Origin of the sequence: Massilia sp. Root133 (assembly GCF_001426525.1) — a bacterium.
GTDB lineage: Bacteria > Pseudomonadota > Gammaproteobacteria > Burkholderiales > Burkholderiaceae_D > Telluria > Telluria orientalis.
The window spans coordinates 383,060-440,730 of sequence record NZ_LMEW01000035.1; the positions used below are offsets into that span (position 1 = coordinate 383,060).

Below are 57,671 nucleotides of genomic sequence, written 5' to 3' on the forward strand. Positions count from 1 at the left end.
GTGGAAGGACGTGGGCGCGGCGGTGCCGACCTGCACGAGCGCGCGGATCTCGTCGTCGCTCAGGGTGGCGGACGGGTCGTAGTACTTGGTTGCGCTGCGGCTCAAGATACAGTCGATGACGGTATTGGTCCCGGTAAATCCCTTGGTCATAATTGTTCCTGTGGGTAAAGGAGTGTGGTGGTCGCGTGCTATCCGGCGTGAACGGTGCCCACGCGTATCAGGGGCGCGCATATCGCGCAGCAATGCATTCTGTCGTATCGATGAGATGAATTGAAGAACCAAGATTGCCGATTCCCGTGTGTACCAAGGCGCCGCCGGCGTATCAGGCGTAGCGGTCGATGATCTCGAACAGTTGGCGGCAGGCTGACGCGAGATGCGGCTCGGGTGCGGTCGCAACCCCAAGCAACAGGCCCGGCTGGCTCCACGACCGCGTCGCGAACCATTGGGACAACGGCGACGGTGCCATCCCGAAGCTTCTGGCTTCCCGGGCGATCTGTACGTCGGGTATGCCGTCGGGCAGGCTGAGCAGGACGGCCAGGCCCGCCGTGACCCACGGTACGTCATGTATCCGCAACTGTTCGCACAGCGCGTCGCGCTGGGACGAATACAAACGCTTCAGCCGCCGGACTCGCCGGCTGTAATGGCCCTCGCGCATGAACCGCGCCATGGGAAGTTGAATGACGGGGGAGGGCGCGTGGACAAACACTGCCGCCGCCTCGGAGAACGCGGCGACCAGCCCGGTCGGTGCCACGATGAATCCGAGTCGCAGTCCCGGGCCGACGGTCTTGCTGAACGTACCGATATGGATGACCCGTTTGCCGTTGTCCAGCGATGCCAGGGCCGGCGCCGCTCTGCCTTCGATTTGCAAGTCGCCGAGGTAATCGTCCTCGATGATCCATGCACCGTTCGAGATTGCCCATTCAAGCAGCTGAAGCCGCCGTCTCAAACAAAGGGTCGGACCGAGGGGCGCCTGTTGACCGGGCGTCACGACGGCCAGCGCGGCGTCCGCGGCATGGTCGATCCCGTAACCGACGTTCATGCCGCCCGCGTCCACGGGGACCGGAACAATACGCAAACGCGCCAGTTGCAGCGCCTTGCGGGTGCGGTAGAAACCAGGCTCTTCCATCCAGACCTTGCGACCATCCAACCCGAGCACCCGCAGCGTGAGATCGAGTCCGGAACTGTAGCCCGACGTGATGAACACCTGTTCGGGAAGGCAGTGGATGTTCCTGGAGATCGAGAGATACCCTGCGATTTCCCGGCGCAGCTCGAATTCCCCCGACGGGTCGGGATGGCCCAGCGAAGAGAAAGGACCTGGCTTCAGCAGATTGGAAGAGCGGGCACGCGCGAACAGCCTTTCCGGCTGACCTTCCAACGCTGGAATACCGAGCTGGAAGATCGCCGGTCCGGCGCTCGTCTCATCGCGCTTCCTCGCACAGGTGTCGGGCCCAACTGCCTGTGGTTGCGTCGACCGCGCGTCCGGCCGTGGCGCCACGAGCGTGCCCCGGGCACCGAACGTTTCGATCATCTGGAAGTCGGATAAGCGCTCGTACGCCGCCTGGACCGTGCCGCGCGCCACACCCAGGTGAGCCGCGAGGTCTTGCCACGAAGGCAAGCGCGTGCCAGGTGCGAGCAGACCCGAGTCGATCGCCTTGGTGATGCTGATACGAATTTGTTCCGACAGCGACTGCGTGGATGCCCGGTCGAGCTCAATGTGCAGGTCTGAATTGATATGACGTGTCAAAGGACTCTCGGCGTTGACATGAGGCGATATTCAGAAATAAGCAACGGTAGCAGTCGGCGCGTATCGCAAGGTCTCGAAATTGTTCTAATTCGTCCTGATCGACGCGTTCGAACTCCGGGATGAGAGTGGATGGCAGGGTTTGACGACGGTCGCGAGGGGCGGCGGGCCACGACACGCATGGCCCGGCCTCGATGTCACAGCAGGAAAGTGCGCCGTCGCTTGCCCGGCACCGCCAACACCCTGAGCGCCGTTTCCATGCGCACGCGCCGGTACTCCATCGCCCTTGCCGCCGCATGCACGCCCCGCGCCCGCAACGCATCCTGCACGTTCTCGGCCGTCCAGCGGTCGCTCCGCCGTTCACCGAGCATTTTCTTCAGCAAGCCCTGGTCGTCGATCCATCGGTAAGTCATGACGTCCTCCTTGTGGTTGAGGACACCAGTTTCGCGTTAATTGCACCAAGGCAACTTACCGAGCATCAAGCCTAAGAAAGACGGGCGTGGTTGAGGATGAGCCAGGCCACGGTGATGACGACCATGCCGGTAAAGGTCACGCACGACCAGGTGAAGAACCAGGCCGACACGATCCCGGCCTGCAGCACCTTCTCGAACAGGATGCCCAGCGCGAAATCGAAGGCGGTGAGAAAGGACCAGCGCCGCAGGTAGACGGGCAGGTAGCGGCTCATCTTGCGGTTGTGCTGGTGCGCGGCGTGCCGTTCGATGCGGTCGCGCGCGGCGCTGACGTCGCGGAACAGCCAGTCGAAGAACAGGAAGCGGTACAGGAGACGCCGGAAGGGCATTTCCGGGGCCGGGTCGTTGTCTGCAACGGGGTGGGGCTGCTTGTCGATCGTCATGGTTGCACCGCTCGCTCGAATTCTCATTCATGGTATGCCAGATGCCGCGTCAAGCCACGTTCGTTGCCTAACGTAGCGTGCGCGCTGCCTGACGTTTCTGAGCAGCACCAATAAAAAGCGAAACGGGCGCTCGCGGCGCCCGTTCCGAAACAACGGCCAGGAGGCGTCAGCCTGCCTGCACCCGCTTGGCGATGTGCGCCAGCGCCTCGTCCACCTGGTCGATCAGGATCAGCGCCAGGTCGCCCGGCTGCAGGCGTTCGAGTGCCTTGTCGATGGCGACGAACTCGCCCTTGATCTCGTCGATGTGCGTCGTCCGGGGCGCGCCGGCGAGGCCCTCGCGCAGCAGGCCCACGACTTCGCCCTCGAGGCGGCCGCGCTGGCACTGGTCTTCGTACAGCAGCACGTCGTCGAACGCTCTGCCCAGGATGCGGGTCTGGTCGCGGATGTCCTCGTCGCGGCGGTCGCCCGCGCCGGAGATTACCACCGCGCGGCGCTTGGCCGGCATCGATTCGACGGCGTTCACGAGGGCCTGGATCGCGTCCGGGTTGTGGCCGTAGTCGGCGATGACGGTGGCGCCGCGGTAGTCGAACACGTTGAAGCGGCCCGGGGCATTGTCGCTTTCGCCGACGAACGTCTTGAGGCCGACGCGGATCGCATCCCACGAGATGTTCACGGCCCAGGCGGCGGCCACCGCGGCCATCACGTTCTCGACCTGGAAGCCGATCACGCCGCCGCGGGTGATGGGCACGTCAAGCAGCGGCACGCGTTCTTCGTTCTTGCCTTGCGCGGCGACGAGGTGGCCCTTGTCGACGTAGACGATGCGGCGGCCCTGCGCGCGGTGCTTCTGCATGACGGGCAGCGAGGCGTCCGCGGCGAAATAGGTGATGTCGCCCTTCGTGTTCTCGGCCATGCCGGCGACGATCGGGTCGGCCGCGTTCAGCACGGCCATGCCGTTCGGCGCGACGTTCTGGACGATCACGCGCTTCAGGACCGCGAGGTCTTCCAGGGTGGTGATGTAGTTCAGGCCCAGGTGGTCGCCGGAGCCGATGTTCGTGACCACGCCGACCTGGCAGCGGTCGTACGCGAGACCCTCGCGCAGGATGCCGCCGCGGGCCGTCTCGAACACGGCCGCGTCGACGTCCGGATGCAGCAGCACGTTGCGCGCGCTGCGCGGACCGCTGCAGTCGCCGCTGTCGATGCGGCGGCCCTGGATGTACACGCCGTCCGTGTTCGTCATGCCGGTGCGCAGGCCCGAGCTCGCGAGGAGGTGCGCGATCAGGCGCACGGTCGTCGTCTTGCCGTTCGTGCCCGTCACGGCGACGACCGGGATGCGGCCGTCGTCGCCCGGACCGTACAGCGTGTCCATGATGGCTTCGCCGACGGCGCGGCCCTTGCCGAACGACGGCGAGATGTGCATGCGCAGGCCCGGCGCGGCGTTCACTTCGACGATGCCGCCGCCCTGGTCCTCGATGGGTTTCAGCACGCTGTCGCACACGAGGTCGACGCCGCAGATGTCCAGGCCGACCATGTGGGCGGCCGCGATGGCGCGCGCCGCCACTTCCGGATGCACGTCGTCCGTGACGTCCGTCGCCGAGCCGCCCGTCGACAGGTTGGCGTTGTTGCGCAGGGTGACGCGCTGGCCCTTCGGCGGGACCGATTCCGCGTCATAGCCCTGCTTCGCCAGCGAGCCGAGGGCGATGTCGTCGAAGCGGATCTTGGTGAGCGACGTCGCGTGGCCGTCGCCGCGGCGCGGGTCCTTGTTGACGATGTCGACGAGCTGGCGCACGGTGTGCACGCCATCGCCCACCACGTGCGGCGGGTCGCGGCGCGCGGCGGCGACGAGCTTGTTGCCGACGACGAGCAGGCGGTAGTCATGGCCCGGCAGGTATTTTTCGACCATGATCTCGTCGCGGAACTCGGACGCGGCGGCAAAGCCCTTGTCGAGCTGCGCGCGCGTGGTGACGTTCACGGTCACGCCCTTGCCCTGGTTGCCGTCCTTCGGCTTGATCACGACCGGCAGGCCGATTTCCTGCGCGGCGGCCCACGCGTCGTCCGGATCGCTCACGCTGCGGCCCAGCGGGACGGGCACGCCGGCCGCGTTCAGCAGGGTCTTGGTCAGTTCTTTATCTTGCGCGATGGATTCCGCGATGGCGCCCGTGGCGTCGATCTCGGCGGCCTGGATGCGGCGCTGGCGGCTGCCCCAGCCGAACTGCACGAGGCTGCCCTCGGTCAGGCGGCGGTACGGGATGCCGCGCGCGACGGCGGCGTGCACGATCGAACCCGTCGACGGGCCGAGGCGCACGTCCTCGTCCAGGTCGCGCAGCTGCTTCAGGGCCGCATCGAGGTCGAACGGCTGGTCGTTGCGGGCGGCGGCGCACAGCTGTTCCGCCAGTTCCAGCGCGAGGCGGCCCACGTCTTCTTCGCTGTACTCGACGACGACCTGGTAAATGCCGCGCTCCAGCGTGGCGGTGGTGCGGCTGAACGTGACGGGGCAGCCGGCCTGCGCCTGCAGGGCCAGTGCGGCGACTTCCAGCACCTGGGCCAGCGGGATCGTGTCGTCATGGCCGGTCGGCTGCAGCGGCCAGATTTCCGGGAACAGGGCGCGCAGGCGCGTCTCGAAGCCGGGCAGGGCGCCGATCGATTCCTCTTCCGGCAAGCAGGCGACGATCGCCTCGATCGACGTGTGGTGGCTCCAGAGGTTGGGACCGCGCAGGGCGCGTACGCGTGATACTTCCATAAGTCTTTCCTTTAGGGTCTTGCGGCATCGGCCCGGTCAATGCCGGGCTCGTCATCAGGCCTTTTTCTTCTTGCCGGCCGGGTCGAACGTGCGCAGGCCGGCGCAGATCAGGTCCGTCGGCACGTCCAGCGCCCAGCCGGCCAGCGCGGCCGCGAGCAGGGCATTCGGCTGCGCGGCGGTGGCGGGCTTCACTTTGTCGATGCCCAGCAGCGGCACTTCCTCGCTGCCCTGGGCCAGGACGATGTGGTGGTTGCGCACGAATGCGACGCGGCCGCCGCCCGCGCGGTGCGCGGCCAGGGTGGCGTTGGCTTCGTCCTGCGCGTAGAACAGCACGGCGCCGTCGGACAGTTCGGCCAGCGCGGCCACGCGTTCATCCGCCGCATCCAGCACGGCCGCGCCATCGGACAGCACGACGTCGACCTGGCTGCGTACGACGTTGTAGAGCGCATCGTCGTCGCGCACGTACAGGTCGGCCACGTCGGCCACGCTGCCCATGTCGGTCACGATGCCGACGAGGCAGCGGTCGTACGGCAGGCCCTCGGTCAGGATCGTGCGCGCGTTCGATTCGAACACGGCGGCCTGCACGGTGCGGTTGATCAGCAGGCGCTGGCCGGCGTCGAAGCGGGTGCCGTCCTGCGCCGTGACCTGGCGGCCGTCGAGGAACAGGCCCTCGCGGTTGGCCACGCCCACGTGCTTGCCGGCCAGGTTCAGCACGGTGCCGACGAGGCGCGCGGCGAGTGCCGCGTCCGTGGTGCCCGTGACGCCCACGAGCGGGATGCGTCCCGTCTCGCCCTCGGCGAACAGGTGTTCCACGATCGCCTTGCCCACGTTGCGCGGCTCGCCCTGGGCGGGCTTGATGTGCGCGAGCAGGCCGGGGCTGGAATTGACTTCGATGATGGCGCCGCGCTGTTCTTCCAGCGGACGCGAGATGTCTTCGCACACGAGGTCGATGCCGGCGATGTCCAGGCCCACGACGCGCGCGGCCAGCGCGGCCACGTGCGCGACGTCGGGGTGGACCTCGTCCGTGACGTCGTCGGCCACGTTGCCGTTCAACTGGATCAGTACTTTCTGACCCGCCTGCGGGACCGAATCCGGCGTGAGGCCCTGGCGTTTCAGGTCCAGCATGACTTCATCGCTTTCGGCCGGCACGACGGGGCTGAGCGGGAATTCTTCGGAATTGCCGCGGCGCGGGTCGATGTTGATCTGGCTGTCGCACAGCTGGGTGACGGTGGAGGTGCCGTCGCCGACGACCCACAGCGATTCGCCTTTGGCAGCGGCAACGACTTTCGAACCGACGACGAGCAGACGGTGTTCGTTGCCGGGAATGAAGCGCTCGACGAGGACGGCGCTGGAATCGCCTTCTTCGGCCGCGATGGCGTAGGCGGCATGCACGTCCGCTTCCGACATCAGGTTCAGCGACACGCCGCGGCCATGGTTGCCGTCGACGGGCTTGATGGCGACGGGCAGGCCGATGTCCTGCGCTTCTTCCCACGCCGCTGCCGCGCTGCGCACCACGGACCCCTCAGGGACTGGCACGCCGCAGGAGGCGAGCAGGGTCTTGGTGAGATCCTTGTCGCTGGCGATGGATTCGCCGATGGCGCTCGTACGGTCCGTCTCGGCCGTCCAGATGCGGCGCTGCGCGCTGCCGTGTCCCAGCTGCACGAGGTTGCCTTCGGTCAGGCGGATAGAGGGGATGCGGCGGTCGGTGGCGGCGTCGACGATGTGGCCGGTCGACGGACCCAGGCAGTAGCGGTCGACCAGTTCCGTCAGCTCATCGACCTTGGCCTGCAGGTCGAACGGGGTGTCGTTGATGGCGGACATCAAGAGCGCGTGGCCGGCTTGCAGGGCGGCACGGCCGACGGTCTCGTCGCGTGTGCGGAATGCCATTTTATAAATGCCGTGGTCGGCGGTGGAGCGGGTCTTGCCGAAACCGGTCTTCATGCCGGCCAGGTTCTGCAATTCGAGGACGATGTGTTCGAGAATGTGACCGGACCAGGTGCCGTCGCGCAGGCGCTCCAGGAAGCCGCCCCGTTCGCCGACGCCGCAGCGGTGTTCGATCAGGCCCGGCAGCCAGGCGGTGAGGCGTTCATACAGGCCGGGAAGTTTATTCGAAGGACATTCTTCGAGTTCGCCGATGTCGAGCCACGTTTCGATGACAGGGCGGTAGGTCCAGATGTTCGGTCCACGCAGGTGGTTTACACGAAGAATTGCAATGTCTTTCTTATTTGTCATGAAAATATCCAGCCACGCGACGACCGCTCTCTCATCGCGTGGCATTGCCTAAGTTTGCACATCGATGGTCAAAGACGCTGCCGGATCGCGGCCCCGTCTTCCTCTCTTTCCATAATGCACATGTTGTATACTTGCCGGAACGAAGCTTACCGTGCCGAACCGATTTCTGCCACTCTGGCCCCTCCGATAGAATACCGTACACGCCGAAGCGCCGCGTTTCGGAAGGTGCGCGTGTCAACGGCAACACCGCCCTCAACGTTCCATCGTACAGATCAGAACCAAAACTCGCCTTTGCCGGCGGCATCACATGACAACTCAACAACTTGTTCCCTCCGGTCCGCAGGCGTCGACCGCCGGTTTCCTGCCTGAGCACTGGCAGGCGGACGTCGCGAAGAAGCTTGCGCCAGGGGAAAACGTTTTAAACAGCGTCGAGGTTGACCTCGATGCGAAATTACGTTTCACCAAAGGTATTCTTGTCGTCACGAATTATCGCCTGCTGACCCGCGCACCCGGCGACACGATGTGGCGCGACTGGCCGTATCGTGCCGGTTTGACAATGCGCCACCACGACCATGCGGGCGTCGGCCACCTCGAACTCGTCGACCAGAACGGCCTGTTGGCGGCCTGGCGCTTTACCTTGGGCCAGAACCTGCAAGCCATTCGCGTCGTCGACCAGTTCGAGGACCAGGTCGAAAGCCACGTCAGCGGCGTCCCCGTGCAAGCGCCCGAGCAACATACTTGCCCGAGTTGCAAGGCGCCGCTGGAACCGGACCAGGAAGACTGCCCGATCTGCACCAAGGTGCTGCATACGCCGCCGTCGACCTGGACCCTGTTCCGCCTGTGGCGCTTCGCCCGGCCATACAAGGGTCAATTGCTCCTCGGATTCTTGCTTATGTTGGCAAGTACCGGCGCACACATGATTCCGCCGTATCTGACGATGCCGCTGATGGACAACGTGCTGATCCCTTACCAGAACGGCAAGCACATCGACACGCACCTCGTCTACATGTACATGGGCGGCCTGTTCGCATCGAGCATGCTGGCCTGGGCGCTGGGCTGGGGCCGCACGTACATCCTCGCCCTCGTGTCCGAGCGGATGGGCGCCGACATGCGTTCCGAGACCTATGAACACCTGCTGAGATTGTCGCTGGAATTCTTCGGCGGCAAGCGCACGGGCGACCTCATGTCGCGCATCGGCAGCGGCTCGGACCGCATCTGCGTGTTCCTGTCGCTGCACCTGCTGGACTTCCTGTCCGACGTTCTCATGATCATCATGACGGGCGTGATCCTGTTCAGCATCAATGCCAAGCTGGCCCTGATCACGCTGGTGCCGCTGCCGTTCATCGCGTGGATGATCCACGTCGTACGCGACAAGCTGCGCACGGGCTTCGAAAAGATCGACCGCGTGTGGGGCGAGGTCACGAACGTGCTGGCGGACACGATCCCCGGCATCCGCGTCGTGAAGGCGTTCGCGCAGGAGCACCGCGAGGCGTCGCGCTTCCGCGAGGCCAATAAACACAACCTGGCCGTCAACGACAAATTGAACAAGGTGTGGTCGCTGTTCTCGCCGACCGTGTCGCTGCTGACGGAACTGGGCCTGCTCATCATCTGGTGCTTCGGCATCTGGCAGGTCAGCCAGCAGGAGATCACCGTCGGCGTGCTGTCGGCGTTCATCGCGTACAGCGGCCGCTTCTACGTCCGTCTCGATTCGATGAGCCGCATCGTGTCCGTCACGCAGAAATCCGCGTCGGCCGCGAAGCGCATCTTCGACATCCTCGACCACGTGTCGAGCGTTCCCGACCCCGTCAATCCGGTCAAGCTGGACAAGGTCGAGGGCAATATCGCGCTGCGCGAAGTGGGCTTCCGCTACGGCAACCGCGCCGTCAACCGCGGCATTTCGCTGAACATCAAGGCCGGCGAGATGGTGGGCCTCGTGGGTCATTCCGGCTCGGGCAAGAGCACCCTGGTCAACCTGATCTGCCGCTTCTACGACGTGGCGGAAGGCGCGATCCTGCTGGACGGCCGCGACATCCGCAGCTTCGCCGTCGCGGACTACCGCCGCCACATCGGCCTCGTGCTGCAGGAGCCGTTCCTGTTCTTCGGCACCATCGCGGACAACATCGCCTACGGCAAGCCGGATGCGACGCGCGAAGAGATCATCGCCGCCGCCCGCGCCGCGCACGCCCACGAATTCATCCTGCGCCTGCCGCAGGGGTATGACTCGATGGTCGGGGAGCGGGGCCAGGGCCTGTCCGGCGGCGAGCGCCAGCGCATCTCGATCGCCCGCGCGCTGCTGATCGACCCGCCGATCCTGATCATGGACGAAGCGACGTCGTCCGTCGACTCGGAAACGGAAAAGGAAATCCAGAAGGCGCTGGACAATCTCGTGCAGGGCCGCACGACGATCGCCATCGCGCACCGCCTGTCCACCTTGCACCGTGCCGACCGCCTCGTCGTGCTGGACCGCGGCCAGGTGGTGGAAGAGGGCAACCACGACGAACTGATGGCGCGCGAAGGCGCGTATTACCGCCTGTACGAAGCGCAGGCGCGCAACGTGGACCAGGATCCGGACGACGACGGCAGCAAGGACGACTGAACGATGAATGCAACTTTTCAATTGAGGCGCGACCCGTTCGGGAAGCTGGTCCTGACGAATGCCGAGGGCGAGGAATTCGTGGGCGTCACGCCCGTGCGCTCATTCCCCGTGCAGGCGCCGTCGAAAGGCATCTCGCTCGTGCGCGACGGCGGCAAGGAAGTCGCCTGGATCGACGACATCGACACGGTGCCGGCCGACATCCGCTCGCTCGTGACGGAAGAACTCGACGGCCGCGAATTCATGCCCGAGATTTTGTCGATCAAGGACGTGTCCAGCTTCGCCACGCCGTGCACGTGGACGGTGAAAACCGACCGTGGCGACACGGAATTCGTGCTCAAGGGCGAGGAAGACATTCGCCGGCTGGGGACGTATTCGCTGCTCATCGCGGACAGTCATGGGATTCACTTTCTCATCCGCGACATGTTTGGGATCGACAAGGGGAGCAGGAAGATTCTCGACAGGTTCCTGTAAGCGCCGGACCTGCGCCACCTTGACCGCATGTCCTTCCCCTTGCAAACGTATTGACATAATATTGCCAGAAGATCAGTTATTTATCGACAACATTTTCAGCCGCATCGCCGGCGATCCACCCACCCGCCGTCCACTCGAGCCGGTGGGTGAGCGCCAGCGTGTCCAGGAAGCGCCCGTCGTGCGACACGACGACGAGCGCCCCCGGCCACGACCCCAGCATCGCTTCCAGCGCCTCCACGCTCGCGAGGTCGAGGTGGTTGGTCGGCTCGTCCAGCATCAATAGCTTCGGTGACGGCTCGCGCAGTACGGCCAGCAGCAGCGCGCCGCGCATGCGTTCGCCGCCGCTCAACTCGCCGCTGGGACGCAGGATGCGGTCCGGACCCAGCCCCGCGAGCGCGAGCATCTGGCGCAGGCGGCCCGCGTCGTGCGTGCTTTTCAGTTGATCGAGCAGGCTGCGCGCCGGGTCGAGCAGGGCCAGGTGCTGGTCCAGCAGCACGCCGGGCAGCCCGTGCACGCTGCCGGACAGCGGTGCGATCTCGCCGGCGATCGTGCGCAGCAAGGTGGACTTGCCGCAGCCGTTCGGCCCCGACATCGCGATGCGCGCCGCGCCCTGCACGCGCCAGTCCAGTGCCTGACGCGGACCGTGACGCGCGACGAGCGCGTCGAATGCGAGCGCCGTCTGGCCGGGCGGGATGTCGACGTCCAGCTGCGGAAAGGCCGGCTGCTGGTGCAGCGCATCGAACGTGGCAAATACGGCGCTGACGTCATCCTGTAACGCCTGCCGCGCGCGCGCGTGGCGCTCGAGCCGGGCGCCGTCCGTCTGCTCGGCGCGCTGGGGCAGGGCGTTCAGGACGATCTTCGGCATGCCGCCGTCCGCCTTCGCGCGCGCGCCGCGGGCGCTCCGGCGCGCGGCGCGCTCGGCCTGTTCCCGCATCTTTTGCTCGCCCTGGCGGCGCTCGACCTTCGCACGTTCCAGCTTCGCGCCGGCGGCCGCCAGTTCCGCGTCGCGCTGTTCGGCCACGAGCGACCACCCGCCGCCGTAGCGCCGCAAACCGCCCGCATGGACTTCCAGCGTGCGCTCGACGTGCTCCAGCAGATCGCGGTCGTGGCTGATGAGCAGCAGGCCACGGCCGGACTGGCGCCACGCGCGCATCTGGTCGAGCAGGAAGGCGCGGTTGCCAAGGTCGAGGTGGTTGCCCGGTTCATCCAGCACGAGCAGGTCGGCGTCCGAGCAAAAGGCGCCGATCAGCGCGAGCAGCGTGTGCTGGCCGCCGGACAATGCTTGCGGTTCGAGGTCCGCGTCGAGCCCGGCGCCGTCCAGCATCGCCTTCCAGCGCGCTTCCAGGTCCCAGCGGTCGCCGATGAGGTCGAAATCCTCGTCGCGTGCCTCGCCGTCCGCCAGCCGGTGCAGGGCGGCCAACGGCGCGTCGAGACCGGCGACTTCGGCCAGGGAGCGTGCGGACGTGGCCCCGGTCTGCTGCGCCACGTACCGGATGCGCCCCGGCCGTTCGATGCGGCCGGCGGCTGGCGGCATGTCGCCCGCGAGCACGCGCCCGAGCGTGGACTTGCCGCTGCCGTTATGGCCGATCAGGCCGACCGTCTCCGCTTGAAACGACTCGTGCAGGTTCGTGAAGAGGATGCGCCCATCGGGCAGGATGATGTCGACCCCGTGCAGGGCCGCGAAGTAGGGATGCGCCATGTGGAACTCCTGGATGCCAAGGAAAGCCGGAAGGGTTTCGAGGCCGTAGCAGTGCGAAAAGCATGCGAACGGCGGGCATTACAGGCGCATGGGTAGAATCTCCTGAAAACGAACCCATATTCTAGCAGGAGTGCCGCATCGAACCCCAACACTACGTCGTCGTCACGATCGGCTCGGCCGGCGACCTGTTCCCGTTTCTCGCGCTGGCGCTCGCCCTGCGTGCCCGCGGCCACCGCGTGAGCTTCCTCGCGCCCGAGCAGCACGGCCCGTGGGTACGGCCGACCGGCTTGCCGTTCACCGGCCTGCCCGCCGACGAAGCCGTGCTGCGCGATCCCGACCTGTGGCATCCCACGCGCGGCTTCGGCGTCGTGTGGCGCGCGACGCGGCCCGCGATGGCGCGCATCGTGCCCTTCGTCGCCGCGCTGCCGCAGGATGAATCCTGCGTGCTGCTCGTGCATCCGCTCGCGCTGCCCGAGGCCGACTTGTGCCGCGTGGGGCATCCTGGCGTGAGGATCGCGGCCGCCTACCTCGCGCCGGCGAACCTCATGACGGTACACGATCCGTTGCTGGTGGGCCCGTGGCGCGTGCCCGCGTGGGTGCCGCTGTCCGCGCGCCGGGCGTTCTGGCGCTGGGCGGGCAGGCGCTTCATCGATCCCGTCGCGCTGGCGGACGTGAACGCGGCGCGCACGCCGCACGGCCTGGCACCGGTGCCGTCGCTGATGGACTGGATCGCGTCCGTGCCCGACCTGTCGGTGACGCTGTTCCCCGCCTGGTTCGCGTCCACGCAGCCGGACTGGCCGCAACCGCTGGTGCGCGGCGATTTTCCCTTGTTCGATCCGCATGGCGATGCGTCGCTGGCGCCCGGGCTGACGGCGTTCCTGCAGGCCGGTGCACCGCCGCTCGTGTTCACGCACGGCACCGGCAACACGCAGGCAGCTGCATATTTCCGTGATGCCGCCGCAGCAGCCACGCGGCTGGGGCGGCGCGCGATCTTCCTCACGCCGCACCGCGAGCAGGTGCCGGCCGACCTGCCGCCATCGATGCTGTGGCAGGACTACGTGCCGCTGCGCGCACTGCTGCCGCAGGCGGCGGCGCTCGTCCACCACGGCGGCATCGGCACGACGGCGGAGGCGCTGCGCGCGGGGACGCCGCAACTCGTCGTGCCGCTGGCGCACGACCAGTTCGACAACGGCGCGCGCGTGACGGCGCTCGGCGTCGGCGCGAGCCTGCCGGCCGGGCGGCTGAACGAACGGCGGCTCGTGCGTGCGCTGGACGGTTTGCTGGCGGCGCCCGGCCTGGCGGCTCGGACGCGTGCGGTGGCGGCGCGCTTCCCGCCGGGCGGCGGCATCGACAAGGTGTGCGACGCGCTTTCCCGAAGCGGGCAAGAATAGCGGTTGCCATCGACAAGGAGAAGCGGCATGAAAAGAAGCGCACTCGTCGTGGGCGCCAGCGGGATCGGCGGCCACGCCACGGCACGGGAACTGCTGGCCCACGGCTGGACCGTGTACGGCCTCGCGCGCCGCCCGCCCGCCGACCTGCCGGGCCTGATCCCCGTGCCGGCCGACCTGATGGATCCGGAACGGCTCGGCGCAGCGCTCGCCACGGCATTTGGCGACGGAGGCCCGACGCACGTCTTCATCACGACGTGGATGCGCCAGGACAGCGAAGCGGAAAACATCCGCGTCAACGCCACGCTCGTGCGCAACCTGCTCGATGCCCTCAGCCGCCGCAAGACGCTGCGCCACGTGGCGCTGGTGACGGGCCTGAAGCACTACCTCGGCCCGTTCGAGGCGTACGCCAGTTCCGGTACCTTGCCCGACACGCCGCTGCGCGAATCGCAGCCGCGCCTGCCCCTCGATAATTTTTATTACGCGCAGGAAGACGAGGTCTACGCGGCGGCCGCCCGTGACCGCTTCACGTGGACCGTGCACCGGCCCCACACCGTCATCGGCATGGCGGTCGGCAATGCGATGAACCTGGGCACGACGCTGGCCGTGTACGCGTCGATCTGCAAGGCGACGGGCCGGCCGTTCCGCTTCCCCGGTTCGCGGGCGCAGTGGGAAGGCCTGTCCGACGTGACGGATGCGCGCATGCTCGCGCGGCAGCTGCGCTGGGCCGCCGACCACGACGCCGCGCGCAACGAGGCCTTCAACATCACGAACGGCGACTACTTCCGCTGGAGCTGGCTGTGGCGCCGGCTCGCGGCGTGGTTCGGCGTCCAGGCGGCCGGTTTCGAGGGCGAGATGCGGCCGCTCGAAGCCGAGATGGCGAACGACCACGCCGTCTGGCGCGAGATCGCCACGCGCCACAAGCTCGTCGAGGCGGACCTGAACCGGCTCGTGTCGCCGTGGCACACGGACCTCGACCTCGGCCGTCCCATCGAAGTGATGACGGACATGGCGAACAGCCGCCGCCTCGGCTTTGCCGCGTGGCAGTCGACCGAGGATTCGTTCTACGACCTGTTTGCCGAGTTGCGGGCGCGGATGCTGATCCCCTAGCCGACCCGTCGTTCCCGCGAAGGCGAGAACCTGAGTTTTGTGCACACCGACTACGTGTAACGGTAGCGGCATGCGGGCAATTGGGTTCCCGGCAAGGGGACGCCTGATCCGGGAACGACGGTCTAACTGTGTTCGACCGCACCGACTGCCGGGTTTGCATGTGCTGGAATGAGGCATCGTGAAGCATCCGGAGCCGCAGGCATGCGCGACCAAACATTGAAGACAGGCCACGTGCGCGTGCGCGGCGCGCGCGAGCACAATCTGAAGAACGTCGACCTCGACATCCCGCGCGACGCGCTCGTCGTGTTCACGGGCGTGTCCGGCTCGGGCAAGTCGTCGCTCGCGTTCGGGACACTCTATGCGGAAGCGCAGCGGCGCTACCTGGAATCCGTCTCGCCCTACGCGCGCCGGCTGTTCCACCAGATGCCCGTGCCGGAAGTGGACGACATCGATGGCCTGCCGCCCGCCGTCGCCCTGCAACAGCAGCGCGGCACGCCGACGACGCGGTCCTCGGTCGGCAGCGTGTCGACCCTGTCGAACTCCCTGCGCATGCTGTACTCGCGCGCCGGCGATTATCCGCCCGGCCAGGAGCTGCTGTACGCCGAATCGTTCTCGCCCAACACGGCGGAAGGCGCGTGTCCGCAATGCTCGGGACTTGGGCGCGTGTACGACGCGACGGAAGCGTCGATGGTGCCGGACGACAGCCTGACGATCCGCGAGCGCGCCGTCGCCGCGTGGCCGCCCGCGTGGCACGGCCAGAACCTGCGCGACATCCTCGTCACCATGGGGTACGACGTTGACACGCCGTGGCGCGACCTGCCCAGGAAGGACCGCGACTGGATCCTGTTCACCGACGAGACGCCCACCGTGCCCGTGTACGCGGGCCTCACGCCGGAGGAAACGCGCCGCGCCCTGAAGCGCAAGGAGACGCCCAGCTACCAGGGCACGTTCAGCGGCGCGCGCCGCTACGTGCTGCAGACGTTCGCGAACACGGAAAGCGCGTCGATGAAGAAGCGCGTGGCACGCTACATGGTGAGCACGGAATGCCCGCTGTGCCAGGGCCGCCGCCTGCGCCAGGAAGCCTTGTCCGTGACGTTTGCCGGCTTGGACATCATGACCTTGTCGCGCGTCCCGCTGGACCGCCTGGCGCAGATGCTGCGTCCTTACGCGGATGGAACGGCACCCAGGCGTGCCGATAAACACCCGGAGCAGCTGATCGTCACGCAGCGCATCGCCGCGGACCTGTGCGCGCGGCTCGACACGATGCTGGCGCTGGGCCTGGGCTACCTCGCGCTGGAACGCAGCACGCCGACCCTGTCGCCGGGAGAATTGCAGCGCCTGCGCCTCGCCACGCAGGTGAGGTCGAACCTGTTCGGCGTCGTGTACGTGCTGGACGAGCCGTCGGCCGGCCTGCATCCGGCCGACACGGAAGCGCTGCTGGATGCGCTCGCGCGCCTGAAGGCGGCCGGCAATTCGCTGTTCGTCGTCGAGCACGCGCTCGATGTGATCCGGCACGCGGACTGGATCGTCGACGTCGGTCCGCAGGCAGGCGAGAAAGGCGGCCAGATTCTATATAGCGGCCCGCCCGATGGCCTGCGCGACGTGAAGGGCTCGCACACGCGGCGCTATCTGTTCACGGATGCGCAGGACGCCGTGCGCCCGCCGGAACGGACCCCGCGCGAGCCGGCCGGGTGGCTGCGGCTGGAAGGCGTCACGCGCAACAACCTGCACGATCTCGCCGTCTGCTTCCCGCTCGGCGTGATGACGGGCGTGACGGGCGTCTCCGGCTCCGGCAAGTCGACGCTCGTGAGCCAGGTGCTCGTCGACCTCGTCGGCGCGGCGCTTGGACAGGGAGCGGCCGACGCCGAGACGGAGGAAGGCATGGACCTGGAGCGCGAGGCCGACATCCCGACCGTCGGCCACATCGCGGGCCCCATGCACGGCATCCGCCGCCTCGTGCGCGTGGACCAGAGGCCGATCGGCCGCACCCCCCGGTCGAACCTCGCCACGTACACGGGCCTGTTCGACCAGGTGCGCAAACTGTTCGCGGCGACGCCGGCCGCGAAAAAGCGCCGCTACGACGCCGGCCGGTTCTCGTTCAATGTGGCGAAGGGCCGCTGCGAACATTGCGCGGGCGAGGGCTTCGTGATGGTCGAGCTGCTGTTCCTGCCGAGCGTGTACGCGCCTTGTCCCACATGCGGCGGCGCGCGCTACAACGCCGACACGCTGGCGATCCGCTACAACGACCGCAACATCGCGGACGTGCTGGGCATGACGGTCGACGAGGCGCATGCGTTCTTCGCGGACGAGGAAGCCGTCGCGCGGCCGCTCTCCGTGCTGCGCGAGGTGGGGCTCGGTTATTTGCGGCTGGGGCAGAGCGCGACGGAGCTCTCGGGCGGCGAGGCGCAGCGCATCAAGCTGGCGACCGAACTGCAGCGCGCCGGCCGCGGCGGGACGCTGTACGTCCTGGACGAGCCGACGACGGGCCTGCACCCGCTCGACGCCGACCGCCTGCTGGCCCAGCTCGACCGTCTCGTGGATGCGGGCAACACCGTCATCATGGTCGAGCACACGATGCGCGTGGTGGCTGCGTGCGACTGGGTGATCGACATCGGCCCGGGTGCGGGCGAGGCGGGCGGCAAGGTGGTGGCGGAGGGGCCGCCGGCGCAAGTCGCCAGGGAAAAGGGCAGCCGCACCGCGCCGTATCTTCGGCGATCTTTGTCGTAAATACGTCGCAACGCCGTCGACTTGACAAAAAGTCACGTTCAAGCGAACACCTCGGATTCTTTGCTTGCGTTACACTTGGGATATTTTTTTCATAAGAGTAACCACACAGCATGCCCGGTTCGAGTATCGATAGTGACCAATTCCGCCGGATCCTGTCGCGCAACGTCGCCATGCCCCTGGGCATGGGCGTGCTCAGCGCGCTCGTCTTCGTCGGTATCATCGCCTACCTCATCAATGTCCTGAGCTGGGTCGAGCATTCCGAGCACGTGATCGGCCGCGCCAACGAGGTCAGCCGGTTGTCGTCCGACATGGAGGCCGGCATGCGCGGCTACGTGCTGTCCGGCGACGACGATTTCCTCGAGCCTTACCTGTCGGCCAAGCCGCGCATGGATGCCGAGCTGAAGAATCTCGAGCGGCTCGTGGACGACAACCGGGCCCAGCTCGACCGCATCGAGCGGGTGCGCGCGGCGCAGGCCCAGTGGCAGGCGTTCGCCGAAGAGATGATCGGCATGCGCGCCAAGAAGAGCGATTTCGTCGAGATCATCCAGAACATCAAGGCCGGCCGCGGCAAGATCCTGACCGACCAGGTCCGGCGCGAGTTCCTCGATTTCATCCTGGAAGAACAACGCATCCTGCAGGAACGGAACGCGACGTCGCGCTCCGTGATCGCGTGGTCCGTCGCCGCCTTCCTCGCGTTCAGCCTGATCGTGGCCGGCCTGCTCGCCGTGTTCGGCCGGCGCGACCTGCAGGCGCTGTCCAAATCGTACGGCGATATCCTGCAGCACGAAGAAGACCACAATACCCAGCTGATGCAACAGGCGTGGCTGCGCTCGGGCCAGACGGAACTGGTCGGGAAGACGACGGGTATCATCAGCCTGGAACCGCTGGCCGACGCCGTGCTGAACTATGTGGCGAACTACCTGAACGGCGTCGTGGCCGCGATGTACGTGCGCGCGGAGGACGGTACGTTGACCCGCATCGGCGCGTACGGGTTCGCGCATGCGGACACGGACCGCGCGCGCATCGTGCATCCGACCGAGTCGCTGGCCGCGCAGGCCGCCAACCAGAACCGCATCGTCACCTTGCGCGACCTGCCGCCGGACTACATCAAGGTCGGTTCGGCGCTGGGCGAGACGGCGCCGCGCGAGCTCCTGATCGCGCCCGTGTCGAACTTCGGCAAGATCAAGGGCGTCATCGAGATCGGCTTCCTGCACGGCGTGCGCGAGCGCGACGTCCAGTTCATGGAGACGATCGCCGCGTCGGTCGGCGCCGCCGTCGCCAACGTGCTGCACCGCCAGCGCCTGCAGGCCGCGCTGGAAGAGCAGCAGGCCCTGAACGAGGAATTGCAAGTGCAGCAGGAAGAACTGCGCACGGCGAACGAAGAGCTGGAAGAACAGTCGCGCGCGCTGGAGGAATCGCAGTCGGCGCTGGAAAACCAGCAGGCCGAGCTGGAGCAGACGAACGAACAGCTGGCCGAGCAGGCCACCAACCTCGACAACAAGAACAGCGCGCTGGTGCAGGCCCAGGAACAGTTGCGCGAGCGGGCGCTGGAACTGGAGCGCGCGAGCCGCTACAAGTCCGAGTTTCTCGCGAACATGTCGCACGAACTGCGCACGCCGCTGAACTCGTCGCTGATCCTGGCGAAACTGCTGGCCGACAATACGGCCGGCAATTTGAACGACGAGCAGGTGCGCTTCGCCCAGACGATTTATTCGGCGGGCAATGATCTGCTGAACCTGATCAACGACATCCTCGACATCTCGAAGGTCGAGGCCGGCAAGCTGGAGCTCGTGCCGGAAGACCTGCCGCTGCGCCGCGTCATCGAGGGCCTGGCCCGCGTGTTCGAACCGCTTGCGCGCCAGAAGAGCCTGGACTTCAGCCTGACGGTCGAGCCGGACGTGCCGATCAGCATCCACACGGACCGCCAGCGCCTGGAGCAGATCCTCAAGAACCTGCTGTCGAACGCCGTCAAGTTCACGGACAAGGGCAAGGTGCATCTCACCGTGAGCGCCAACACGGATGGCTGGATCCAGTTCACCGTGCAGGATTCCGGCATCGGCATCGCGCCCGAGCAGCAGGACAAGATCTTCGACGCGTTCCACCAGGCCGACGGCTCCACCGCGCGCAAATACGGCGGCACGGGCCTGGGCCTGTCCATCTCGCGCGACCTGACCGCTTTGTTGGGCGGCACCCTGACGCTCACGAGTGCGCCGGGCGAGGGCAGTACGTTCGTGCTGAGCCTGCCGCGCAACGGCACCGTCGCCGCGACGCCGCCCGTGCTGCCGCCGGCGCAGCCGCCCGTGCGCGCACCCGTGCCGGAACCGGAGCCGGTAGCGCCGGCGCAGGGCCTGGCGTTGCCGGCGTTTGCCGACGACCGCGCCCAGCCCGCCGCCGGCGTGCGCACGGTGCTCGTGGTCGAGGACGAGCCGGAATTCGCGCGCATCCTGTACGGCCTTGCTCACGACATGGAATTCCGCTGCCTCGTCGCGCTGACGGCACAGGAAGGCCTGGAACTGGCGACGAACGAGAGTCCCGACGCGATCCTGCTCGACATCCGCCTGCCGGACGGCTCCGGCCTGTCCGTGCTGCAACAGCTGAAGGACAATCCGGGCACGCGCCACATCCCCGTCCACGTCGTCTCGAGCCAGGAGAACGGCGGCGAGGCGCTGCACCTGGGCGCGATCGGCTACGCACTGAAACCGACGTCGCGCGAGCAGCTGGAAGACGTGTTCCGCAAGCTGAAGGACAAGTCGTCGCAGGAAATGAAACGCGTGCTGCTCGTGGAAGACGACGAACGCCAGCGCGACAGCGTCGTGCAATTGATTTCCGATACGGACGTCGAGATCGCGGCCGTCGGGTCCGGCACGGAAGCGCTGGACCTGTTGCGCACGCAGACGTTCGACTGCATGATCATCGACTTGAAGCTGCCGGACATGCAGGGTAACGAGTTGCTCAAGCGTATGTCGTTGGAAGAACTGTGTTCGTTCCCGCCCGTCATCGTGTACACGGGACGCAATCTGACCCGCGACGAGGAAGCGGAACTGCTGAAATATTCGCGCTCGATTATCATCAAGGGTGCGCGCTCGCCGGAGCGCCTGCTGGACGAGGTCACGCTGTTCCTGCACAAGGTGGAATCGGAACTGTCGTCGGAACGCCAGTCGATGCTCAAGACGGTGCGCGGACGCGACCGCGTGTTCGAAGGCCGCACGATCCTGCTCGTGGACGATGACGTGCGCAATGTGTTCGCGTTGACCAGTGCCCTGGAGCAACGCGGCGCCAGGGTGGAGGTGGGGCGCAATGGGTATGAAGCCATTGCCAAGCTCGATGAACATGAGTCGATCGACCTGGTCCTGATGGACGTGATGATGCCGGGCATGGACGGACTGGAAGCGACGCGTCGCATCCGCCAGGACAAGCGCTTCGCGCGCCTCCCGATCATCGCGATCACGGCGAAGGCGATGAAGGACGACCAGGAACAATGCCTGGCCGCCGGCGCCAATGACTATCTCGCCAAGCCGATCGACCTGACCCGGCTGTACTCGCTGCTGCGCGTGTGGATGCCGACGCTGGAGCGCATTTGAAAAAGACAATGCACAGCCTGCCAAGCGACGACATCGAGTTGCGGATGCTGGTCGAGGCTGTCTACCTCAAGTACAACTACGATTTCCGCGACTACACGGGCGCCTCGCAAAAGCGCCGCGTGCTTGCCGCGTTGCGCGCGATGGAATGCGAAACGATCTCGGCTTTGCAGGCGCGCGTCATGCACGACCCTGCCGCGTTCGCGCAGCTATTGCAGTTTTTGACCATCCCGGTGACGGAAATGTTCCGCGACCCGGATTATTATCTGGCTGTACGCCGGCTCGTCGTGCCGTTCCTGAAGACGTACCCGTCGCTGAACGTGTGGGTGGCCGGCTGCAGTACGGGCGAGGAAGTGGTTTCGCTCGCGATCCTGCTGCACGAGGAGGGCCTGCTGGAGCGCACGCAGATGTACGCGACCGACATCAATCCGGAGTCGCTGGAAGCGGCACGACGCGGCGTGATGCCGCTGGATAAGATGCGCGTGTACACGGAGAATTACCAGAAGGCGGGCGGCACGCGCGCGTTTTCCGATTACTACACGGCGGCCTATGGCGGCGCGCTGTTCGACCGCGCGCTCGTCGAGAACGTCACGTTCGCGGACCACAGCCTCGCCACGGACAGCGTGTTCGCGGAGACGCATTTCATCAGCTGCCGCAACGTGATGATCTACTTTAACCGGCGCCTGCAGGACCGGGTGCTGGGCCTGTTCCACGAATCGCTGTGCCACCGCGGCTTTCTCGGCCTCGGCAGCAAGGAAAGCATCGACTTTTCCACGTATGCCCGGCAATTCGAGCCGCTCGCGCGGCGGGAACGGGTGTTCCGCAAGGCGGCGCCATGAGCCCCGGCTTCGATCCCGGTCCGCAGGAAGGCGCGCTGCGCGCGGCACTGCGCGGACGGCGCTTCGAGGCCGTCGTGATCGGCGGCTCGGCCGGCGGCGTGGATGCGCTCGTCGCGCTGCTGCCCGCGATTCCGGCGGCCTATTCTTTGCCCGTGTTCTGCATCCTGCACATGCCAGGCGACCGCGAAAGCCGCCTGGCCGAGCTGTTCGACGAGCGCCTGCCCGTGCGCGTGAAGGAGGCGGCCGACAAGGAAGAGATCGTGCCCGGCACCGTGTACTTCGCCGCACCGGGCTACCATCTGTCCGTCGAACGCGACCGCACGTTCTCGATCAGTTGCGAGCCGCCCGTGCACTTCGCGCGGCCCGCGATCGACGTGCTGATGGAATCCAGCGCGGACGCCTACGGTCCGGCCCTGGCCGGCATCCTGCTCACGGGCGCGAACCACGACGGCGCCGACGGCATGGCCCACATCCGCGCGCGCGGCGGCTTCACCGTCGTGCAAGATCCCGCCGACGCCCAGGTGCCCACGATGCCCGTGACCGCCATCAACCGCTGCAAACCGAACCTGATACTGCCTCTGGCGCGCATCCACGCCTTGTTGCCCATGTTGGAGATGAATGAACCATGAGCGCACATGACCCCAGTAAATTGCTGATCGTCGACGACCTGCCGGAAAACCTGCGCGCCCTCGACGCGCTGATCCGCGACGAGCAGCGCCTCGTGTTCCAGGCCCAGTCCGGCGAGGAAGCCCTGTCCCTGATGCTCGAACACGAGTTCGCGCTGGCCATCCTCGACGTGCAGATGCCCGGCATGGACGGCTTCGAACTCGCCGAGCTGATGCGTTCCACCTCGCGCACCCGCAATATCCCGATCGTGTTCGTGTCCGCCGCCGGCCGCGAGCTGAACTATGCGTTCAAGGGCTACGAGACGGGCGCCGTCGATTTTCTCTATAAACCGCTGGACCCGGACGCCGTGCGCAGCAAGGTGCACGTGTTCGTCACGCTGGACCAGCAGCGGCGCGAGATGCAGCGCCAGATGGAAGCGCTGGAAGCGGCGCGGCGCGAGCAGGAGGTGCTGCTGGGCGAGCTGAACGCGACGCAGGCCGAGCTGCAGCGCTCGCTGCGCATGCGCGACGAATTCATGTCCCTCGTCGCGCACGAGCTGCGCACGCCACTCAACACGCTGTTCCTGGAAACCCAAATGCGCAGCCTGCAACTGAAGCGGGGCAATTTGCCGGCGTTCAATCCGGACCATATGAACAGCATGATCAAGCGCGACGAGCGCCAGATCAAGGCGATGATCCGCCTGATCGACGACATGCTGGACGTCTCGCGCATGAAGAGCGGGACGCTCTCCATCCGTCCCGCCAGGGTCGAACTGATGGCCTTGCTGGAGCGCGTGGTGAACGATTTGTCGTTGCAGGCCGCGGCAGCCGGCGCCAACGTCGTGCTGGCGCCGCATCACCCGGTCGAAGGATTCTGGGACGAATTCCGTATCGAACAGGTCGTCGTCAACCTGCTGACCAATGCGATGCGCTATGGCGGCGGCGGCGCGGTCGAGGTCAGTGTCCATGCTGAGGGTTGCAACGTCCGCATCGCCGTGCGCGACCACGGCAAGGGCATCGCGCCCGACTTCATCGAACGCATCTTCGAACCCTACGAGCGCGGCGCGAAAAGCGGCGAGCCGAAGGGCCTGGGCCTGGGCCTGTACATCTCGCGCCAGCTGGCCGTGTCGCATGGCGGCCAGTTGACGGCCGAGAGCACGCCGGGGCAGGGGGCGACGTTCAGCCTCGTCCTGCCGTGCACGGAAACGGCGTTGCAGCCGGCGGCCGCGCCTGCCTGATCCTTGTGCCGCCAATGCCCCCGATAGGCACACGCTATCCACGTCTGATAGCTAAAATTAATTGATAGAATCTGTTCAATCAATTTCACATGAATGGTGTGACAGGGTATAGTTCACACCTAAGCTTTTTTTAACCCCGAAAGAGGAGTACTGAATGTCCATCATCAACACCGAAATCAAGCCGTTCAAAGCAACCGCTTACCACGCAGGCAAGTTCATCGACCTGACCGAAGCCGATTTCAAAGGCACGTGGTCGGTCCTGATGTTCTACCCGGCGGACTTCACCTTCGTCTGCCCGACCGAACTGGAAGACCTGGCTGCTTTCCAGCCGGAATTCGAAAAGATGGGCGTCAAAGTCTACGGCGTGTCGACCGACACCCACTTCGCGCACAAGGCATGGCACGACACGTCGGACGCGATCAAGAAGGTCAACTACCCGCTGATCGGCGACCCGACCGGCCTGCTGTCGCGTAACTTCGAAGTCATGATCGAAGAAGAAGGCCTGGCCCTGCGCGGCACCTTTGTGATCAATCCGGAAGGCCAGATCAAGGTCATGGAAGTGCACGACAACGGCATCGGCCGCGACGCGTCGGAACTGATGCGCAAAGTGAAGGCAGCCCAGTACGTCGCATCGCACCCGGGCGAAGTCTGCCCGGCCAAGTGGACCGAAGGCGCCGAAACGCTGAAGCCGTCGCTGGACCTGGTCGGCAAGATCTAAGACCTGAAGCAGCAGCTGTAACACCGTAGTACCAGGCACCGGCCGCGAGGGGCGGCCGGTGCCTCCCCTCCCACGAGCCCAACCGGAATGGGCCCGCACGAATAACACAGGCGATCTCGCTAGTCGATCTGCCGGTCCAGATTCACTATTTAGATTATCGGATGCGTCCTCGATGGACCGCATCGGCCTGAACACGACTGAACGAAAGGATACGATCATGCTCGAACAAGAACTGAAAAACCAACTCGCCGGCTACCTGCAACGCGTCCAGCAACCGTTCGAGATCGTCGCCTCGCTCGACGACAGCGACACGTCGAAGCAGATGCTCGACCTGCTGCAGACGATCCAGGGCCTGCGCGCCGACAAGATCACGCTGCGCACGGACGGCAACGACGCCCGCAAGCCGTCGTTCACCCTGAAGCGCGTCGGTACCGACATGCACCTGCGCTTCGCCGGCCTGCCGCTGGGCCATGAATTCACGTCGCTCGTGCTGGCGCTGCTGTGGACGGGCGGCCATCCGCCGAAAGTCGAGGCCGAGACGATAGCCGCGATCAAGGCGCTGGACGGCGATTATGAATTCGAGATGTACATGTCGCTGACCTGCCATAACTGCCCGGACGTCGTGCAGGCGCTGTCGCTGATGGCGATCCTGAACCCGCGCGTGAAGACGACCGTGATCGAAGGTGGCGCGTTCCAGGCCGAAGTCGAGTCGCGTAAGGTGATGGCCGTGCCGATGGTATTCCTGAACGGCGAACTGTTCGGCTCGGGCCGCATGCTGATCGAAGAGATCGTCGCCAAGCTGGACAAGGGCGCCGGCGCCCGCGACGCCGCGAAACTGAACGCGAAGGATCCGTACGACGTGCTGATCGTCGGCGGCGGCCCGTCGGGTGCGGCAGCGGCAGTGTACGCGGCCCGCAAAGGCATCCGCACCGGCGTCGCGACGGAGCGCTTCGGCGGCCAGGTGAACGACACGATGTCGATCGAGAACTACATCTCGGTGCTGGAAACGGACGGCCCGAAATTTTCAAGCGCGCTGGAAGCGCAGGTGCGCCACTACGGCGTGGATATCATGACGCAGCAGATCGCGGCCAAGATCATTCCGCCGGCCGCGCCCGGTGAACTGGTCGAAGTGCAGTTCGAGAATGGCGGCTCGCTGAAGTCGAGCACCGTGATCCTGTCGACGGGTGCGCGCTGGAGGAACGTGAACGTGCCGGGCGAGCAGGAGTACAGGAACGCCGGCGTGAACTACTGCCCGCACTGCGACGGTCCGCTGTACAAGGGCAAGCGCGTGGCGGTCATCGGCGGCGGCAACTCGGGCGTGGAAGCGGCGATCGACCTGGCCGGTATCGTCGAGCATGTGACGCTGATCGAATTCGCGTCGCAGCTGAAGGCGGACGCGGTGCTCGTCAACAAGGTCGAGAGCCTGTCGAACGTGACGATCCACGTGAACGCGCAGACGACGGAAATCACTGGTGACGGCAGCAAGGTCAACGGCATCAAGTTCAAGGACCGCATCAGCGGCGAGGAACACCACGTGCCGCTGGCGGGCGTGTTCGTCCAGATCGGCCTCGTGCCGAACACCGAGTTCCTGAAGGGCACGGTGGAACTGTCGCGCTTCGGCGAGATCGTCGTGGACGCCCACGGCCGCACCAACATCCCGGGCGTGTTCGCCGCGGGCGATGCGACGACGACGCCGTTCAAGCAGATCGTCATCGCGGCGGGCGAGGGCGCAAAGGCGGCGCTGTCCGCGTTCGACTACCTGATCCGCATGCCGGTGGCCGTCGAAGCAGCGTAAGCGTGTAGCGTCACATCAAAGCCCGGACGGAAAACCGCCCGGGCTTTTTTGTTTCCAAAAACCGGGGTCAGAGCCCGGTTTTGATCAATTTCCCAAATTCGGGCTCTGACCCCGGTTCCGGCGCCGCAGCGCCAGGGCGGCCAGCACGCAGCCTGTCGCGAACACGGGCAGGCCGGCCGGCTCCGGCACCTTCGTGGCGGTCACGAACGCGGCGTCGGCCCAGACCGTGGCGGGTGCGCCCGGCATCAGGTCGATCGACGCGACGTTGCCCATCGTGCCCGGCACGTAGTTGTCGAGCGCCGCATTCACCAGGGCGATCCCGAAGCCGGTGCCGATCGTGCCGCCGGGCGCGATGTCGAACGCGGCGTCGAAGCCGAGCAGGCCGCCGAACGTCACCGCCTGCAGTAGTTCGTTGAATGTCTGCCCGTTGCCGAGCGTGACCGCGGTGCCGATGTCGCCGCCGACGTCGCCCGTCGGCAGCGCAGTGCCGCCGAACGCGCCCGTGAAATGGGTCAGCGTGGCCGTCGCCGGCGTCGCGCCAGCGAGGGCCGCGAACGTCAGGTCGAGATAGCCGGTGCCCGTCAGGTTCGTCGTGTCGACGGTGAAGTGATACATCGGCCCGGCGAACGCCGTGTTCGCGCCGCCGGCGAGGGCCAGCGCCAGCAGGGCGCGTGTGAAGAAGGAGGTCAGGTGCTTGATCATGGCGAAGTCTTTCAGAACGTGATGCCTTGGAGTTTCGGGGTGTAGGCGATGGCGCCTTTCGATGGGTTGCCGAACGTCGTCGTCACGGTGACGGTGGCGCCGGGCGCGAGCTGGTTCACGGGCAGCGCGATGTACGGGACGCCGTTCACGTCACCCTGTTTGTTGTCGAGCGTGACGCCGGGCGTCAGGCCTTCCAGCACGAGGCGCAGCGTCGATGCCGTGAGCGTCGCGCCCGTCGTATTCGTGAACGACACCGTGCCGCTGAACTGGCCCGTGAAGCGGTTCGCCGTCAGGCCGCCCTGCACGATCTTCACGCTGCCGGTGAGGTCGGCGACGGCCGGCTGGCTCACGAAGGTGCTGATGCTGGACGGTTCCAGGTCGGCGCTGGCGCCGCCCGCGATGACCGGGTAGTCGCCGGCGTAACTCTCGTTCGCGGCGGCCGACGTGACATAGCGCTGCAGGGTGCGGGGCGCGCCGCTGCCGAACGTCAGGTCGACGCGGCGCTGGGCCGTGCCGTTGTTGACCGCCACGACGACGACCTTGCCGTCGCCGCCCTTGTACGCGGTCACGTACACGTCCGGGTAGGGATTCTGCGTGGCGCCGATGCGCACGTAGCCAGGCCGCACGAATTTCGCGTACTGCGACATGATCCAGCCGCGCTTGCTGACGTTGCCGTCTTCCGTGATCAGCCCGTAGAACCGGCGGATGTACCACCACACGTACGCGCTGTAGTTCGCGGCCATGCTCCGGTGGACCTCGATCGCGACGGGCATCGCCTTCGCCCAGTCGTTGGCGTCCGACGTACTGTCCGTGTAGTGCTCCGTCATCCACACCTCCTTGCCCTTGGCGCGCGCGAGCGGGTAGTCACTGGGCGTCGTGCCGTACAGATGGCCCGCCACGATCGAGAGCTGGGCCGCCGCGCCGGCGTCGTTCAGGATCGGATCGGACAGCACCTTGCGCATGCCCAGCGATTCCGGCGCCATCAGCTTGAGGCCGGCGAAGCGCGGGCCCTGCGACTTGATGAAGTCGATGAACTGGGCCGACGTCCACGTGCAGCCTTCGTAGTCCGGATCCCAGTCCGGCTCGTTCTGCACGGAGATGCCGTACAGCTGGGCGCCGTTGGTGCGCATGTAGTCCGCGAAGCCCAGCAGGTGCGTGGCGTAGTCCGGGTAGTAGCTCGGGATCAGGCTGCCGTGCGCGATGGCGTTCGACGTCTTCATGTACGGCGGCGGCGTCCACGGCGTGGCGAACAGGGTGACGCCCTTGGCCTTCGCCAGCTTCGCCGTCGGCAGCTGCGTGGCCCACGCGGTGCTGGACGCGTCGATGCGCATCCGCATGATCGTCAGGCCGATCTGGCCCTGTCCCGTGCCGAACGCGGTGTCGACCTGCGCCGGCGTGAGGTCGGCGATCCAGCCCGCGCCGTTATGCCCGCCGAACCCGCGGATGACCTGGTAGGTCGTCGCGGGATCGATGGCGACCGTCTGCGCGACGGCCGCGGGGAGTGCGGACATCGCGAGCAAAGGCAGGCTCCATCGTAGTAAACGTTGTTTCAACATGACTCATCTCCTCCTGGTGGGTTTTATTGACTTACTGACTTACAAAAGTGTTGACGCTGCCGGGATCGATCCACGCGGTCGCGACCCCGCCCGTCACCGTGTACTGGCCCGCATAGCCCGTGTTGTCGGTCGACGTGGTGCGGTATTTCGTGAAGCCGGGGGCGGCGCTGCCGACCTGCAACTGCAGCTGGCGCTGCGACGTGCCGTTGTTGATGGCCACGACGACCAGCTTGCCGGCGGTGTTCTTGTAGGCGGTGACAAAGACGTCGGCATACGGTTTTTCCGTCGCGGCGACGCGCACGGAACCGGGGCGGACGTATTTCGCGAACTGCGCCATGATGTAGCCGCGCTTGCTGACGTTGCCGTCCTCCGTCAGCAGGCCGTAGGAGCGGCGGATGGTCCACCACACGTAGGCGCTGTAGTTGGCCACCATGCTGTTGTGCAGTTCCAGCGCCACCGGCATCGCCTTCGACCAGTCGTTGGCGCTGGACGTGCTGTCGGTGAAGTGCTCCGTCATCCACACCTCCTTGCCCTTCGCGCGGGCGAGGGAATAGTCGCTCGGGTTCACGCCGTACAGGTGGCCGCCGACGATGTCGAACTGCGGCGCGGCCGTCGCGCTGCCCAGGATGGGATCGGTGAGCGGCTTGTAGAAGGTGGCGGACTCGCCCGCGATCACCTTGTAGGTCCCGAAGCGCGACCCCTGGCTCGACAGGTAATCGATGAATTGCTGCGAGTTCCACAGGCAGCTTTCGTAGTCCGGGGCGAAGTCGGGTTCGTTCTGGATCGAGATGGCGTACAGCGCGGCGCCGCCGGCCTGCATCGTGCTCGCGAAGTTCAGCAGGTGCGTGGTGTAGTCGCCGTAGCGGCTCGGCAACAGGCTTCCCTGGACCAGGCTGTTGTTCGTCTTCATGTTCGCCGGCGGCGTCCACGGCGTCCCGAACAGGATGGCGCCCTTCGCCTTGGCGAGCTGCGCGGACGCCAGTTGCGTGGACCACTTGCTTGGGTCCGGATCGATGCGCAGGCGCATGATGGACAGGCCGATCTGACCCGTGCCGGTGCCGAACGCGGCGTCGACCTGGGCAGCGGTCAGCTCCGCCGCCCAGCCGGCGCCGCTGAAGCCGCCGAAGCCGCGCACGGTCTGGTACGTCGTGGCCGGGTTGATGGCGACCGTCTGCGCGGACGCGCCGGCGGCAAAGGCGGACAACAGGACGATCGCCGACGCGGCGCGGCGGGTGGTGCGCGAAAAAGCATGGGGCATGAACATCTCCGTGGTTCGGGTTGATTGCCGGGCGGGGGCGGCCCGGAGTTCACTGCGTGTGCTGCTTTTACTGCGGACCCGTGCCGGGATCGCCGGCGGGCAGGACGAGCGACGCCCGTGCCCGCTGTGAGGGCACAGGATCATCGTGAAAAAATGCGGACTGTCGGGGCGCGCGTTCAGCGCGGGGCGGGACGAGAGGGAGGACGCGGTCGGCGCTGCGGGATCAGGGTGTGCGGCATATCTCCTCCGATTATTGTTATTTACTGTTATTTCACAAAATTATGTTTGCGATAACATTTTATGGCAACTATCTTATGCCTCGGTGGATGCCTGATCAAACCAAAGATTGTTAGCAATAATTCACAAATTGTATTTATGCCAACCGGGTGGAGGCCATGTCGCGCGTGTGCCGGCGCCGCTGGCCGTCGCGCCGCTCCAAGTGGGGGCGAGAGGGGACCGGATGGGCGCCCGTACCGTCCAGCCCGAACTCCAGCGCATGGCGCAGCGCGCGCACGGTGACCGGTTTCGTGACGGTGGCGCTGAACGCGTGATACAGCGGCGGGAAGGGTTCGTCCTCGTCGAGCAGCAGGATCGTGGGGGTGTCGGGCGCAAGGCGGGAGAGTTCGCCGGGCAGCGAGCGCCGGTCGCCGGCGGCGTGCGCGCTGGAGGTGAGGATCACGTCGAAGTGCAGCGCCTGCATGGCGTTCAGCGTCGCCTGCGCCGTCGTCGTCTGGGCGACAACGTAGCCGAGCGACTTGAGCAGGGTGGCACTGTGGCGGCGTGCGGCCGCGTCATCGTCGTAAATCAGGGCGTACTTCATGATGAGTCCTCCTGGCTCAGGTATGGCGACCTCCTCATACTGTTCAACTGTCAATTTGTAACAAATGATACGGACGACAACGAGAGGATACGTGGCTTCTTCAGTGGTAAAACAGCGGCGCGAAGCCATTCAATGCATCGGTTTCGCACAGGAGCCACGTCGCCGCGCTCGTGAGCGCGAGCCAGGCTGCGGTAAAGGGAGCGGGCAGGAAGCGGACCATGATGAACCTCCGAATGCGGATTGCTGTCGTGTTGATGTTGATGTCATCTTAGAACGCGTTCTTTAGAGAAACTATCGGCTGGCAATCCGTCAACCTGTAGGAATAAACCTCGTCGCTCTGTCTGACCGCATGGGGTCGCTCGTGCATAGCCTCCTACGGTGGCTGTAGGTTGCGTCCTATGGTGTGTGGCCGTGCTCAGGCTTACATTGGCATCATCATGACCACACACGATCCCAAACTCCTCCACAAGGGTGTGCTCGCGGTACGCCGCAACACCATTCGCCGCCTGCTGCATACGGTGTTCGGCATCGAACACCTGCGCGACGGCCAGCAACGCGTGATCGACAGCGTCCTCGATGGCAGGGACACGCTGGCGATCATGCCGACCGGCAGCGGTAAATCGCTGTGCTACCAGATCCCCGCCCGCATCCTGGACGGCATGACGGTCGTCGTCTCGCCGCTGATCTCGCTGATGAAAGACCAGCTGGAAAAGCTCGGGGAACTCGGTATCCGCGCCGAGCAGGTCAACAGCAGCCTGTCGGCGGAAGAGGAGAGGAACGCATTGGCCGCGATCGCGGAGGGCCGCTGCGAGATCGTGTTCTGCACGCCCGAGCGCCTCGTCATGCCCGAATTCGTCGACGTGCTGAAGGCCGTGAACATCGCCCTCGTCGTCGTCGACGAAGCCCACTGCATCTCGCAATGGGGCCATGACTTCCGCCCGGCCTACCTCGAGATGGCCGGCGCGATCGAGGCGCTGGGCCGCCCGCCCGTGCTGGCGCTGACGGCCACCGCGACGGAAGACGTCGTTGACGACATCGGCCGCCAACTCAATCGCCCGCGGATGAACGTCATCAACACAGGCATCTACCGGCCGAACCTGCAGTACGCCGTCGTGCAGGTGACGAACCCGGACGAGAAACTGCAGGAGGCGCTGCGCCTCGTGCGCGAGACGGCAGGCACGGGCATCGTCTACGCAGCCACCGTCAAGATGGCCGAGGAGATGCACCAGGTGCTGCTGGACGCCGGCGAATCCGTCACGCTCTACCACGGCAAGCTGGCAGCCAGCGAGCGCAAGGCGAACCAGGACCTGTTCATGAACGACGAACGGCGCGTGATGGTGGCGACGAACGCGTTCGGGATGGGCATCGACAAGCCCGACACGCGCTTTGTCATCCACCTGCAGATCCCCGCGAACCTGGAAGCCTACTACCAGGAATCGGGCCGCGCGGGCCGCGACGGCCAGGACGCCAGCTGCACCCTGCTGTTCCTGCAGGACGACAAGCGCGTGCAGCAGTTCTTCCTCGTGAAACACTACCCGACGGCGGACGAGATCCGCGCCGTGTACGAGGCCGTGCACGCGCTCACGGAAAACGAGACGGCGACGCCGGATCGCGTGGATGACGTAGCCGGCGAGCTGGCGGGGCCGCACCTGAAGGTGTGTTTGAAACTGCTGAAGGATGCGAAGCTGCTGCGCCAGAACCGCAAGCTCGCGTACCTGCCCGGCAGCGCGTCGCCCGAGGATAAACTGTTCGCGGCGATGGCCGAGGTGTATCGCCAGAAGCAGGAGCGCGACAAGGAAGCGCTCGAACAGATGGTATCGTATGCCGTGAGCGGTTTCTGCCGCTGGAAGCTGCTGCTCGATTATTTCGGCGACGAGGTCGAAGGCTTCGAGAAGTGCTGCCGCTGCGACAACTGCCTGAACCCGCCGGCCGCCGTGCTGACGGAAGATATCGACATCCGCGACGACGAGTTCGACCGCGAACCGGACGCAGACGCGCCGGCCGGCCCCGCGTTCGACGCGGGCGCGCGCGTGACGGTGCCGAAGTATGGCGAAGGCGTCGTGCTGTCCGTGGCCGGGGACCAGGTCCACATCGAATTCCCGGACGGCGAGCAGCGCGCGTTCCTCGCCGATTTCGTGACGCCAGCGTAACAAGGAGGACGCCGAACGCATGGGCGACATGGTCATCGTAAGGAAGGAAGGCCTGTACTGTGTGCCGGGCCAGTTCTATATCGACCCGTGGCGGCCGGTCGACCGGGCCGTCATCACCCATGCCCACGGCGACCATGCGCGCTGGGGCCACAAGCACTACCTGGCCTCGCAGCAAAGTGTCGGCATCCTGAAGTCGCGCCTCGGCCAGGACATCAACATCGAGGGCCTCGAATACGGCGACAAGGTCGTCCACAACGGCGTGACGATCTCGCTGCACCCGGCGGGGCACGTGCTCGGCTCCGCCCAGGTCCGGATGGAGCACCAGGGCGAGATCTGGGTCGCGTCGGGCGACTACAAGGTCGAGCCGGACGCCACGTGCGCCCCGTTCGAGGCCGTGCGCTGCCACACCTTCATCACGGAATCCACGTTCGGCCTGCCGATCTACCGCTGGGACCCGCAGCAGGAAGTCTTCGACGACATCAACCGCTGGTGGCGCCGCAATGCCGATGAAGGCCGCACGAGCATCCTGTATGCCTATGCGTTCGGCAAGGCGCAGCGCCTGCTCTGTGGGTTGGACCCTTCTGTCGGGCCCATCGTCTGCCACGGCGCCGTCGAGCCTTTGAACCGCATCTACCGCGAGGGCGGCGTGGTCCTGCCGCACACGCAGCTCGTCAGCGAGACGGACAAGGCGGACCTGAAAAAGGCGCTCGTGCTGGCGCCGCCGTCCGCATCCGGCTCGCCGTGGACGCGCCGCTTCGGCGACTATTCCGACGCCTTCGCCAGCGGCTGGATGCTGCTGCGCGGGGCACGCCGGCGGCGCGGCGTCGACCGCGGTTTCGTGTTGTCCGACCACGCCGACTGGCCCGGCCTGCTGGACGCGATCCACGCCACCGGTGCGCAGCAGGTGATCGTCACGCACGGCTCGATTCCCGTGATGGTGCGCTGGCTGTGCCAGATCGGCCTCGATGCGAAAGCGTTCGACACGGAATACGGCGAGGAGGATGACGAAGCCGTGACGGCCACGCCGGGTGAGCCGGTGGAGGAGGCGAAGGATGCGTGAATTCGCCCGCCTGTACGCCGAACTCGACGAAACCACCGCCACCAACCGCAAGCTCGAGGCGCTGCAGAACTACTTTGCCAGCGCCGCCCCGGAAAACGCCGCCTGGGCCGTGTACTTCCTCGCGGGCGGCAAGCCGCGCCAGGCCGTGCCGAGTAAACTCATGCGCCAGTACGCCATCGAATACGCGGGCCTCGACGAGTGGCTGTTCGACGAATCGTATGCGGCCGTCGGCGACATGGCCGAGACCATCGCCCACATCCTGCCGCCGCCCAAGCGCCACAGCGATGTCGGCCTGGCCGTGTGGATGGAAGAGCGCATCGGCCCGTTGCGCGGTGCCGATCCGGGCACGATCCGGGAAGCGCTGTTCTCGTACTGGGACGAACTGACGTGGCGCGAACGCTTCCTGTTCGTGAAGCTGATCGGCGGCGGCTTTCGCGTGGGCGTGTCGAAGCTGCTCGTCACGCGCGCGCTGGCGTCCATCGCCGCGGTCGATTCGAAGCTGATCGCGCAGCGCCTGATGGGCTGGACGGATGGCCGTGTCAAGCCGACGGCGACGGGCTTCCTGCAACTGATCGCGGCGCAGACGGACAACGAGCACCAGCTGCGCGGCGGCCAGCCTTACCCCTTCTTCCTCGCCCACCAGCTGCAGGGCGAGCCTGCTGCGTTGGGCGACATGGGCGACTGGCAGGTCGAATGGAAGTACGACGGCATCCGCGCGCAACTCGTGCGGCGCGGCGGCCAGAACTACCTGTGGTCGCGCGGCGAGGACCTGATCACGGAGCGCTTCCCGGAGCTCGCGAGTCTATCCCTGCCGGAAGGCACCGTGATCGACGGCGAGGTACTGATCTGGACGACGGGCGATTCGCCGGCACCGTTCGCCGACCTGCAGAAGCGCATCGGCCGCAAGACGTTGTCCGCGAAACTGCTGGCCGAGCTGCCCGCGGTGCTGCTCGCGTACGACCTGCTGGAACTGGACGGTGTCGACACGCGCGCGCTGCCCCAGCACGAACGGCGCGCGCTGCTCGAGACGCTCGTCACGGGCGCGGCGCGACCGCAGCTGCGCATCTCGCCGCTCGTGACGGCTGACAGCTGGGACGATCTCGGCAAGCTGCGCGCGGAATCGCGGGCGCGCGGGGTCGAGGGGATGATGCTGAAAGCACGGAACGCGCAGTACGGCGTAGGCCGCACGAAGGACGTGGGCACGTGGTGGAAGTGGAAGATCGACCCGTACGCCGTCGACGCGGTGCTGATCTATGCGCAGGCGGGCAGCGGGCGGCGCGCGTCGCTGTACACGGATTACACGTTCGCCGTGTGGGATGGCGAGGGCGAGGCGCGCAAGCTCGTTCCGTTCGCGAAAGCATATTCCGGCCTCACGGATGCGGAAATCGCGCAGGTCGACAACATCATCCGCAAGACGACGGTGGAAAAATTCGGGCCCGTGCGGTCCGTGAAGCCGACGATGGTGTTCGAAATCGGCTTCGAAGGCATCGCGCTGTCCACGCGTCACAAGGCGGGCATCGCCGTGCGCTTTCCCCGCATCCTGCGGCGGCGCGACGACAAGCCCGTCGACGAGGCGGATACGCTCGATACGTTGAAAGGCCTGCTGGGAGCCGTCACGCCATGACCAGGACCCAGGCGGAAGCGGCCGTCGACGCGTGGTTCGCATCGCGCGGCTGGAAGATCTTTCCGTTCCAGCGCGCGGTGTGGAAGGCCGCGTTGGCGGGCGAATCGGGCCTGCTGCATGCGAACACGGGTGCCGGCAAGACGTACGCCGTGTGGTTCGCGGCGCTGCTGCGTGGCGCGAATCGTACCCGGCGCGCAAACACGGGCCTGCGCGTGCTGTGGATCACGCCGATGCGCGCGCTGGCGGCGGACACGCAGCGGTCGCTGGAAGTGGCGGCGGCCGAACTGGGCGCCGCGAGCCCGGACGTCATCGGCACGTGGTCGATCGGCGCGCGCACGGGCGACACGGGCGCGGCCGAGCGCGCGCGCCAGTCCAAGTCGCTGCCCGGTGCGCTGATCACGACACCGGAAAGCCTGTCGCTGCTGCTGTCGCACGCGGCCGCGCGCGACCAGTTCAGGCACCTGGACATGATCATCATCGACGAGTGGCATGAGCTGATGGGGAGCAAGCGCGGCGTGCAGGTGCAGCTCGCGCTGGCGCGGCTGCGGCGCTGGAATCCCGGTCTCGTCGTCTGGGGCCTGTCCGCGACGATGGGCAATCTCGCCGAAGCGCGCGGCGTGCTGCTGGGCGATCCGGAAGCCGGCGTGCTCGTCGAAGGCGACCTGAAAAAACAGATCGTCGTCGACTGCCTCGTGCCCCAGGGCGTGGCGCGCTTTCCGTGGGCAGGCCACCTGGGCCTGCAGATGCTGCAGCCGGTGATCGACGAGATCGAGCAGCACGCCGCGACGCTGGTCTTCACGAACACGCGCTCGCAGTCGGAGTTGTGGTACCAGAACATCATCGAGGCACGCCCGGACTGGGCCGGCCTCGTCGCGCTGCATCACGGCTCGCTCGACCGCGAGGTGCGCGAATGGGTCGAGACGGGCCTCAAGCGCGGCGACCTGAAAGCCGTCGTGTGCACGGCGAGCCTGGACCTGGGCGTCGATTTTTTACCCGTCGAGCGCGTGCTGCAGGTCGGCAGCGCGAAAGGCATCGCGCGCCTGCTGCAGCGCGCGGGGCGCAGCGGCCACGCGCCGGGGCGCATCTCGCGCGTGACGCTCGTGCCGACGAACAGCCTGGAATTGCTGGAAGCGGCGGGCGCCAAGCGCGCCGTCGCCACGCGCCGCATCGAGGCCAGACAAGTGCCGAACAAGCCGTTCGACGTGCTCGTGCAGCACCTCGTCACCGTCGCGCTGGGCGGCGGATTCCGTTCCGAAGCGTTTTACGAGGAAGTGAAAAGCGCGTGGTCGTACCGCCACCTCACGCCGGAAGAATGGCAGTGGGCGCTGGATTTCGTCGCGCGCGGCGGCCAGAGCCTGACGGTCTATCCGGAGTACAAGCGCGTGCTGCCGGACGAGGAGGGCGTCTACCGCGTGCCCGACGTGAAGATCGGCCGGCGCCACCGCATGGGGATCGGCACCATCGTGTCGGACGCGCAGATGCAGGTGAAGTACGTGAGCGGCGGCCGCATCGGCAGCGTGGAGGAATCGTTCATCGGGCGCATGAAGCCGGGCGACCACTTCCTGTTCTCCGGCCGCATCCTGGAACTCGTGCGCGTGCACGAGATGACGGCGTACGTGAAGCGCTCGGAATCGACGCGCGGCGCCGTCAGCCGCTGGCAGGGCACCAAGATGCCGCTGTCGTCCGAGCTCGCGCACGCGGCGCTCGAAGAACTGAAACTCGCCGGGGAGGGCATCTACGACGGGCCGGAAATGCGCGCGCTGCAGCCGCTGCTGGAGATCCAGGCCCGCTGGTCGGCGCTGCCCGACAGCGACGTGCTCGTCGTGGAAAGCATGAAGAGCCGCGAGGGCTATCACCTGTTCGTGTACCCGTTCGCGGGACGCGCCGTGCACACGGGGCTCGCATCGCTGTTCGCGTACCGCGTCGGGCGCGTCATGCCGAGCACCTTTTCCATCGCCGTCAACGATTACGGGTTCGAGCTGCTGGCGCCCGAAGCCGTCGACTGGGCGACCGTGTTCGCTGCGGAGACGGGCACCGACGTCGGCCTGTTCGACACGTCGCACCTGCTCGAGGACGTGCTGGACAGCCTGAACGCGACGCAGTTGTCGCAGCAGCGCTTCCGCGAAGTGGCGCGCATCGCGGGGCTCATCTTCCAGGGGTATCCGGGCCAGCACAAATCCATGCGCCAGGTGCAGGCGTCGTCATCGCTGTTCTTCGAAGTCTTCCGCAAGCACGACAGTGGCAACCTGCTGCTCACGCAGGCCGAGCGCGAAGTGCTGGAGCAGGAACTGGAGCTCACGCGGCTGCGCGACACGCTCGTCGAACTGCACGCGCGCCGTATCGCCTTCCGCGAGGTGAAGCGCGCCACGCCGTTCGGTTTTCCGCTGATGGTCGAGCGCTTCCGCGAAAAGGTCAGCACGGAAAAGCTGGCGGACCGCGTCGCGCGCATGGTGCGGGAACTGGAAAAGGCGGCCGGGGCATGACCAGTGTCACGGTCGACGCCGCCGGCGAGCAGCTCGTGCTGCTGCCGCAGAAAGCCGTATACTGGCCGCGCGAAAAACTGCTGGCCATCGCCGACATCCACTTCGGCAAGGCGGCCGCGTTCCGCTCGTTCGGCATCCCCGTGCCGCGCGGGACGACGACGGAAAACCTCGACGCCCTCGACGCCCTCATCGACGCGACGGGCGCGAACCACGTGCTGTTCCTCGGCGACTTCCTGCATGCGCGCGCGGCGCACGCGGCGGGCACGCAGGCCGCGCTGCTCGCATGGCGCCGGCGGCGCTGCGACCTCGTGCTGACGCTCGTGCGCGGCAACCACGACAAGCATGCGGGCGACCCGGCCGACGCGCTCGGCATCGACCTCGTCGACGAGCCGTACACGGTGGGCCCGCTGTCGTTCTGCCACCACCCGGACCTGGACGCGCCCGGTTATGTGCTGGCGGGGCACGTGCATCCAGTGTATGTCTTGGCGACACGTTTCGATGCCCTGCGGCTGCCGTGCTTCGTCCTAGGCCCGCGTCGGATGATCCTGCCGTCTTTCGGATCTTTTACCGGCGGACACGCCATCCGTCCGGAGGAAGGCGATCGCATTTTTATTACCTCCGGGGAAGCCGTGCACAGCGTTCGCTAACGCACCGAGCCCGTCCAGTGCGCGGCGTAAGCTGGTCTTATCGACAACAAGACGAAGTCGGAGGACCCCATGGCAAAAACCCGACAGACATTGGCCGCAGCCGTCGTGGCTGCGCTGCCTCTGCTCTCGATGACCGTGACGACGCCCGTGCAAGCGCAGGATCATCCGCGCGCAGCCAGGCTGGCACCCCGCATCGATGGTTTCAACGTGGACGAAGTGCGGCGCCTGGAACCGGGCACCGAGCTGAACTTCGACCTGTACGGCACGCCGGGCGGCTATGCCACCCTGCGCATCGATGGCGCCACGCGCAACCTGACCCTGCAGGAAACGTCGCCGGGCACCTACCAGGGCACGTACACGATCGGCAGGCACGACCGCATCAACCCCGGCAGCGCCGTCACCGCGAACCTGCGCGTGAACGACATGGTCACGACGCGCCTGCTGGCCGAATCGATCGTGCGCGGACCGGGCCGTGACGACCGCAGCGACCGCACCGCGGCCAACATGCCGCACGTGGACCGCTTCGACGTACGCGGCAGCGACGACCTCGGGCCGGGCAACGAATTGAAATTCACCGTGCGCGGCACGCCGGGCGCGAAGGTCGAGGTGCAGATCGCCGGTTCGCGCGGCATCTTCTTCCTGCCGGAAGTGCGGCCGGGCGAGTACAGCGGCCTGTACACGATCCGCCGCGACGACCGTATCGCACCGGATGCGGCCGTCACGGCCACGATTCGCGACCATGGCCGTTATTCGACGGCCACGCTGGGACAACCGCTGATGGCGGGCGGCAACGGCCAGGGCCTCAATCCGAATAACCAGCCGCGCGTGGCGCGTTACTGCACGAATTGCGCGACGGTGGAAGCCGTCAACGTCGTGCAGGTCAGCGGCGACGGCAGCTACCTGGGCACCGGTGCCGGCGCCGTCGTGGGCGGCCTGCTGGGCAACCAGGTCGGCAGCGGCAGCGGACGCACGGCGGCCACCGTCGCGGGCGCCGTCGGCGGCGCGATCGCGGGCCGCGAGATCGAACGCAATGCCAATGCGCGGCAGCGCTTCGAAGTCGTCGTGCGCTACGCCAACGGTGCCACGCAGACGATCCCGTACGAAAACAATCCGGGCTTCCGCGTGGGCGACCGCGTGAAGGTCAGCGATGGCGTGCTGATCCGCGACTGATGCGCGACTGATCTGTCCGTCCCAGAAAACAGAAAGCCGGCTTCCGCGAGGAACCGGCTTTTCTCGTTTTGACGCGGGAAGCGGTTCAGACCGTGGCCAGGACCTGGCCGTCGCCTGCGCTGTCCGCTTCGGCCTTGAGCTTGGCGTTCTGCTTGGCGCGCGAGCGCGACGGCGGCAGGCGGCGCAGCGTCTTGAGGGCTTCCGGATCCTTGATGCCGATGGTGCGCTGGTCGACGGTGATCAGGCCGATCTCGTTAAAGGCGGACAAGGTGCGGCTGACCGTCTCGAGCGTCAGGCCGAGATAGCTGCCGATCTCGTGGCGCGTCATGCGCAGGTTGAACAGTTTGCTCGAATACCCCATCGCGGCGAAACGTTCCGCCAGCGAGATCAGGAAACGGGCCACGCGCGCTTCGGCCGACAGGGCGCCGAGCATGCCGATCATGGCCTGTTCGCGCACCAGTTCGCGGCTCATCACGCCATACATCAGGTTCTCGAGCTCGGCATGCACGCGACCGAGCGCGGTGAGCTTCTTGAACGGCACGAGGATCAGGTCGCAGTCGGACAGGGCGACGGCTTCCGACGCGTAATGGCGCGTGTGAATGCCGTCGACGCCGAGCATGTCGCCCTTCATCGGGAAGCTGAGCACCTGTTCGTTGCCGAATTCGTCGATCAGCACGGTTTTCAGGAAACCGGAGTTGACGATGTACAGGGTGTCGAAAGCCTGGCCGATCGTGTGCACGCGCTGTCCTGTCTTGAACTGTACGTGCTGGAACAGCAATTCCTCGGTGTTCATCGAGACGGCGGCCGGGATGTGGAGCAGGTCGCAGACCTCTTTCAGGTTCGACCAGAGGCGGCCCTGGCGTTGGCGTCCGGCTTCCATCTGTGACGAGTGCAGGGTCGACGGGGAGGCGTTACGTTGTTCTGAAGTTAGCTGGGACTGCATACTCATCTCCAGGTTTAGGATTTCAAAGAACCAAGCTGCGGTCCGGTGGTGCCAGTGCGGTATCGGAGCCACAGAGCTGACTGGATACGGATATGGACCGCAGGCAAGTCGAAACGCTGAAGTCAGTATGCCAACACGAGTCCGGCATTAATATCAGCAACGGCTGAATGTGTAGTAGGAGGGAGCGTCAGCTTGTAGGAATTTTCTTACTGCCAAGCTGCCGATGGAGGGGGAGTCACGAGTGAGGCGCGTGTAGGATTACGCGAGCGGGCGGCGGGCCCTGCATGGCCGGAAAGCGCCGGGGCAGGGCACGAAAAGTGTCGCTTGAATGTCAAATCTGTTTCGTGCGTAGCCGTTCAGGCTTTCATCGGCGCAAGCAGCCGATGCGCCACCGCGTACTGGACCATTTCGGACAGCGAGGTCATGCCCATTTTCTGCATGATGCGGGTCTTGTGGGTACTGACGGTCTTGACGGACAAATGCAGGTTGTTGGCGATCTCCGTGATCGATTTGCCGCCCACGAGGAGCGAGAATACCTCGAATTCGCGATCCGAGAGCTGCTTGTGCAGCAGCTGTTCGTTCGGCGCCATGATGTTCAGCGCCAGCTGCTCGGCCACTTCCGTGCTGATGTACGGGCGGCCGGAGGCCACCTTGCGGATCGCCCCGACGAGCTGCGTGCCGGCACTTTCCTTGGTGAGATAGCCCTGGGCGCCTGCCCGGATGGCGCGCACGGCGTACTGCTCTTCCTCGTGCATCGTCAGGATCAGGATGGCGAGCTTGGGCGCTTCGCTGCGCACCTGGCGGATCAGGTCGACGCCGCTGCGGCCCGGCATGGACAGGTCCAGCAGCAGCAGGTCGAAGCCGCCCTGGCGTACCAGCGACAGCACTTCGAAGCCGTTGATGGCTTCGCCGACGATCTCGATGTCGAGCGCGCCGTCGAGGATACGCTTGAGGCCCTCGCGCATGATCGTGTGGTCGTCGGCGATGACAATGCGAATCATAAGATGTCCCTTGGGGATCAATTGTAAAATGAAGGTAAAAAGATATCACAGCAGCAACACTGACGTTGCTTTTTTTCGGACAACGCCTGCTGTCCGATGGCGCGCCGCGGAGCCGCGGTTACTTCGGTAGGCGCGTCAGGTGCCGGGCTCCCGGATCAGGCGGTGCACCAGCACGGGCTTGGTCGTATGGGACAGCACCTTGTTGGTCACGCTACCTAGCAGCAACTGTCCCCAGCCGCTGCGGCCGTGCGACCCCATGAAGATCAGGTCGCAGTGTTGCTGTTCCGCCACGTCCACGATCTTCAGCGCCGCCGCGTCGGAAAACGCCGTCATGCAGGCGTGCTTCAGGCCGCAGCCTTCCGCCGCACGCATGATGGAGCCCATGTACTCCTCGCCGAGGCGCTTCATCTGCTGGACGTACTCCTCTTCGCTGGGGTAAGCGGGCGGCACGATCTCGACATACACGGGGTACTGGTACTCGGGCGCGACGAACAGGGCGAGCACTTCGGCCCCCATCTGTCGCGCGAATTTGACGCCGGCACAGGCGGTATGCTGCGATACCGAGGAGCCGTCGGTGGTGATCAGAATTTTCTGGTACATGGTGAGTCCTCCCTCACGTCACGCTACCTTCTCATTGTAGTTCGCGTTTACCCTCTTGGCGGAATGTAAATGCTTGATCTTGCTCAGGGATGTGCTCGGCATTCGGCGCCCAAATACCGGATGTCACAAATGCCTCCGCGATAAAAAAATACAACACATGCTTTGTGAAAATATTCAGAAAATCCTGTAAAAGATTGTCGACAGGCCAAGATTACTCACCAATCGGCAACTCCGGCATTTCAGAAGATTTACCTACGGCAACCACGCTGATACACTCGTCGGGAATTTGTACCGTCAGCGTAATGACGGCAGCCGTACCGCACACAGCAAAGATGATCGCGACATTTAAATTATGGAGAAGCAGGGACTATGACCGACGCCGCTGACGATTTCGACGCATTATTCGAGGAAGTGGCAGCGCAGCGTGCCAGCGCACCCGCTGCCGCTCTGACGCCGGCGCCCGCGCCCGAGCCCGCCGCCGGCGGCGACAGCGGCGATACCGACGACCTGGAGGCCCTGTTCGACCAGGTCGCGGCCACCAGCGCGCCGGCCCCGGCCGTCGTGCCTGCTCCGGCCGCTCCGGCCGCTGCCGCCCCGGCCGAGGGCGGCGAGGAAGAACACAAGGGGATGTACGAGCGCCTCGGCGGCATCGTGCGCCTGCTGCACGACTCGCTGCGCGAGCTGGGCTACGACAAGGCCCTGACCGAGGCGTCGTCCCAGATCGTGGACGCCCAGGACCGCCTGGAATACGTCGCCACCCTGACCGAACAGGCCGCCAACAAGGTGCTGAACACCCTGGACGACGGCATGCCGGCCCAGGACCTGCTGTCCAAGCAGGCCAAGGACATGGAAAACCGCTGGGACGACCTGTTCGCCGGCAAGCTCTCGATCGAGCAGTTCAAGGCCCTGGCCGGCGATTCGAAGCAGTTCGCCCAGCTCGTGTCGGAAGCGACCGAAGCCGAGAAGGCGCGCCTGCTCGAGATCATGATGGCGCAGGACTTCCAGGACATCACCGGCCAGCTGATCAAGAAAGTGGTCGTGATCACCAAGACGGTCGAGAACGAGCTGACCCAGCTGCTGAAGGACAGCGCACCGCCCGACGTGAAAGAAAAACTGGCGCAGAAACAGGCCGCACAGGAACAGCCGCAGCCGCCGCAGCAACTGATGTCGGGTCCGTCGGTGCCGTCCGCGGCGCTCGACCAGGACAGTGTCGATGACCTTCTTGCCGATCTGGGATTCTAATGGATGAAATGCTCAAGGATTTCGTCGTCGAGGCGATGGATCTTGCAGCGAATGTCGAAGAGCATCTGCTGCACCTCGAACGCGATCCCGACAACAAGGAAACGCTGAACGCGGTCTTCCGCTCGTTCCACACGATCAAGGGTGGCGCGGGTTTCATGGGGTTGCCGGCGCTCGTCGCCGCCTGCCACCTGACGGAAAACCTGTTCGACGCGCTGCGCACCGGCGCCGCCCCTGTCACGCCGGGCGCGATCGAAGCGTCGCTGCAGGCGTCGGGCTTCGTGGCCGACCAGCTCAATGACCTGAACAACGGCGCCACGCCGGACCAGCTGCCGCAGATGCCGGCCGATCTCGAGCGCATGCTCAAGGACGCCATCGCCGGCACGGACGCCGCGCCCGCGCCGAAGGCCGCGCCCGCGCCCGTGAAGGCTGCTCCGGTCGCGGTCGCGGTCGCACCGGCACCGGCCGCGCCGGGCGCCGACGGTCTCGATTGGGAAGCGATGTACATGGCGGTCGTCCCGGCCGGCACGTACACCCCGGCCGAGGCGCCTGCCGTCGCGCCGGGCACCGCCGTCGAGGCAGTGGCTGCACCCGCGGCTGCCGCGCCGCTGGAAGCCGCGGCAGCGGCTGCACCCGCCGCCGCGTCCGGCAAGCCGGGCTGGGACGGCGTCGAGCGCCGCAACGAGAACAAGCCCGCCAGCACCGGTCCCGCGAAGGACGAGAGCATCCGTATCGACGCGGTCAAGCTGGACGCCCTGCTGGAAGTGGCCGGCGAATCCGTGCAGGCCGCGAACCAGGCGGCCGTGCTGCTGGAGCGCCTGTCGCAGTTCAAGTTCGAAGGCCAGGCCGCCACCTTGATGGCCACGCTGACGGAGACGCTGGAGCGCGCGTCGCGCTACTCGGCCGAACTGCAGCGCGCCACGCTGGCGACCCGCATGCAGCCGGTGGGCCGCCTGTTCCAGAAATTCCCGCGCCTCGTACGCGAGCTGGCGAAGGACCTGGGCAAGGACGTCGAGCTGACCATCGAAGGCGCCGAGACGGAAGTCGACCGCGTCGTCGTGGACAGCCTGTACGACCCGCTCGTGCACATGCTGCGCAACGCGCTGGACCACGGCGTCGAGTCGCCGGAAGACCGCGTCGCCAACGGCAAGCCCGCGAAGGCCTACATCCTGCTGAAGGCGTGGCAGGAAGCGAACAGCGTCATGATCGTGCTGCAGGACGACGGCCGCGGCATGGATCCGGCCAAGCTGCGCAAGAAGGCGATGGAGAAGGGTCTCATTTCCGAGAACCAGGCGACGAGCGACGACGAGGCGTACCAGCTGGTGTTCCTGCCGGGCTTCTCGACCAAGGAAGTGGCGTCGTCGGTCTCGGGCCGCGGCGTGGGCATGGACGTGGTCAAGACGGCCGTCGAGAAGAACCGCGGCGCGATCCGCATCGATTCGAACCTGGGTACCGGTACGAAGTTCTCGATCCGCCTGCCGATCGAACTGTCGATCGTGCCGACCATGCTCGTGTCGACGTCGGGCGCGCAGCTGGCCCTGCCGATGGCCGTGGTCGAGCGCGTCGTCGAACTGCCGGAGACCTTCATGCAGGTCGGCGGCGCCCCGGTGCTGAAGGACCAGGGCCGTCCGCTGCCGGTGCGTTCGCTGGCGCTGTCGCTCGGCTACGAGGCGTGCGTCGAGCGCGTGGGCATCGTCATCAACGCCCCGCAGCCGTACATCATCGCGGTGGAAGCCGTCGACGGCACGGCCGACCTGGTGATCAAGCCGATGACGGCGCTGAACGTCGAAGGCATCACGGGTACGGCGCGCTCGGCGGAAGGTTCGCTCGTGCTGGTCGTCGGCCTGTCGTTCCTGATGGACGGTTGCCGCACTACCGTGAGGTTGGCCGCGTAAAAAGACGTTGCAGCATTTTTGCCACAAAGCTACGAAAAGCCTGCGCAGGAAATGCGCAGGCTTTTTTTATTTGTGTGTCTGCAAATGGGCCCGAACAAAATTTTTATACGGATGAGTTCATTGGAATAATCGTGCTCGAAGGGCATTGCTTCCGCATTGCACAAATATGGCATAATCAAAGACCATGCCCGCATGTAGCGGTCGCTTTACTGGATTTAACATGTTAAAAACGCTCTACGACAAACTTTGGGATTCGCATGTCGTGCGTGCCGATGCGGATGGCACCACCGTGCTGTATATCGACCGTCACCTGGTCCACGAAGTCACCAGCCCGCAGGCGTTCGAAGGCCTGCGCGAAGCCGGCCGCCCGCTATGGCGCACTTCGGCCAATCTTGCCGTAGCCGACCACAACGTGCCGACCACCGACCGCTCGCACGGCATTCTAGATGCGACCTCTCGCCTGCAGGTCGAGACGCTGGACAATAACACCAAGTCCTTCGGCGTCACGTACTTCAACATGAACGACAAGCGCCAGGGCATCGTGCACGTGATCGGCCCGGAGCAGGGCGCGACCCTGCCGGGCATGACCGTCGTGTGCGGCGACTCGCACACGTCGACGCACGGCGCGTTCGGCGCGCTGGCCCACGGCATCGGCACGTCGGAAGTCGAGCACGTGATGGCCACGCAGACGCTGCTCGCGAAGAAATCCAAATCGATGCTGGTGCAGGTCGACGGCGAACTGCCGGCCGGCGTGACCGCCAAGGACATCGTGCTGGCCGTGATCGGCAAGATCGGCACCGCCGGCGGCACGGGCTATGCCATCGAATTCGGCGGCTCGACGATCCGCTCGCTGTCGATGGAAGGCCGCATGACCGTCTGCAATATGGCGATCGAAGCGGGCGCGCGCGCCGGCATGGTCGCCGTCGACGACACGACCATCGAGTACGTCAAGGGCCGCCCGTTCGCACCGGTGGGTCCGCAGTGGGAGCAGGCCGTCGCGTACTGGCGCACCCTGCACTCGGATCCGGGTGCGAGGTTTGACCTCGTCGTGCAGCTGAATGCCGCCGAGATCCGTCCGCAGGTGACCTGGGGCACCTCGCCCGAGCAGGTCACGACGATCGACGGCCGCGTGCCCGATCCGGACAAGGAAAAAGACCCCGTCAAGCGCGACGCGATGGAAAAGGCGCTCGTCTACATGGACCTGAAGCCGAACACCGCGATGGAAGACATCCGCATCGACAAGGTGTTCATCGGTTCCTGCACCAACTCGCGCATCGAGGACCTGCGCGCCGCCGCGGCCATCGTGCGCGGCCGCCAGCGCGCGTCGAACGTGAAGCTGGCGATGGTGGTGCCGGGCTCCGGCCTCGTGAAGGAGCAGGCGGAGCGCGAAGGTCTCGACCAGATCTTCAAGGCCGCCGGCTTCGAATGGCGCGAGCCGGGCTGCTCGATGTGCCTCGCGATGAACGCCGACCGCCTGGAACCGGGCGAGCGCTGCGCGTCGACGTCGAACCGCAACTTCGAAGGCCGCCAGGGCCAGGGTGGCCGCACGCACCTGGTGTCGCCGGCCATGGCCGCGGCGGCAGGTATCGCCGGTCATTTCGTCGATGTTCGTAAAATCTAAACCGACAATTCGGGGTCAGAGCACGGTTTTCCCGGGTGTGCTCTGACCCCGACTGACTAAGCTCATATGAAGAAAATCATTGCTCTCGCACTCATCGCAATCGCCGCAGCCGGCTGCAACACCATTTCGGGCGTCGGGAAGGACGTGCAGAAAGTTGGCCAAGTGATCACGGGCGCTGGTGGTAAATAATCATGGATAAATTCACCGTACACGAAGGACTGGTGGTCCCGCTGGACCGGGCCAACGTCGACACCGACGCCATCATTCCGAAGCAGTTCCTCAAGTCGATCCGCCGCACCGGCTTCGGCCCCAACCTGTTCGACGAGTGGCGCTATCTCGACCACGGCGAACCGGGCATGGACAACAGCAAGCGTCCAGTCAATCCGGACTTCGTGCTGAACCAGCCGCGCTACGCCGGCGCGTCGATCCTGCTGACCCGCAAGAACTTCGGCTGCGGCTCCTCGCGCGAGCACGCGCCGTGGGCCCTGCAGCAGTATGGCTTCCGCGCCGTCATCGCGCCGAGCTTCGCCGACATCTTCTTCAACAACTGCTTCAAGGGCGGCATGCTGCCGATCGTCCTCACCGAGGCGCAGGTCGACCAGCTGATGAATGAAGTGAAGGCGTTCCCGGGCTACAAGCTCGTCGTCGACCTCGAGAAGCAGACCGTGGGCACGCCGGACGGCCACCTCGCGTTCGAATTCGCCATCGACGACTTCCGCAAGTACTGCCTGCTGAACGGCCTGGACGACATCGGCCTCACGCTGCGCCACGCCGACGACATCCGCGCCTACGAAGAACGCCACCTGCGCGCGCAGCCGTGGCTCGCCAACACCATCTGAACGAGAACAAGAAATGAAGATTGCCATCCTGCCGGGCGACGGCATCGGTCCCGAAATCACCGCGCAAGCCGTCAAGGTGCTGAACGCGCTGGGCGAGTCCTTCGAACTGGAAAGCGCGGACGTCGGCGGCGCCGGCTATGCCGCGCACGGCCACCCGCTGCCGCAAGGCACGCTGGCGCTGGCGAAGGCCGCGGACGCCGTGCTGTTCGGCGCCGTCGGCGACTACAAGTACGATGCGCTGGAGCGCGCGCTGCGTCCGGAACAGGCCATCCTGGGCCTGCGCAAGGAGCTGGGTCTGTTCGCCAACCTGCGTCCCGCGATCCTGTATCCGGAACTGGCCGGCGCCTCCACGCTGAAGCCGGAAGTCGTGTCGGGCCTGGACATCCTGATCATCCGCGAACTGACGGGCGACATCTACTTCGGCAAGCCGCGCGGCGTGCGCGAGTGCCCGGACGGTCCGTTCGCGGGCCAGCGCGAAGGCTTCGACACGATGCGCTATGCGGAAGGCGAGATCCGCCGCATCGCCCACGTCGCGTTCCAGGCCGCGCGCAAGCGCGACCGCCGCGTGACGAGCGTCGACAAGGCCAACGTGCTGGAGACCTTCCAGTTCTGGCGCGACATCGTCACCGACGTGCACAAGGAATACCAGGACGTCGAGCTCGAACACATGTACGTCGATAACGCCGCGATGCAGCTCGTGCGCGCGCCGAAGAAGTTCGACGTGATCGTCACCGGCAACATGTTCGGCGACATCCTGTCCGATGCGGCCGCGATGCTGACCGGTTCGATCGGCATGCTGCCGTCGGCATCGCTGGATGCGAACAACAAGGGCCTGTACGAGCCGTCGCACGGTTCGGCGCCGGACATCGCGGGCAAGGGCGTCGCGAATCCGCTGGCGACGATCCTGTCCGCCGCGATGATGCTGCGCTTCTCGCTGGGCAAGGCGGAACAGGCCGACCGCATCGAGAACGCCGTCAAGAAGGTGCTGGCCCAAGGCCTGCGCACGCCGGACATCTACGAAGAAGGCACGACGAAGGTCGGCACGGAACAGATGGGCGACGCCGTCCTCAAGGCATTGGGTTGACCAGGAATACGCCCGGCTTGGGCGGAACAATTTTAAAAGAGGGATCAAAATGAAACTAGTAGGTCTGGTTGGTTGGCGCGGCATGGTCGGTTCGGTCCTCATGCAGCGCATGCAGGACGAGGGCGATTTCGCCCACATCGAGCCGGTGTTCTTCACCACGTCGAATCCGGGTGGCATTGCCCCGAAAATGGCGAAGAACGAAACCAAGCTGAAAAGCGCAACCGACATCGCCGAACTGTCGAAATGCGAGATCATCATCTCGTGCCAGGGCGGCGACTACACGACCGAAGTGTTCCCGAAGCTGCGCGCCGCCGGCTGGAACGGCTACTGGATCGACGCCGCGTCGACCCTGCGCATGAGCGACGACGCCGTCATCGTGCTCGACCCGGTCAACCTGAACGTCATCAAGGACGCGATGGTGAACGGCGTGAAGAACTTCATCGGCGGTAACTGCACCGTGTCGTGCATGCTGATGGGTCTTGGCGGCCTGTTCAAGAACGATCTGGTCGACTGGATGACGTCGATGACGTACCAGGCCGCATCGGGCGGCGGCGCGCAGCACATGCGCGAGCTGCTGACCCAGTTCGGCACCATCAACTCGGCCGTCAAGAACCTGCTGGACGACCCGGCATCGGCGATCCTGGAAATCGACCGCGGCGTGTTGGCCACCCAGCACGGCCTGTCGGCCGAAGAAACGAAGCAGTTTGGCGTGCCGCTGGCCGGCAACCTGATCCCCTGGATCGACAAGGACCTGGGCAACGGCCAGTCGAAGGAAGAGTGGAAGGGCGGCGCCGAGACCAACAAGATCCTGGGCCGTCACAACGGCTCCAATGTGATCCCGGTCGACGGCCTGTGCGTCCGCATCGGCGCGATGCGCTGCCACTCGCAGGCGCTGACGATCAAGCTGAAGAAGGACGTGCCGCTGGACGAGATCAACGACATCATCGCGAACGACAACCAGTGGGTGAAGTTCGTGCCGAACACGCGCGAAGCGTCGGTGCGCGACCTGACCCCGGCCGCCGTCACGGGCAGCCTGACGATCCCGGTCGGGCGCGTGCGCAAGATGTCGATGGGCCCGGAATACATCTCCGCGTTCACCGTCGGCGACCAGCTGCTGTGGGGCGCCGCCGAGCCGCTGCGCCGCATGCTGCGCATCGTGCTGGACAAGTGATGCGTTTCACCTGCGGGTGAAGGAAGGGCGGCTCGCGGGGCGCCCCAGAGGGCGGCCCCCAGCCGCCCTCTGTCATTCTGGATCTGGTGGCGAATTGACACCGGATCATCCAAAAAACATCATAAGTCTGAATAGACCGTCTACATACGTCAGACTCCTTGAATGTTTCTCCCTGCGGAACTTGCATGCCACAGTGCATGATGATATGTTCCTGAGACCTCCGGCCACGTCGCTCTCGAACCTATGCATGTCACTCCCCGCCTCCCGATGAAGTCGTCCGCACTGAAAAAGCTCACTGCGGCGGTCGCAAGTGCGCTGGTCCTGACGTCGGCGGCCCACGCGGCCGGCCTCGGCAAGCTCACGGTGTTGTCCGCACTCGGCCAGCCCTTGCGCGCCGAAATCGAACTGACGGCGGTGTCCGGCGATGAGGCGTCCGGCCTCACCGCGAAGCTGGCGTCGCCGGAAGCGTTCAAGGCAGCCAACATCGATTTCAATCCGGCGCTGCTGTCGCTGCGCTTCAACGTCGAGCAGCGCGGCGGACGCCAATTCATCCGCGTCAGCTCCACGCAGCCGCTGAACGAGCCGTTCGTCGACATGCTGCTCGAACTGTCGTGGAATAACGGCCGCCTCGTACGCGAATACACGTTCCTGCTCGATCCGGCCGAGCTGCGCGCGACGCAGTCGGCGCAGGTCGCGGCGAGCGAATCCGCGCGTCCGCGCACGGAAGCGGCGCCCGCGCCGGCGCAACCTTCGACCGCGCCGGCTGCCGAGCGTCCGCGCCGTGCCGCCCGTGCCGAGACCCCGGAGGCGCCCAGGCCGGCGGCCGAGACGGCAGCGTCGTCACGCTACCGCGTCAAGCCGGGCGACAGCCTGGGCCGCATCGCCACCCAGCTGAAACCCGTCGACGTGTCGCTCGACATGATGCTCGTGGCGCTGTACCGCGCCAATCCGGATGCCTTCATCGGCAACAACATGAACCGCCTGAAATCGGGGCGCATCCTGACCGTGCCGGCGGGCGATGCCGTGCGCGCTACGGACGATACCGAGGCACACGGCGTCGTCGTCGCCCACGCGGCCGACTTCAACGCCTACCGCAACAAGCTGGCGGGCCAGGTCGGCGCCTCCGAACCCGTCAAGACCCCGCAGGCGGGGCAGAGCGCGGCCGGCAAGATCACGGCCAAGGTCGAGGAACGCCCGACCGCCGCGAACGAATCGCAGGACCAGCTCCGCCTGTCGAAAGCCGCCCCGAGCACCCCGGCCGGCAAGGGCACGACGATGAGCGCCGAGGACCGCATCGCCAAGGAGAAGGAACTGGCCGACGCGCAGACGCGCGTGCGCGAGCTCGAACGCAACGTGAACGACCTCGAGAAGATCGCCACCATCAAGAGCAAGGCCGGCGCCGAGGCGGAAAAGAACGCTGCCGCGCCTGCCGCCACGACGCCGCCGGCACAGCACGCACAAGCGCCGGCACCGCAAAAGCTGCCGACCATCAAGCCGGCCGCGAAGCCCGCCGGCGCACCGCCGGAACCGGGCCTGATGGACTTCATCATGCAGAACCTGCCGCTGGTCGGCGGCGGCGCGGCCGCGCTGCTGCTCGGCGGCCTGCTCGTCGCCCAGCGCCGCAAGAAGAAGGTCGTCAAGGTGGTGCCGGAACCGGCTATCCTCGGCGTGCCGAGCGAACCCGCGCACTCGATGTTCGCGGAGACGGGCGGCCAGAGCGTCGACACGAACAACAGCGTCTTCAATTCCAGCTTCGCGCCGTCCGCCAGCCAGCTCGACACGAACGAGGTGGATCCGGTGGCGGAAGCCGACGTCTACATCGCCTATGGCCGCGATGCCCAGGCCGAGGAAATCCTCAAGGAAGCCCTGCGCACGCATCCGGAACGCTATCCGGTGCGCTTGAAGCTGCTCGAGATCTATGCCGCGCGAAAGGACCAGCGCGCGTTCGAGACGCAGGCCGCGGAACTCTACAGCATGACGCGCGGGCAGGGCGACGAGTGGGCGCAGGCCGCCGCGCTGGGCCTCACCATCGATCCGCTCAACCCGCTGTACCAGCACACCGCCGCACCAAGCGGTCCGGTGGCGAGCACCGAGGAACTGGGCCAGCAGGCCCTGCTGTCTAAGGAGCTGGACGACGTGTTCAGCGCGCCCGACCCGCAGGCCACGCCGACGGCGGCGCTGGCGGGCGAGCCGCTGGACTTCAGCCAGCATTTCGCCGACGCGATGGCGACCGCGCAGCCGGCCCCGGCGCCCGTCACCAATGCGCCGTCGACCGAACCCGCGCCGATGGAAGACGATCACGTGCTTGACTTCGACCTGGGCGGCCTCGCGTTCGAACCGCTCGAGCCGGCGCCCGCGCCGCAAGCGGCCGCGCAACCAGCCGCCGACCTGGGCGGCGTGCACGATCTCGACTTCGACATGAGCGCGTTCGAGAAGCCGGCCGAGCCGCCGGCGGCCGAGCCGGCTGTCGCACTCGACAAGGCCGAACACGACCCGCTCGACTTCTCGTTCGACATGGACTTCGCCGCCCCGCCCGCGAACCCGGTGCCGCAACTGGAAGTGCACACGGACGATGATTTGCTGGCGCCGGCCGCGGCTGCGGCCGCAAGCACCGCTGCCGCCGCCGACATCGAGATGGCCAACCTGGCCCGCGAATTCGACCTGCCCGACCTGCCGACGGAACTGCAGGCCAATCTGCCGCCCGAGCCGGAACAACCGGCGCGCGATCCGCTGTTCGACCTCGACGCGATGGACTTCGGCCTGGACGAGACGCCGCGTGCAGAAGGTTCGGTTGCAAATTCGGCGGCCTCGATCCCGACGGCCGCGCTGGACGAGCACCTGTTCGACATCCCGGCCACGCCGGCACCGGCCGACGCGCCGTTCGCCGAGCATGACCGCATCGTGCTGGAACCGGCCACGCCGCAGTTCGACGTCGGCGGCTTCGACCTCGACCTGCCGGCCGACGGTTCGCTGCCGCTGCCGGAAGTGCAGTCGCTGTCCGAGCCGCAGTTTGCCGCGCCGGCCGAACCGGCGGAGCCGGCCGCGTTGTCCGCCTCGCACATGGAGATGGAGACGAAGCTGGACCTGGCCATCGCTTACCAGGAGATCGGCGACAAGGAAGGGGCGCGCGAGCTGCTCGAAGAAGTCATCCGCGGCGGCAATCCCGAGCAGGCGGCACGTGCCAACTCGATGCGCGCGGCACTGGTGTAAGGCAGGACGATTTGACACGTATCGCATTGGGTGTCCAGTATGTGGGCACCGCCTGGAACGGGTATCAGAAACAACCATCGCGCGACACGGTCCAGGACCAGCTGGAGATCGCGCTCGAGAAATTTGCCTGCACGCGGCTCGCGACGACGTGCGCCGGCCGCACCGACGCCGGCGTCCACGCCATCGAGCAGGTCGTCCATTTCGACACGGACCTCGACCGCGCCCCGCAATCATGGGTGCGCGGTACGAACGCGTTCCTGCCCGAGTCGATCGTCGTGCGCTGGGCCCACGTCGTCGCACCGGACGCCGAAGGGCAGGACTTCCACGCGCGCTTCTCGGCCCGCTCGCGTACCTATCACTACGTGCTGTACAACCACGCCAATCCGTCGGCGCTGCTGGCCGGACGCGCCGGCTGGGTGTTCCGCCCGCTCGACGTCGAGCGCATGCGGGAAGCCGCCGCGCACCTGATCGGCACGCACGATTTTTCCAGTTTCCGCGCATCCGGCTGCCAGGCGAATTCGCCGATCAAGCAGATGCATGAGGTGAACATCGAACGGATGGGCGACATCATCGTGTTCACGGTGCACGCGTCCGCGTTCCTGCATCACATGGTGCGCAACATCGTCGGCTCGCTGATCTACGTGGGGACCGGACGCAACGAGCCTGGCTGGATGGCCGAGGTGCTGGACGCGCGCTCGCGCGACGCCGCGGCGCCCACCTTCATGCCGGATGGGCTTTACCTTGCTACAATCGACTACGATCCGAAGTGGGGGCTGCCGCAGGAGAGGGGTCAGGAGAGGGGTCAGAGCCCGGTGTTTCCTTTAGGGCTCTGACCCCGGTGGTGAGTGGTAGCGCCCGTTATAACCCCTATTTGGCTGAGCAACGGCCGGCGACTCCGGGGTCGGCGACTCCGGGGTCAGAGCCCCTTAAAAAGCAACACCGGGCTCTGACCCCTCGATAACCGCTCGATAACCGCTCGATAACCGCTCGATAACCCCTCGATATGCCCCGTACCCGAATCAAAATCTGCGGCATCACCCGCGAACAAGACCTGCACGCTGCCGTCGACGCCGGCGCCGACGCCCTCGGCTTCGTGTTCTACGCCAAGAGCCCCCGTTACGTCACCGCGGAGCGCTACGCCGAGCTGGCCCGTGAACTGCCGCCATACGTGAACGCCGTCGCGCTGTTCGTCAACGCGACCGTGGACGAGGTCCGTGCCGTCGTCGCGGCGGGGCCGGTGTCGCTGCTGCAATTCCACGGCGACGAAACACCGGAGGCATGCGCGCAACTGGCGCAGGCCGTGCAACGCCCGTTCACGCGGGCATTCCGGGTAAAACCTGACACGACCGCCGCCGATTTGCTAGAATCGGAAGCTCAATACCGCGCCGCTTCTCCCTGGTTCTCGGGTTTGCTGCTCGACACGTACGTGGATGCCTACGGCGGCGCAGGAAAGGTTTTCGATTGGTCTCTTATTCCAAAAGAGCTCGCGCCTCGGGTCGTTTTGAGTGGTGGCTTGAGCGTACACAACGTGACTGGCGCGGTGGCGCAAGTACGCCCCTTCGCGGTCGACATCAGTAGCGGTGTCGAGGCGGCGAAGGGGATCAAGGATGCCCGCAAGATTGCCGCGTTCATCGACGCGGTGCGGGCAGGCGATGCCACCCATTTGAGCCAGGAACACCATGAAAGCGAATCAAGTTAACGGCGCCCAGGCGCTGTTCAAGACCTCCGACTATCAACTGCCGGACACCACCGGCCACTTCGGCCCGTACGGCGGCTCGTTCGTCGCCGAGACGCTGAGCCACGCGCTGGCCGAGCTGAACGACGCGTACGCGCGCTACAGCCAGGATCCCGAATTCCTCGAAGAATTCCGCTACGAGCTGGCGCACTTCGTCGGCCGGCCGTCGCCCGTCTACCACGCCAAGCGCTGGTCGGAACAGGGGTGCGGTGCGCAGATCTTCTTCAAGCGCGAAGACCTGAACCACACGGGCGCCCACAAGATCAACAACGTGATCGGCCAGGCGCTGCTCGCGAAACGCATGGGCAAGCCGCGCATCATCGCCGAGACGGGCGCCGGCCAGCACGGCGTCGCGACGGCCACGATCTGCGCCCGCTTCGGCCTCGAATGCGTCATCTATATGGGGAGCGAGGACGTCAAGCGCCAGGCGCAGAACGTCTACCGCATGAAACTGCTGGGTGCGACCGTCGTGCCGGTGGAGTCGGGCTCCAAGACCTTGAAGGACGCGCTCAACGAAGCGATGCGCGACTGGGTCACGAACATCGAGAACACGTTCTACATCATCGGCACCGTGGCCGGTCCGCACCCGTATCCGATGATGGTGCGCGACTTCCAGTCCGTGATCGGCGAGGAATGCCGCGTGCAGATGCCGCAGATGACGGGCCGCCAGCCGGACTACGTCGTCGCCTGCATCGGCGGCGGCTCGAACGCGATGGGCATCTTTTATCCGTACATCGACGAGCCGGGCGTGAAGCTCGTGGGCGTCGAGGCGGCGGGAGAGGGCCTCGACTCGGGCAAGCACGCGGCGTCGCTGACGGCCGGCTTCCCGGGCGTCCTGCACGGCAACCGCACCTATCTGCTGCAGGACGAGCACGGCCAGATCATCGAGACGCATTCGGTGTCGGCGGGCCTGGATTATCCGGGCGTCGGACCGGAACACGCGTGGCTGAAGGACAGCCAGCGTGCGGAATACGTGTCGATCACGGACGACGAGGCGCTGGCCGCCTTCCACGACTGCTGCCGCATCGAGGGCATCATCCCCGCGCTGGAATCGTCGCACGCGATCGCCTACGCCGCCAAGCTGGCGCCCACCCTGCCCAAGGACCAGATCATCCTGGTCAACCTGTCGGGCCGCGGCGACAAGGACATGCACACCGTGGCGCAACGGGCGGGACTCAACTTCGGCTGAGCCCCAATCATCGGGCACCTCGAAAAACCGTCAGGTTTTTCGACGTGCCCCATCGTTTGCAACCACAGAATAAGGAATAACAGCATGTCCCGTATCGCACAAACTTTCGACGCCCTCAAGGAACAGGGCAAGACCGGCCTCGTCACCTTCATCACCGCCGGCGACCCGGCCCCGGAACTGACCGTCCCGCTGCTGCATGCCCTCGTGGAAGGCGGCGCCGACGTCCTTGAACTGGGTGTCCCGTTCTCCGACCCGATGGCGGAAGGCCCCGTCATCCAGCGCGCCTGTGAGCGGGCGCTCACTTTCGGCGTCAGCATGACTGACGTGTTCGGCTACGTCGCCGAGTTTCGAAAAACGAACCAGCACACGCCGGTCGTGCTGATGGGCTACGCGAACCCGATCGAGCGCATGGGCCAGAGCGAATTCGTCCGCCGCGCGAAGGCGGCCGGTGCCGACGGCGCCATCGTCGTCGACTACCCGCCGGAGGAATGCGAAGCGTTCGCGGCCGAGATGAAGGCCAACGACCTCGACGTGATCTTCCTGCTCGCGCCGACGTCGACCACGGAACGCGTGAAGCAGGTGGCGCGCCACGGCAGCGGCTTCAGCTACTACGTGTCGCTGAAGGGCGTGACGGGTGCCGGCGGCATCGACACGGCCGACGTGGCCAAGCGCGTGGCCGCGATCCGCGAGCACGTCAAGCTGCCGATCGGCGTGGGCTTCGGCATCCGCGACGCGCAGACGGCGAAATCGGTGGCCAGCGTCGCCGACGCGGTCGTCATCGGCAGCCGCATCATCCAGGAACTGGAAAACACGCCGAAAGAGCAGGGGCCCGCGGCCGTGCGCGCCTTCGTCGCCGGGATCCGGGAAGCGCTGGACGCCCGCTGAGCTGCGCCAAATCAAACCGGGGTCAGAGCCCGATTTTGGGAAATTGCTCAAAATCGGGCTCTGACCCCGAAGTTTTTTGATGCGGCCGATTTTCTTGGTGGAAACGTAGGCATACAGTGGCAGGGCAGTTCCCCTTCACTCAACCCCGGCATCCATCATGAAAAAACAAATCGTGCAGGTTTCCGTCGTGCAGTCGGCCAAGGTCATGGCCGCTGTCTATCTCATCACCGCCATCCCCGTCGTCGTACTGGCCGGGTTGTTCATGTCATCGTTCATGCCTGCAGGCGCCGGCATCGCCATGCTGATCATGATGCCGGTGGCCTACGCGGTAGGCGCCTTCATCGGCGCTGCCTTCGGTGCGTGGATTTACAATCTGGTCGCAGCCCGCATCGGCGGCTTCGAATTCACGACGGCGGAGGTCGGCGAGGCTGCCGTGCGCTGACGCCGGGATCGTGCACGACA

43 protein-coding genes and 1 pseudogene are annotated in these 57,671 nt (G+C 66.0%); 30 read left to right on the forward strand and 14 right to left on the reverse strand.

Translation table 11 applies throughout. From position 1 onward, the window contains the following. The 6 genes and pseudogenes from ASD28_RS33040 to cphA (ASD28_RS28500) form a co-directional block, all read right to left on the reverse strand. Positions 1 to 150, reverse strand: a pseudogene (locus ASD28_RS33040) (nitroreductase family protein); the annotation flags it as partial. 172 nt (positions 151 to 322) lie between these two features. Beyond that, a complete protein-coding gene (locus ASD28_RS28480) occupies positions 323 to 1,732 on the reverse strand; it encodes a PLP-dependent aminotransferase family protein (protein ID WP_056136916.1) in 1,410 nt (469 codons plus the stop codon). Between the two features lie 206 nt (positions 1,733 to 1,938). Continuing rightward, positions 1,939 to 2,154 carry a hypothetical protein gene (locus tag ASD28_RS28485; RefSeq protein WP_056136651.1) on the reverse strand — a complete coding sequence of 72 codons (216 nt, stop codon included), beginning with the start codon at positions 2,152 to 2,154 and terminating at the stop codon, positions 1,939 to 1,941. Between the two features lie 71 nt (positions 2,155 to 2,225). Next, on the reverse strand, positions 2,226 to 2,594 hold the full coding sequence (locus ASD28_RS28490) for a hypothetical protein (RefSeq protein WP_056136654.1): 369 nt from the start codon (positions 2,592 to 2,594) through the stop codon (positions 2,226 to 2,228). 166 nt (positions 2,595 to 2,760) lie between these two features. Then, a complete protein-coding gene (gene cphA / locus ASD28_RS28495) occupies positions 2,761 to 5,331 on the reverse strand; it encodes a cyanophycin synthetase (protein ID WP_056136655.1) in 2,571 nt (856 codons plus the stop codon). Between the two features lie 54 nt (positions 5,332 to 5,385). Further along, positions 5,386 to 7,563, reverse strand: a complete 2,178-nt coding sequence (gene cphA, locus ASD28_RS28500; RefSeq protein ID WP_056136657.1) for a cyanophycin synthetase — start codon at positions 7,561 to 7,563, stop codon at positions 5,386 to 5,388. A 307-nt stretch (positions 7,564 to 7,870) separates the two neighbouring features. On the opposite strand from cphA (ASD28_RS28500), the gene ASD28_RS28505 reads away from it, so the two are divergent. Then, positions 7,871 to 10,159: an ABC transporter ATP-binding protein gene (locus ASD28_RS28505; RefSeq protein WP_082577189.1), complete on the forward strand. Its 2,289-nt coding sequence runs from the start codon at positions 7,871 to 7,873 to the stop codon at positions 10,157 to 10,159. Between the two features lie 3 nt (positions 10,160 to 10,162). Further along, entirely contained in the window at positions 10,163 to 10,630 is a 468-nt protein-coding gene (locus ASD28_RS28510) for a DUF1854 domain-containing protein (protein WP_056136659.1), read from the forward strand. A 76-nt stretch (positions 10,631 to 10,706) separates the two neighbouring features. On the opposite strand, the gene ASD28_RS28515 is transcribed toward ASD28_RS28510, so the two are convergent. Further along, positions 10,707 to 12,329, reverse strand: a complete 1,623-nt coding sequence (locus ASD28_RS28515; protein ID WP_056136661.1) for an ABC-F family ATP-binding cassette domain-containing protein — start codon at positions 12,327 to 12,329, stop codon at positions 10,707 to 10,709. Positions 12,330 to 12,496: 167 nt separating this feature from the next. Between ASD28_RS28515 and ASD28_RS28520 the strand changes: the two genes are divergently transcribed. From ASD28_RS28520 to ahpF, 9 genes are all read left to right on the forward strand, one after another. After that, positions 12,497 to 13,720, forward strand: coding sequence for a glycosyltransferase (locus ASD28_RS28520; protein ID WP_056136663.1), 1,224 nt, complete (start codon positions 12,497 to 12,499; stop codon positions 13,718 to 13,720). Between the two features lie 27 nt (positions 13,721 to 13,747). Then, positions 13,748 to 14,827, forward strand: coding sequence for an SDR family oxidoreductase (locus ASD28_RS28525; protein ID WP_056136665.1), 1,080 nt, complete (start codon positions 13,748 to 13,750; stop codon positions 14,825 to 14,827). A 201-nt stretch (positions 14,828 to 15,028) separates the two neighbouring features. Further along, a complete protein-coding gene (locus ASD28_RS28530) occupies positions 15,029 to 17,554 on the forward strand; it encodes an excinuclease ABC subunit UvrA (RefSeq protein ID WP_056136666.1) in 2,526 nt (841 codons plus the stop codon). 110 nt (positions 17,555 to 17,664) lie between these two features. Further along, a complete protein-coding gene (locus ASD28_RS28535) occupies positions 17,665 to 21,135 on the forward strand; it encodes a response regulator (protein WP_056136668.1) in 3,471 nt (1,156 codons plus the stop codon). Positions 21,136 to 21,143: 8 nt separating this feature from the next. After that, entirely contained in the window at positions 21,144 to 21,971 is an 828-nt protein-coding gene (locus tag ASD28_RS28540; protein WP_056136670.1) for a protein-glutamate O-methyltransferase CheR, read from the forward strand. Next, positions 21,968 to 22,600: a chemotaxis protein CheB gene (locus ASD28_RS28545; protein WP_056136672.1), complete on the forward strand. Its 633-nt coding sequence runs from the start codon at positions 21,968 to 21,970 to the stop codon at positions 22,598 to 22,600. The genes ASD28_RS28540 and ASD28_RS28545 overlap by 4 nt, the downstream gene beginning before the upstream one ends. Continuing rightward, the gene (locus ASD28_RS28550) at positions 22,597 to 23,814 is read left to right on the forward strand and encodes a hybrid sensor histidine kinase/response regulator (RefSeq protein WP_056136674.1); all 1,218 of its coding nucleotides are present in this window, start codon (positions 22,597 to 22,599) and stop codon (positions 23,812 to 23,814) included. The genes ASD28_RS28545 and ASD28_RS28550 overlap by 4 nt, the downstream gene beginning before the upstream one ends. A 154-nt stretch (positions 23,815 to 23,968) precedes the next feature. Continuing rightward, on the forward strand, positions 23,969 to 24,532 hold the full coding sequence (gene ahpC, locus ASD28_RS28555) for an alkyl hydroperoxide reductase subunit C (protein ID WP_056136676.1): 564 nt from the start codon (positions 23,969 to 23,971) through the stop codon (positions 24,530 to 24,532). 217 nt (positions 24,533 to 24,749) lie between these two features. After that, on the forward strand, positions 24,750 to 26,327 hold the full coding sequence (gene ahpF, locus ASD28_RS28560) for an alkyl hydroperoxide reductase subunit F (protein WP_056136920.1): 1,578 nt from the start codon (positions 24,750 to 24,752) through the stop codon (positions 26,325 to 26,327). 84 nt (positions 26,328 to 26,411) lie between these two features. Here ahpF and ASD28_RS28565 read toward each other — a convergent pair whose 3' ends face one another. From ASD28_RS28565 to ASD28_RS28580, 4 genes are all read right to left on the reverse strand, one after another. Next, entirely contained in the window at positions 26,412 to 27,029 is a 618-nt protein-coding gene (locus ASD28_RS28565; RefSeq protein WP_056136678.1) for an NF038129 family PEP-CTERM protein, read from the reverse strand. An 11-nt stretch (positions 27,030 to 27,040) separates the two neighbouring features. Beyond that, positions 27,041 to 28,585: a glycoside hydrolase family 30 beta sandwich domain-containing protein gene (locus tag ASD28_RS28570; protein ID WP_082577191.1), complete on the reverse strand. Its 1,545-nt coding sequence runs from the start codon at positions 28,583 to 28,585 to the stop codon at positions 27,041 to 27,043. A gap of 31 nt (positions 28,586 to 28,616) precedes the next feature. Then, positions 28,617 to 29,843, reverse strand: coding sequence for a glycoside hydrolase family 30 beta sandwich domain-containing protein (locus tag ASD28_RS28575; protein ID WP_056136922.1), 1,227 nt, complete (start codon positions 29,841 to 29,843; stop codon positions 28,617 to 28,619). A gap of 373 nt (positions 29,844 to 30,216) precedes the next feature. Further along, positions 30,217 to 30,663, reverse strand: a complete 447-nt coding sequence (locus tag ASD28_RS28580) for a response regulator (protein ID WP_056136681.1) — start codon at positions 30,661 to 30,663, stop codon at positions 30,217 to 30,219. 437 nt (positions 30,664 to 31,100) lie between these two features. Here ASD28_RS28580 and ASD28_RS28585 point away from each other — a divergent pair, with 437 nt between their 5' ends. The 6 genes from ASD28_RS28585 to ASD28_RS28610 all read left to right on the forward strand — a co-directional run bounded on the left by ASD28_RS28585 (position 31,101) and on the right by ASD28_RS28610 (position 39,797). Next, positions 31,101 to 32,813 carry an ATP-dependent DNA helicase RecQ gene (locus tag ASD28_RS28585; RefSeq protein ID WP_056136682.1) on the forward strand — a complete coding sequence of 571 codons (1,713 nt, stop codon included), beginning with the start codon at positions 31,101 to 31,103 and terminating at the stop codon, positions 32,811 to 32,813. A 19-nt stretch (positions 32,814 to 32,832) separates the two neighbouring features. Next, the gene (locus ASD28_RS28590; protein ID WP_056136684.1) at positions 32,833 to 33,873 is read left to right on the forward strand and encodes a ligase-associated DNA damage response exonuclease; all 1,041 of its coding nucleotides are present in this window, start codon (positions 32,833 to 32,835) and stop codon (positions 33,871 to 33,873) included. Next, positions 33,866 to 35,497, forward strand: coding sequence for an ATP-dependent DNA ligase (locus ASD28_RS28595; RefSeq protein ID WP_056136686.1), 1,632 nt, complete (start codon positions 33,866 to 33,868; stop codon positions 35,495 to 35,497). Before ASD28_RS28590 ends, ASD28_RS28595 begins: the two co-directional genes overlap by 8 nt. Further along, entirely contained in the window at positions 35,494 to 37,980 is a 2,487-nt protein-coding gene (locus ASD28_RS28600; RefSeq protein WP_056136688.1) for a ligase-associated DNA damage response DEXH box helicase, read from the forward strand. The genes ASD28_RS28595 and ASD28_RS28600 overlap by 4 nt, the downstream gene beginning before the upstream one ends. Next, positions 37,977 to 38,627 (forward strand): ligase-associated DNA damage response endonuclease PdeM, encoded by a 651-nt coding sequence (gene pdeM / locus ASD28_RS28605; RefSeq protein WP_056136689.1) that lies wholly within the window; start codon positions 37,977 to 37,979, stop codon positions 38,625 to 38,627. The genes ASD28_RS28600 and pdeM overlap by 4 nt, the downstream gene beginning before the upstream one ends. A gap of 69 nt (positions 38,628 to 38,696) precedes the next feature. Beyond that, positions 38,697 to 39,797: a glycine zipper 2TM domain-containing protein gene (locus ASD28_RS28610; protein ID WP_082577192.1), complete on the forward strand. Its 1,101-nt coding sequence runs from the start codon at positions 38,697 to 38,699 to the stop codon at positions 39,795 to 39,797. 85 nt (positions 39,798 to 39,882) lie between these two features. Here ASD28_RS28610 and ASD28_RS28615 read toward each other — a convergent pair whose 3' ends face one another. The 3 genes from ASD28_RS28615 to ASD28_RS28625 form a co-directional block, all read right to left on the reverse strand. Beyond that, a complete protein-coding gene (locus tag ASD28_RS28615) occupies positions 39,883 to 40,677 on the reverse strand; it encodes a Crp/Fnr family transcriptional regulator (protein ID WP_056136692.1) in 795 nt (264 codons plus the stop codon). Between the two features lie 419 nt (positions 40,678 to 41,096). Next, positions 41,097 to 41,741 carry a response regulator transcription factor gene (locus tag ASD28_RS28620; protein WP_036232923.1) on the reverse strand — a complete coding sequence of 215 codons (645 nt, stop codon included), beginning with the start codon at positions 41,739 to 41,741 and terminating at the stop codon, positions 41,097 to 41,099. Positions 41,742 to 41,876: 135 nt separating this feature from the next. Continuing rightward, positions 41,877 to 42,341: a universal stress protein gene (locus tag ASD28_RS28625; protein ID WP_056136694.1), complete on the reverse strand. Its 465-nt coding sequence runs from the start codon at positions 42,339 to 42,341 to the stop codon at positions 41,877 to 41,879. A gap of 369 nt (positions 42,342 to 42,710) precedes the next feature. Here ASD28_RS28625 and ASD28_RS28630 point away from each other — a divergent pair, with 369 nt between their 5' ends. The 13 genes from ASD28_RS28630 (at position 42,711) to ASD28_RS28685 (ending at position 57,651) form a co-directional block, all read left to right on the forward strand. After that, complete coding sequence (locus ASD28_RS28630) at positions 42,711 to 43,583, forward strand: protein phosphatase CheZ (protein ID WP_056136696.1); 873 nt, start codon at positions 42,711 to 42,713, stop codon at positions 43,581 to 43,583. Further along, a complete protein-coding gene (locus tag ASD28_RS28635; protein WP_056136698.1) occupies positions 43,583 to 45,475 on the forward strand; it encodes a chemotaxis protein CheA in 1,893 nt (630 codons plus the stop codon). Before ASD28_RS28630 ends, ASD28_RS28635 begins: the two co-directional genes overlap by 1 nt. Before the next feature lie 220 nt (positions 45,476 to 45,695). Next, on the forward strand, positions 45,696 to 47,096 hold the full coding sequence (leuC, locus tag ASD28_RS28640) for a 3-isopropylmalate dehydratase large subunit (protein WP_056136700.1): 1,401 nt from the start codon (positions 45,696 to 45,698) through the stop codon (positions 47,094 to 47,096). Between the two features lie 66 nt (positions 47,097 to 47,162). Next, a complete protein-coding gene (locus ASD28_RS31545; protein ID WP_082577193.1) occupies positions 47,163 to 47,285 on the forward strand; it encodes an entericidin A/B family lipoprotein in 123 nt (40 codons plus the stop codon). A gap of 2 nt (positions 47,286 to 47,287) precedes the next feature. Then, positions 47,288 to 47,935, forward strand: a complete 648-nt coding sequence (gene leuD, locus ASD28_RS28645; RefSeq protein ID WP_056136701.1) for a 3-isopropylmalate dehydratase small subunit — start codon at positions 47,288 to 47,290, stop codon at positions 47,933 to 47,935. A 13-nt stretch (positions 47,936 to 47,948) separates the two neighbouring features. After that, complete coding sequence (gene leuB / locus ASD28_RS28650) at positions 47,949 to 49,019, forward strand: 3-isopropylmalate dehydrogenase (RefSeq protein ID WP_056136703.1); 1,071 nt, start codon at positions 47,949 to 47,951, stop codon at positions 49,017 to 49,019. 49 nt (positions 49,020 to 49,068) lie between these two features. Beyond that, a complete protein-coding gene (asd, locus tag ASD28_RS28655; protein WP_082577194.1) occupies positions 49,069 to 50,190 on the forward strand; it encodes an aspartate-semialdehyde dehydrogenase in 1,122 nt (373 codons plus the stop codon). Between the two features lie 243 nt (positions 50,191 to 50,433). Then, positions 50,434 to 53,400 carry a FimV/HubP family polar landmark protein gene (locus ASD28_RS28660; protein ID WP_056136707.1) on the forward strand — a complete coding sequence of 989 codons (2,967 nt, stop codon included), beginning with the start codon at positions 50,434 to 50,436 and terminating at the stop codon, positions 53,398 to 53,400. An 11-nt stretch (positions 53,401 to 53,411) separates the two neighbouring features. Then, positions 53,412 to 54,233, forward strand: a complete 822-nt coding sequence (gene truA / locus ASD28_RS28665) for a tRNA pseudouridine(38-40) synthase TruA (protein WP_056136709.1) — start codon at positions 53,412 to 53,414, stop codon at positions 54,231 to 54,233. Between the two features lie 170 nt (positions 54,234 to 54,403). Further along, positions 54,404 to 55,099: a phosphoribosylanthranilate isomerase gene (locus ASD28_RS28670; RefSeq protein ID WP_056136711.1), complete on the forward strand. Its 696-nt coding sequence runs from the start codon at positions 54,404 to 54,406 to the stop codon at positions 55,097 to 55,099. Beyond that, positions 55,080 to 56,324, forward strand: a complete 1,245-nt coding sequence (gene trpB, locus ASD28_RS28675) for a tryptophan synthase subunit beta (protein ID WP_056136713.1) — start codon at positions 55,080 to 55,082, stop codon at positions 56,322 to 56,324. The genes ASD28_RS28670 and trpB overlap by 20 nt, the downstream gene beginning before the upstream one ends. 84 nt (positions 56,325 to 56,408) lie before the next feature. Then, positions 56,409 to 57,209, forward strand: coding sequence for a tryptophan synthase subunit alpha (trpA, locus tag ASD28_RS28680; protein WP_056136715.1), 801 nt, complete (start codon positions 56,409 to 56,411; stop codon positions 57,207 to 57,209). Positions 57,210 to 57,366: 157 nt separating this feature from the next. Further along, positions 57,367 to 57,651 carry a hypothetical protein gene (locus ASD28_RS28685; RefSeq protein ID WP_056136717.1) on the forward strand — a complete coding sequence of 95 codons (285 nt, stop codon included), beginning with the start codon at positions 57,367 to 57,369 and terminating at the stop codon, positions 57,649 to 57,651. The last annotated feature ends 20 nt before the right edge of the window (positions 57,652 to 57,671 follow it).

What these genes read in the sequence shown, in the direction of transcription:
- ASD28_RS28485 (WP_056136651.1), bottom strand. Translation starts at nt 2,154, where the DNA reads ATGACTTACCGATGGATCGACGACCAGGGCTTGCTGAAGAAAATGCTC.
- ASD28_RS28490 (WP_056136654.1), bottom strand. Translation starts at nt 2,594, where the DNA reads ATGACGATCGACAAGCAGCCCCACCCCGTTGCAGACAACGACCCGGCC.
- cphA (WP_056136655.1), bottom strand. Translation starts at nt 5,331, where the DNA reads ATGGAAGTATCACGCGTACGCGCCCTGCGCGGTCCCAACCTCTGGAGC.
- cphA (WP_056136657.1), bottom strand. Translation starts at nt 7,563, where the DNA reads ATGACAAATAAGAAAGACATTGCAATTCTTCGTGTAAACCACCTGCGT.
- ASD28_RS28505 (WP_082577189.1), top strand. Translation starts at nt 7,871, where the DNA reads ATGACAACTCAACAACTTGTTCCCTCCGGTCCGCAGGCGTCGACCGCC.
- ASD28_RS28510 (WP_056136659.1), top strand. Translation starts at nt 10,163, where the DNA reads ATGAATGCAACTTTTCAATTGAGGCGCGACCCGTTCGGGAAGCTGGTC.
- ASD28_RS28515 (WP_056136661.1), bottom strand. Translation starts at nt 12,329, where the DNA reads ATGGCGCATCCCTACTTCGCGGCCCTGCACGGGGTCGACATCATCCTG.
- ASD28_RS28525 (WP_056136665.1), top strand. Translation starts at nt 13,748, where the DNA reads ATGAAAAGAAGCGCACTCGTCGTGGGCGCCAGCGGGATCGGCGGCCAC.
- ASD28_RS28530 (WP_056136666.1), top strand. Translation starts at nt 15,029, where the DNA reads ATGCGCGACCAAACATTGAAGACAGGCCACGTGCGCGTGCGCGGCGCG.
- ASD28_RS28535 (WP_056136668.1), top strand. Translation starts at nt 17,665, where the DNA reads ATGCCCGGTTCGAGTATCGATAGTGACCAATTCCGCCGGATCCTGTCG.
- ASD28_RS28540 (WP_056136670.1), top strand. Translation starts at nt 21,144, where the DNA reads ATGCACAGCCTGCCAAGCGACGACATCGAGTTGCGGATGCTGGTCGAG.
- ASD28_RS28545 (WP_056136672.1), top strand. Translation starts at nt 21,968, where the DNA reads ATGAGCCCCGGCTTCGATCCCGGTCCGCAGGAAGGCGCGCTGCGCGCG.
- ASD28_RS28550 (WP_056136674.1), top strand. Translation starts at nt 22,597, where the DNA reads ATGAGCGCACATGACCCCAGTAAATTGCTGATCGTCGACGACCTGCCG.
- ahpC (WP_056136676.1), top strand. Translation starts at nt 23,969, where the DNA reads ATGTCCATCATCAACACCGAAATCAAGCCGTTCAAAGCAACCGCTTAC.
- ahpF (WP_056136920.1), top strand. Translation starts at nt 24,750, where the DNA reads ATGCTCGAACAAGAACTGAAAAACCAACTCGCCGGCTACCTGCAACGC.
- ASD28_RS28565 (WP_056136678.1), bottom strand. Translation starts at nt 27,029, where the DNA reads ATGATCAAGCACCTGACCTCCTTCTTCACACGCGCCCTGCTGGCGCTG.
- ASD28_RS28570 (WP_082577191.1), bottom strand. Translation starts at nt 28,585, where the DNA reads ATGTTGAAACAACGTTTACTACGATGGAGCCTGCCTTTGCTCGCGATG.
- ASD28_RS28575 (WP_056136922.1), bottom strand. Translation starts at nt 29,843, where the DNA reads ATGCCCCATGCTTTTTCGCGCACCACCCGCCGCGCCGCGTCGGCGATC.
- ASD28_RS28580 (WP_056136681.1), bottom strand. Translation starts at nt 30,663, where the DNA reads ATGAAGTACGCCCTGATTTACGACGATGACGCGGCCGCACGCCGCCAC.
- ASD28_RS28585 (WP_056136682.1), top strand. Translation starts at nt 31,101, where the DNA reads ATGACCACACACGATCCCAAACTCCTCCACAAGGGTGTGCTCGCGGTA.
- ASD28_RS28590 (WP_056136684.1), top strand. Translation starts at nt 32,833, where the DNA reads ATGGGCGACATGGTCATCGTAAGGAAGGAAGGCCTGTACTGTGTGCCG.
- ASD28_RS28595 (WP_056136686.1), top strand. Translation starts at nt 33,866, where the DNA reads ATGCGTGAATTCGCCCGCCTGTACGCCGAACTCGACGAAACCACCGCC.
- ASD28_RS28600 (WP_056136688.1), top strand. Translation starts at nt 35,494, where the DNA reads ATGACCAGGACCCAGGCGGAAGCGGCCGTCGACGCGTGGTTCGCATCG.
- pdeM (WP_056136689.1), top strand. Translation starts at nt 37,977, where the DNA reads ATGACCAGTGTCACGGTCGACGCCGCCGGCGAGCAGCTCGTGCTGCTG.
- ASD28_RS28610 (WP_082577192.1), top strand. Translation starts at nt 38,697, where the DNA reads ATGGCAAAAACCCGACAGACATTGGCCGCAGCCGTCGTGGCTGCGCTG.
- ASD28_RS28615 (WP_056136692.1), bottom strand. Translation starts at nt 40,677, where the DNA reads ATGGAAGCCGGACGCCAACGCCAGGGCCGCCTCTGGTCGAACCTGAAA.
- ASD28_RS28620 (WP_036232923.1), bottom strand. Translation starts at nt 41,741, where the DNA reads ATGATTCGCATTGTCATCGCCGACGACCACACGATCATGCGCGAGGGC.
- ASD28_RS28625 (WP_056136694.1), bottom strand. Translation starts at nt 42,341, where the DNA reads ATGTACCAGAAAATTCTGATCACCACCGACGGCTCCTCGGTATCGCAG.
- ASD28_RS28630 (WP_056136696.1), top strand. Translation starts at nt 42,711, where the DNA reads ATGACCGACGCCGCTGACGATTTCGACGCATTATTCGAGGAAGTGGCA.
- ASD28_RS28635 (WP_056136698.1), top strand. Translation starts at nt 43,583, where the DNA reads ATGGATGAAATGCTCAAGGATTTCGTCGTCGAGGCGATGGATCTTGCA.
- leuC (WP_056136700.1), top strand. Translation starts at nt 45,696, where the DNA reads ATGTTAAAAACGCTCTACGACAAACTTTGGGATTCGCATGTCGTGCGT.
- ASD28_RS31545 (WP_082577193.1), top strand. Translation starts at nt 47,163, where the DNA reads ATGAAGAAAATCATTGCTCTCGCACTCATCGCAATCGCCGCAGCCGGC.
- leuD (WP_056136701.1), top strand. Translation starts at nt 47,288, where the DNA reads ATGGATAAATTCACCGTACACGAAGGACTGGTGGTCCCGCTGGACCGG.
- leuB (WP_056136703.1), top strand. Translation starts at nt 47,949, where the DNA reads ATGAAGATTGCCATCCTGCCGGGCGACGGCATCGGTCCCGAAATCACC.
- asd (WP_082577194.1), top strand. Translation starts at nt 49,069, where the DNA reads ATGAAACTAGTAGGTCTGGTTGGTTGGCGCGGCATGGTCGGTTCGGTC.
- ASD28_RS28660 (WP_056136707.1), top strand. Translation starts at nt 50,434, where the DNA reads ATGCATGTCACTCCCCGCCTCCCGATGAAGTCGTCCGCACTGAAAAAG.
- ASD28_RS28670 (WP_056136711.1), top strand. Translation starts at nt 54,404, where the DNA reads ATGCCCCGTACCCGAATCAAAATCTGCGGCATCACCCGCGAACAAGAC.
- trpB (WP_056136713.1), top strand. Translation starts at nt 55,080, where the DNA reads ATGAAAGCGAATCAAGTTAACGGCGCCCAGGCGCTGTTCAAGACCTCC.
- trpA (WP_056136715.1), top strand. Translation starts at nt 56,409, where the DNA reads ATGTCCCGTATCGCACAAACTTTCGACGCCCTCAAGGAACAGGGCAAG.
- ASD28_RS28685 (WP_056136717.1), top strand. Translation starts at nt 57,367, where the DNA reads ATGAAAAAACAAATCGTGCAGGTTTCCGTCGTGCAGTCGGCCAAGGTC.